Origin of the sequence: Mycobacterium mantenii (assembly GCF_010731775.1) — a bacterium.
Classification (GTDB): Bacteria; Actinomycetota; Actinomycetes; order Mycobacteriales; family Mycobacteriaceae; genus Mycobacterium; species Mycobacterium mantenii.
The window spans coordinates 114,871-171,649 of the sequence record NZ_AP022590.1 but is presented as its reverse complement, the minus strand read 5'-3'; the positions used below and the strand labels follow the sequence as shown (position 1 = coordinate 171,649).

The window sequence follows — 56,779 nt, the reverse complement described above, 5'->3', positions numbered from 1 at the left end:
AGCTCGAAGTAGACCTCGCCGTCGGCGTTGCGGGGCGTCATCTCGACGCTGTTGGCCAGGTAAAACCGCCGTTCGGTCTCCACGACGTAGCTGAACTGGCCGACGATGTCCTTGTATTCGCGGTACAGCGAGAGCTCCATCTCGGTTTCATACTTTTCGAGATCTTCTGCACTCATCTGCTCAGACGTCCTTCTCCCAGACAGTTTTCCCCGGGCACCCGGCGCTAGCTACCGTCCGCCGGGGTGGGAATCCTGATCCCATCTTTCCTCACCGATATCCGTCGTGCTGCAGCGGTGGGTCCGGTTGGCAGTCGGCCACCACCCGGCCACCCGGCCCGTCGGCCACGCGCCGCACGTTGATGAACGAATAACGATGCTCGGGACACGGGCCCAGCCGGGTCAGCGCCGTGCTGTGGGCCGGCGTGCTGTAGCCCTTGTGCAGGGCGAAGCCGTAACCGGGGTGATCGGCCTCCATGGCGACCATCAACCGGTCCCGGCTGACCTTCGCCAGCACGCTGGCCGCGGCGATACACGCCGCGACCGCGTCGCCGCCGATGACCGGCAACGACGGGACGGCCAGCCCGGGCACCCGGAAGCCGTCGCTCAGCACGTAGCCGGGACGCACGGACAGCCCGGCGACGGCACGACGCATGCCTTCGATGTTGGCGACGTGCACGCCGCGCCGGTCCACCTCGGCCGGCGGGATGAATACCACGTGGTAGGCCAGCGCATACCGGCGGATCAGCGGGAACAGCTTCTCCCGGGCGGCCTCCGTCAACTTCTTGGAATCATCAAGCGCGGCAAGGCTTTCCATTCGCCCCGGCCCGAGCACGCAGGCCGCGACCACCAGCGGTCCGGCGCAGGCGCCGCGGCCGACCTCGTCGACGCCGGCCACCGGACCCAACCCGCTGCGGTACAGCGCCGACTCCAGGGTGCGCAACCCCGACGATCTGCGGATCACCGCCCGCGGCGGCCAAGTCGTGGCCATGGCTACCGATTCTGTTGCGGGTTCACCGATCCCACGCCACCCCATCGAGTCGGCGGCCACACGATGAACCTGGCTTTTCCGATCACGTTGGACACCGGCACCGTGCCCGACGTCGGGTCGCCGGTGCACAGCACACCCCTGAGGGCTTCGGCCGGCTCGCTGGTGCAGTGGGCCCGCGAATCCGCCGAGTGCGTCCGGTTGTCGCCCATCACCCACAGCCGTCCCGGCGGGACGGCGACCGGGCCGAACTCGCTGCCCAGGCATGGATACACCGATGGGTCGGCGGCCATGGTGTTGCGATCCAGGTACGGCTCCTTCAGCGGCTTGCCGTCGACCGTCAACCCGGTGTCGGCCCGGCACTGCACCGTCTGCCCGCCGACCGCGATGACCCGCTTGACCAGGTCGTTCTCGTCCGGCGGCACGAAGCCGATGAAGGACAGCGCGTCTTGCACCCAGCGCAGCACGGTGTTGTTGGACCTGATCGACTTGTAGCCGAGGTTCCAGGGCGGCGGCCCCTTGAAGACGATGACGTCACCGGGGTGCGGCGCGCTGAACCGGTAGGTGACCTTGTCGACCATGATCCGGTCGCCGACACAGCCCGTGCACCCGTGCAGCGTGGGCTCCATGGATTCGGACGGGATCAGGTAGGGCCGCGCCACGAAGGTCAGCATGACGTAGTAGAGGACGACGGCGATCACCGCCAGGATCGCGAATTCGCGCAGCGTCGAACGCTTGGGCTCCTCCGGTTCGCCGTCGTCGGGCGTCTCGGCCACCGGCCCCGGTTCGGGGATCGATCCGGCCGTCGTCGCGGCGTCGTCGGGGCGCGTCTCCGGATTGCGGGTAGAGACCTTCGGATCTGACTCGCCGGCGTGGGACTCGGGCTTCGATGAATCCGCGGTATCCGTCACGAGATCAGCGTAGCCAGCGCACGTTGTGGCCCGGTAAACCGGCGCACCGCAGAAACGATGGGACGGATCAGCAGCGCCGCCAAGGCGTCCCGGCTCAGCGCTTCTCCTTGATCTTGGCCTTCTTGCCGCGCAGTTCACGCAGGTAGTACAGCTTCGCGCGGCGGACGTCACCGCGGGTCACCACCTGGATGTGGTCGATGTTGGGCGAGTGCACCGGGAAGGTCCGCTCGACGCCGACGCCATAGCTTTCCTTGCGCACGGTGAACGTCTCACGGATGCCACCGCCCTGACGACGGATCACCACGCCCTTGAACACCTGGATACGCTCCTTGGCGCCCTCGATGACCTTGACGTGCACGTTGACGGTGTCGCCCGGGCCGAACACCGGGATATCGTCGCGCAGCGACGCCTGATCGACGAAGTCCAGCCGGTTCATGCGAGACACTTCCTTGCGGTCGCGGCCGACGGCAGCTACCCACACGCGGGTGTGAGGCGGTCGCCAAGCCGATGGTTTCGGGCTTTCTGGCGTATCTCGCAGCAGGCGGGAAAAGGGCCAACCGGCCTGCAACCGCTGGAGACAACTGGTCAATTGTGCCAGACGGGGCGCGTACCGCGGAAATCACAGCGAGTCGGCGGTTCACAACGCGCCAAACGCGCTGGTAAATGGTACATATGACTGGGGTCAGAACGCGCTACCCGCACTCGGAGCGTGATGGCCGGTGGAGCTGGCGCGACGGACCCGCTCTTGCCCTGTGTCTAAGTCACGCTGGAGGAGACGAATGCGGGTACGTCCGCTGACGCTGTTCACCGCTACCGCGGCGGTGACGTTGGTGGTTGCCGCCGGCTCCGAGGTGCTGGTCCAGGCAAAGGTCTACAGCCTCCCGGTCACCGCGCCCGTTCGGGTCATCTCCGCGCCACCCACCTCGGCTCCCCCGCAGTCGGCCGCGCTGATGCTCGAGGCGGCCACGCCGCCGCAGCCGTCCCAGGCGCTGCCGAGCTCGGGATTCGGCCAGCTGCAGGCCCGCGTCCAGCAGGCCGCCGAAGAGGCCGCCAGCAGCGGCGCCGCGCTGTCGGTGGCCATCCTCGATCGCAGCACGCATCAGCTGATCGCCAACGGGAACAGCCAGGTCATCGGCACCGCGTCGGTCGCGAAGCTGTTCATCGCCGACGATCTGCTGCTGCACGAATCCGAGGGCAAGACGCCGCTGAACGCCGACGACCGTCAGGCCCTGGACATCATGCTGCAGTCATCCGACGACGGCGCGGCCGAGAAGTTCTGGGGTCAGGGCGGCGGCGCCGCCATCATCACCGAGGTCGCGGCCCGCTACGGCCTGACCTCCACCACCCCGCCCAGCGACGGGCGCTGGTGGAACACCATGAGCTCGGTGACCGACCTGATCCGCTACTACGAGATGCTGCTGGACGGCGCGGGCGGCCTGCCGGCCGATGACGCCAAGATCATCGTGAATGACCTGTCCCAGTCCACCCCCAACGGCCTCGACGGCTACCCGCAGCGATTCGGCATCCCGGACGGTCTGTACGCCGAACCGGTCGCGGTCAAGCAGGGCTGGATGTGCTGCATCGGCAGCGACTGGATGCATTTGTCGACCGGCGTGATCGGGGCCGACCGCCGCTACATCATGGTGGTCCAGTCCCTGCAGACCGCCGATGACGCCACCGCCCGCGACACCATCACCCGGGCGGTCAAGACGATCTTTCCCGAGGGCCGCATCGAGGCGTCCCGGCGCGGGCTCTAATCCCGCGGGTCGAGCAGTTCGGGGCGGCGTTCGCGGGTGCGCTGCAGCGAGATTTCCCGGCGCCACGCCGCGACGCGCGCGTGGTCGCCGGACAACAGCACCTCGGGAACGTCGAGCCCGCGCCAGCTCGGCGGCCGGGTATAGCTGGGACCCTCCAGCAGCCGATCCAGGGCCGGAGAGTGCGAATCGTATTGGTGCGAGGCCGGATTGCCGAGCACTCCCTCGAGCAGGCGCACCACGGCCTCGATCATCACCACGGCGGCCGACTCGCCGCCCGGCAGCACGTAGTCGCCGATCGAGACTTCTTCGACCCGCATCCGCCGCCCGGCATCCTCGATGACCCGCTGGTCGATGCCCTCGTAGCGACCACAGGCGAACACCAGTTGGGTTTCGGCGCTCCAGCGGGCGGCCGTCTCTTGCGTGAACAACCGACCGGCCGGCGTGGTAACGACCAAAAGCGTTTCCTCCGAGGCGATTTCATCTAGCGCCTCGCCCCAGACCGGCGCCTTCATCACCATCCCCGGGCCCCCGCCGTAGGGGGAATCGTCGACCGAGCGGTGCACGTCGTGCGTCCAGCGCCGCAAGTCATGGACCCGCAGATCGACCAGGCCGGACTGGATCGCCCTGCCTGGCAAGGATTGCCGCAACGGGTCCAGATAAGCCGGGAAGATGGTGACGACGTCGATTCTCATATCGGAGATCCCCGCTACAGATCCAGCAGGCCTTCGGGCGGATCGATCTCGACCACGCCGTCGTCCAGCGACACCGAGGTGACGATCGCGGTCACGAACGGCACCAACACTTCCCGCTTCGCGTCACCGGCGACCGCCTCACTCCGCACCGCCAACAATTCACCGGCCGCGGTGTGCAACACCTCGGCGACGACGCCGACCTGCTCGCCCGCGACGGTGCGGACGTGCAGGCCTTCGAGTTGATGGTCGTAGTAGGTGTCCGCCTCGTCGATGGCGGGCAAGTCCTCGGAGTCGACGACGAACAGGGTGCCGCGCAGCTCGTCGGCGCCGTCGCGGTCGGTGATGCCTTCCAGCCGCACCAACAGCCGCCCGCCATGCTCGCGCACACTCTCGATGACGACGCTGCGTTCCGCACCGCCACGATAGGGCTTGGCGCGCAACGTGTTACCCCGCGAGAACCGGGCGGCGGGATCGTCGGTGCGGATCTCCACCACCAGCTCGCCGCTGATGCCGTGGGCTTTCACCACGCGCCCGACGGTCAACTCCAAGGGAGTTCCATCAGCGACTACTGGTCGGTGTCCACCACGTCGACGCGGATGCCGCGACCGCCGATACCGGCGACCAGCGTGCGCAACGCGGTCGCGGTGCGACCCCCGCGGCCGATCACCTTGCCCAGGTCGTCGGGGTGGACGTGGACCTCGACCGTCCGCCCCCGGCGGCTGGTCACCATGTCCACCCGGACATCGTCGGGGTTGTCGACAATCCCGCGGACCAGATGCTCAACAGCGTCAACGACAACCGTACTCATCGCCGCGGTCAGCTTTCGGTCGTCGGCTCGGCCTGCTCGCCGGCCTCGGCGGGCGCCTCGGCCTCAGCGGCGGGCTCCGCGGGCGTCTCGGCGGCGGCCCCGGGCTCGTCGGCCTTCGCGGCCTTCTTGGCCGGGGCCTTCTTCTTCGGGTTCGCGGCCTCGGTGGTCGGTCCGCCGTCGGCCTCCGCCAGCGCGGCGTTGAACAGCTCCAGCTTGCTGGGCTTGGCCGGGGCGACCTTCAGGCGGCCTTCGGCGCCGGGCAGGCCCTTGAACTTCTGCCAGTCACCGGTGATCTTCAGCAGCTTGAGGACGGGCTCGGTGGGCTGGGCACCCACGGACAGCCAGTACTGCGCGCGCTCCGAGTTGATCTCGATGAGGCTCGGGTCTTCCTTCGGGTGGTAACGGCCGATGACCTCGATGGAGCGTCCGTCGCGCCGGGTCCGCGCGTCGGCGACGGCGATGCGGTACTGGGGATTGCGGATCTTGCCAAGCCGGGTGAGCTTGATCTTCACAGCCATGGTTAAGCGATTTCTCCTGTGTGTGTCACGCTGCGATTCAGCGATCGGGGCGGGATGCCCGGATCCGGTTTCGCCTCGCGTGTATGACCGGTCGGCGATGCGTAATCGCGCGGCGGACAGCCGCCCATTGTGCCAGACCAGGGGCGGCGATCAGAAATCGCGCGGGCGCGCCGCCGAGATTGCCGTCATGGTCGCTTCCGGCGTGCGTGGCACAGCCCTGACGGCAATCTCGGCGAAAAACAATGCGGCGCTCACATCACTTTCTGGAAGACCTTGGTCTCCGCCCGCCGGGTCATGCGCCAGCCGTCGGGCGTGCGCAGGAACTCGTCGTCGTACCAGAGTCCGCAGAACAGCACCTGGTCGGTGTCGCCGCCCAGCACCATCGGGTTGAAGCAGATCACCCGCGAGGTGGCCTTGTCCCCGTCCATGTGGACCGAGAAATTGCCCAGCATGTGCGCGTACACCGGGAAGTTGGGCAGCACCTCGGCCAGCCACTTCTTCACCTCCGGGTAGCGCCCCTCGATGCCGCCGAGCGCCGTGTAGTCGATGTAGGCGTCGGGCGTGAACACCTTGTCCAGGTCGTCGAATCGGCGCTGGTCAATGGCGGTGGAGTAGTCGACCAGAAGCTGCTGGATCTCGAGGCGGTCGGAGATTTCGGCCAGGCTCAACATGCATCGGACAGTACTGAAGATCGACGACGAACAGGCCCGGAAGTTAGACTTTCGGCCCATGCGCAAGGTCATGGCCGCAGCCGCGGCCCTGTTCACGGTGGGTGCGTGCGGTGCCACCGTCCCCACATCCTGGGCCGACAGCATGCAACCGGTCGGCTCGATCCCCATTCCCGACGGCCCGGCCCAGACCTGGATCGTCGCCGACCTCGACAGCGGTCAGGTGCTGGCCGGCCGGGACCAGAACGTGCCCCACCCGCCGGCGAGCACCATCAAGACGCTGCTGGCCCAGGTGGTCCTGGACTCGGTGAGCCTGGACTCGACCGTCGTCGCCGACGTCGCCGACACCCAGGTGGAGTGCAACTGCGTCGGCATCAAACCGGGCCGCACCTACACCGCGCGCCAGCTCCTCGACGGCCTGCTGCTGGTCTCGGGGAACGACGCCGCCAACACGCTGGCGCACATGCTGGGCGGCCCGGACGCCACCGTCGCCAAGATGAACGCCAAGGCGGCCTCGCTCGGGGCCACCAATACCCACGCGGCGACGCCCTCCGGTCTGGACGGCCCCGGCGGGTCGGGCGCGTCGACCGCGCACGACCTGGCGGTCATCTTCCGCGCGGCGATGGCTAACCCGGTGTTCGCGCAGATCACCGCCGAGCCCTCGGCGATGTTCCCGGGCGATAACGGCGATCACCCGATCACCAACCAGGACGAGCTGTTGCAGCGCTACCCCGGCGCGATCGGGGGCAAGACCGGCTTCACCAACGCCGCCCGCAAGACCTTCGTGGGGGCCGCCGCGCGCGGTGGCCGCCGGCTGGTGATCGCCATGATGTACGGGCTGATCAAGGAGGGCGGGCCGACGTACTGGGATCAGGCGGCGACGCTGTTCGACTGGGGATTCGCACAAAGCCCGCAGTCCAGCATCGGCTCGCTGTAAGCGCCCCGTCAGGAGTCCGCGCCGGGCAGCGCCGCGGTCAGCAACGCCATCAGCACCGGAATCCGCTGGGCCGCGATCTCCGGTTGCGGCAGTACGCCTTCCACCACGGCGGCCCCGTCGAACACGTTGGTCATCAGCGCCACGAACACCGGGAAGGTGTTCTCGGGGAAGCGTTCGGCGCCCGGTAGCGCGCGGGCCGCGTCGTGGATCTTCGCCGCGTACTGCCCCAGCTCGTGTTGCAAAGTCTCCCTGAGCTTTTCGTCGGTGCGGGCGGCGACCAGCAGTTCGTAGATGACAGCGTTGGCCGGGCCGCAGGTGATGTCGCGCAGGATCACCAGCGCCGCTTCGAGCGCCGGCCGGTCGGGGGGTATCGCGGCGACCCCCTTGGTGAACGACTCCAGTTGGCGGCGTAGCACTTCCGAGGCGGTGGCCGCCATGAAGTCGCCCATGGTGTCGAAGTGCCGGAACAGCGCACCGACCGACACCCCGGCCCGCTTGGTGATGACCGCGGCCGACGCCCGGGCGTAGCCGACCTCGATGATGGTGGCGATGCAGGCGTCGATGAGCCGTCCGACGGTTTCCTCGCGGCGCTGCTGCTGGGTTCTGGCCATGTCAGGCGGTAACGCTTAGCGCGCTGCGTTCCCGGCGGGTGCGCTCCCCCGCCCGCAGGTAGCGGCCCGACCGCACGGATTGGCCGTAGCCGTCCCGGAATTCACCTTTCGGCTGGCTTCCGCCGAAGACCACCACGCCGCCCACACCGGTGGCCACGACGGCGTCGTCGTTGCGGTTGACCATGCGCCGCAGGCCGCCGTAGAACGGCACCGCTTCCTCGTGGTAGCTGTCGACGGAGTCGTTGAGGCCGGCAGGGTCGATCACCACGAAGTCCGCACGGTCGCCCTGGCACAGGGTGCCGGCGTCGATGCCGAACCACTCGCCCAGTTCACCGGTGAGCCGATGCACCGCCTGCTCGATGGACATGAAGGGCGCACCGGCGCGGTAGGCGTCGCGGGCGCGCTTGAGCATCCGCAACGGGAAGTTGTAGAAAGCCATGTTGCGCAGGTGCGCGCCCGCATCCGAGAAGCCCATGTGCACGCTGCCCTCGTTGGCGAGTGCGTCCAGCAGCTTGGGGCGATGGTTGGCGACGACGGTCGTCCACCGGACGTTGCGTTCACCGTTCTCGACGAGCACGTCCAGGAATGCGTCGAGCGGGTGCAGCCTGCGCTCGTCGGCGATCGCGCCGAAGCTCTTGCCCACCAACGACTTGTCCGGGCATTCGACGATGACCGCGTCGTGGAAGTCGCGGTGCCACAGCGACGGCCCGAGCTTGACGCGGTCGAACTCGCGCCGGAACTGCCGCCGGTATTCCTTGTCCGCCAGTAACTCGTTGCGCTGCAACTGTTCCCGCAGGTGCAGGGCGGCCGTTCCGGCGCCGAATTCCTCGAAGACCGGCAGATCGATTCCGTCGGAGTACAACTCGAATGGCACCGGCAGATGCTGGAATCGCACGGCGGCGCCCAGCAGCTTGTTCAGCAGGCGTGCCCCCGGGCCGAAGACGTACACCGAGAGCGGCATGGATTTGGCGTCGGCGGACACGAGCATGCTCATCCGAACGCCCTTGCCCCAGTTGAGTATCCGGCTGCTGGCCAGGAAGAAGAGCATTCCGGTGGACGGCTTCGCCACGTTGGGGGCGCTCTGCAGAATCCGGCCGCGCTTGCGCAGCACCTTGATCAGCCTGCGCCGTTCTCGCCACGTCGCGAAGGTGGACGGCAGGGCGCGCGAGCGGAACCGTTCGCCGTCGAGTTTGTCGATGGCGGCGTCCATCCCGGACATGCCGAGCACCCCGGCGTCGAGGGCCTCGTCCAGCAGGCCGGCCATCTTCTCCAGCTCGTCGGCGGTGGGCCGCACCGTGGCGTCAGTGGCCCGATCCAGCCCGAGCACCGCGGTACGCAGGTCCGAATGACCAAGCAGCGAGCCGACATTGGGCCCCAACGGCAGGGCGTCGATCGCCTCGATGTATTCCGCGGCCGTTGACCAGGTCCGGTTGGAGCTCAACGCGCCGAAGACGTATTCGCGCGGCACCGCCTCCACCCGGCTGAACAGGTCGGCGGCGTCCTCGGAATCGGCGTAGACCGTCGACAACGAGCAGTTGCCCAGCAACACCGTGGTGACCCCGTGGCGCACCGACTCGCGCAGTCCGGGATCCAGCAGCACCTCGGCGTCGTAATGGGTGTGCACGTCGAGGAAGCCGGGCACCACCCACTTGCCAGCCGCGTCGATCACCTCGGGACAACCGGTCTCGTCCAGCGGCTCCGCGGACACGGCGGCCACGACGCCGGCGCGGATACCGAGCGTGCGCGTCAGCGGCGCACTGCCGGTGCCGTCGAACCACAATCCGTCGCGAATGATCACGTCGTAGGCCACGGTTTCCTCCATGTCGTCGATTGCCGGAACACTAACATAGATAGCAAGCACTCGCAATCTTTTTCTGACGCGAACTCGGAAATATTCGGCGCCGGTGGTCAGTGTGCGTTACCGGCGGACACCGGGCCCGCAACCGCGGTGAACTCGGCGCGGCGGGTGGCGATGCGGGGTCCGCCGAGCAATGGCGGCACGACGTGCGCTAGGCCGGTGAAGGAAAGATCTTGCCGCGCAACATGATCAGGTCGGGGCTTCTCAGCACGGCCGGACCCGAGCGGGGGTCGTCCGAGTAGCACAGCAGGTCCGCCGAGGCGCCGTGATCCAGCCCGGGCCGGCCCAGCCAGCGGCGCGCGTCCCAGCACGCTGCACCTAGCGCCTCGGTCGGGCTCATCCCGATGCTCTTGAGCGCCTCGACCTCGTCGGCGATGCGCCCGGGCACGACCATGGTGCCGGCGTCGCTGCCGGCGTAGATCGGTACGCCCGCGTCGCGGGCGGCCGCGATCCGGGACAGGCCGCGGGCGTGCAGGTCGCGCATGTGCGCGGCGTACGCCGGATACTTCGCGGCCGCGACGGCGATGCCGGGGAAGTTCTCGACGATGTTGACCAGCGTCGGCACCAGGACGGTGCCGTGCTCGACCATCAACTCGACGGTGTCGTCGTCCAGGCCGGTGCCGTGCTCGATGCAGTCGATGCCGGCGTTGATCAGACCGGGCAGCGCGTCCTCACTGAAGACGTGCGCGGTGACCCGGGCGCCGTGGGCGTGGGCGGTTTCGATGGCGGCCTTGAGCACGTCGTCGGACCACAGCGGGGCCAGATCGCCGACGCTGCGGTCGATCCAGTCGCCGACCAGCTTGATCCAGCCGTCGCCGCGCTTGGCCTCCTCGGCCACCGCCGCCGGCAGCTGCCACTCGTCGTTGAGCTCGCGCGAGAAGCCCGCCGCGTACCGCTTGGGTCTGGCCAGATGCTTGCCCGCCCGGATGATGCGGGGCAGATCGTCGCGGTCGTCGAGGCTGCGGGTGTCGGTGGGCGAGCCGCAGTCCCGCAACAGCAGCGCGCCGACGTCGCGTTCGATCTCGGCCTGGGCGATCGCGTCGTCGAGCGGGATCTCGCCGTGATCGCCCAGCCCGACGTGGCAGTGGGCGTCGACCAGACCGGGCACGATCCAGCCGCCGTCGAAGACAGTGTCGGCGCCCGCGACCGGTTCGGCGCTGATGCGGCCGTCGACGATCCACAGTTCGATCTCGGTCTCGTCGGGCAGGCCCACGCCCCGTACGTGCATGCGCACCGGGCGGCTACTTCCTTCCGGGGTTGCCCGGGAACTTCAGCTTGGACAGGTCGAAGTCGGCCAGACCGGGCGGCAGCTCGTTGAGGCCCTCGGGCATTTGCGACAGGTCGGGCAAGCCGGCCGGCATGCCCGGCATCGCAGCGCGCAGCGGGTTGCGGACCTTCGGCGGTGTCGGGCCGCGTCCGCCCTTCTTGCCCTTCTTGCCCTTCGCTCCCTTGGACTTTCGCGTCGCCGACTTGCGACCCAGGCCGGGGATACCCATGCCACCGAGCATGGACGACATCATCTTGCGGGCCTCGAAGAAGCGGTCGACCAGCTGGTTGACCTCGGACACCGTGACGCCCGAACCGTTTGCGATACGCAGCCGCCGCGACGCGTTGATGATCTTCGGATCGGCGCGCTCCGCGGGGGTCATGCCACGAATGATGGCCTGCAGGCGGTCGAGCTGGCGGTCGTCGACCTGGGCCAGCGCGTCCTTCATCTGCCCGGCGCCGGGCAGCATGCCCAGCAGGTTGCCGATCGGGCCCATCTTGCGGATGGCCAGCATCTGCTCCAGGAAGTCCTCGAGCGTGAGCTCGCCGCTGCCGATCTTGACCGCCGCGGCCTCGGCCTGTTCGGCGTCGAAGACCTGCTCGGCCTGCTCGATCAGGCTCAGCACGTCGCCCATGCCCAGGATGCGGCTGGACATCCGGTCGGGGTGGAAGACGTCGAAGTCCTCCAGCTTCTCGCCGGTGGAGGCGAAAAGGATTGGGACGCCGGTCACCTCGCGCACCGATAAGGCGGCGCCACCGCGGGCGTCGCCGTCGAGCTTGGTCAGCACCACCCCCGTGAACCCGACACCCTCGCGGAACGCCTCGGCGGTGGTGACGGCGTCCTGGCCGATCATCGCGTCCAGCACGAACAGCACCTCGTCGGGATTGATGGCGTCGCGGATGGCCGCGGCCTGGGCCATCAGCTCGTCGTCGATGCCCAGCCGGCCGGCGGTGTCGACGATGACGACGTCGAAATGCTTGGCCTGCGCCTCGGCGAGCCCGGCGGCCGCCACCGCGACCGGATCACCGGGCCCGGACTCGGGGGACGCGCCAGGATGGGGCGCGAAGACGGGTACCCCGGCGCGCTCACCGACGACTTGCAGCTGGTTCACCGCGGCCGGGCGCTGCAGGTCGCAGGCCACCAGCAGCGGCGTGTGGCCCTGACCGCGCAGCCAGGCGGCCAGCTTGCCGGCCAGGGACGTCTTACCGGATCCCTGCAGACCGGCGAGCATCACCACGGTCGGCGGGGTCTTGGCGAACGCCAGCTGGCGGGTCTGTCCGCCCAGGATGCCGATGAGTTCTTCGTTGACGATCTTGACGACCTGCTGCGCCGGGTTGAGGGCCCCGGAGACCTCGGCGCCCTTGGCGCGGTCCTTGATCCGGGTGACGAAGGCGCGCACCACGGGCAACGACACGTCGGCTTCCAGCAGCGCCAGCCGGATCTCGCGGGTAGTGGCCTCGATATCGGCGTCGGTCAGACGACCCTTGCCGCGTAGTCCCTGAAGGGCTCCGGTCAACCGGTCGGACAGCGATTCAAACACCCCGCCAGCCTAGTGGTGATCGCGAGCGCCGCGCCGCGGGGCGCAGCGGGTCACCACTCATCGGACCTAGTGGTGATCGCGAGCGCCGCGCCGCAGGGCGCAGCGGGTCACCACTCATCGGACCTAGTGGTGATCGCGAGCGCCGCGCCGCGGGGCGCAGCGGGTCACCACTCATCGGACCTAGTGGTGATCGCGAGCGCCGTCCCCATCGCCGCGAGCGTGACGTTGGCGTCACGCTCGACGACCACCGTGACGCTAGCGTCACGCTCGGCGCCTTCAAAGGGCTTGACGGCGCGCCGGCAGCGAAGAAAAGTCAGCTCATGCTCGAGGTGATCGACAAAGGGTGCTGCAGCCCAGCGCATCCGGTGCCGCTGCTCTTCGTGCACGGCGGCTGGCATGGCGCGTGGTGCTGGGAGCACTTTCTGGACTTCTTCGCCGACGCCGGCTACCGGGCGGTGGCGGTGAGCCTGCGCGGGCACGGCGCCAGCCCGACGTCCAAGCCGCTGCCGAAGGTGTCCATCGCCGACTACATCGACGACGTCCGTACGGTGGCCGACGACCTGGGCGGCGCGCCGATCCTGATCGGCCATTCCCTGGGCGGGTTCGTGATCCAGCGCTATCTCGAAGATCGGACCGCCCCGGCCGCGGTGCTGGTGGGCTCCGTGCCGCCGCAGGGCGTGCTCACGCTGGCGTTGCGCGTGTGGCGCCGCCGGCCGTCGATGACGATGGAATCGTGGACCGATCCCACGCTGCTGAAATTCCTCGCCACCCCGGCGCTGGCCCGCGAATATCTGTTCTGCGCCGACACGCCCGAGGGCGTCGTCGAATCCTGCCGGCAACGCGCCGGAGCCGAGAGTGTTCGCGCCGCCATGACCGATCCGATCGTCCGCCGCGTCAGAACCAAGCGGGTGACGACGCCGATCCTGGTCCTGGGCGCCGAGTACGACGGCTTCGTCAGCGTCCGCGAGGTGCGCAACACCGCGCGGGCCTACCGAACCGAGCCGGAATTCTTCTCCATGGGCCACAACATGATGCTCGAACCGCGCTGGGCCGACGTTGCCCGACGCATCCATGAATGGCTGCAGACCCGCGAAACGGCGCGCCCGACACGATAGCCGATCGAGTCGTTACTACGCCGAAAAGCGTTGGCGTGCTAGATTTCACAGCCGCGACTCAATCGAGTTAGCCGCGTCGACGAGCAACGAACGGGGGGCCTGTGTCGGTGCCGCTCAGCAGCATCCAGGCGCAGGCCGACAGCGAGCCCAGCGACGCCAGCACCGGCGTGCTGCGCGGCTGGCAGCGCCGGGCGCTGGTCAAGTATCTCGCCGCCCAGCCGCGCGATTTCCTGGCGGTGGCCACCCCGGGCTCGGGGAAGACGACCTTCGCCCTGCGGGTGGCGGCCGAGCTGCTCGGCCAGCGGGCCGTCGAGCAGGTCACCGTCGTGGTGCCCACCGAGCACCTGAAGGTGCAGTGGGCGCAGGCCGCGCAGCGCTACGGCCTGGCCCTGGACCCGAGGTTCTCCAACAGCAACGCGCGGATCGCGCCGGAGTTTCACGGCGTGATGGTCACCTACGCCCAGGTCGCCGCGCATCCGACGTTGCACCGGGTGCGGACCGAGCAGCGCAAGACCCTGGTCGTCTTCGATGAGATACACCACGGCGGCGACGCCAAGACGTGGGGCGACGCCATCCGCGAAGCGTTCGGCGACGCCACCCGCCGGCTCGCCCTGACGGGGACGCCCTTTCGCAGCGACGACAGCCCCATCCCGTTCGTGACCTACGAGGCCGGTCCCGACGGGATACGGCGTTCGCAGGCCGACCACACCTACGGCTACACCGACGCCCTCGCCGACGGCGTGGTCCGGCCGGTGGTGTTCCTCGCCTACTCCGGGGAGGCGCGCTGGCGCGACAGCGCCGGCGAGGAGCACGCGGCCCGCCTCGGCGAGCCGCTGTCGGCCGAGCAGACCGCGCGCGCATGGCGCACGGCGCTGGACCCCGCCGGCGAATGGATGCCCGCGGTGATCACCGCCGCGGATCTGCGGCTGCGCCAGTTGCGCACGCACATACCCGATGCCGGCGGCATGATCATCGCCTCGGATCAGACCGCGGCCCGCGCGTATGCCGTCCTGTTGACCAGGCTGACCGGCGAGGCGCCGACGCTGGTGCTCTCCGACGACCCCGGATCGTCGGCGCGGATCAGCGAATTCGCCGCGAGCACCAGCCGCTGGCTGGTCGCGGTCCGGATGGTCTCCGAGGGCGTCGACGTGCCGAGGCTGTCGGTGGGTATCTACGCCACCAGCGCCTCCACGCCGCTGTTCTTCGCGCAGGCCATCGGCCGGTTCGTGCGGTCGCGCCGCCAGGGTGAAATCGCGAGCATCTTCGTGCCTTCGGTGCCGAACCTGCTGCAGCTGGCCAGCGAGCTGGAGGCCCAGCGCAACCACGTGCTGGGCGAGCCGCACCGGGTCTCCGAGGGCGATCCCCTCGACGGCGATCCCGCCACCAAGACGCAGGACGAGAAGGGCGACCTCGACAAGGGGTTCACCTCCTTGGGCGCCGACGCGGAACTCGATCAGCTGATCTTCGACGGATCATCGTTCGGCACCGCCGCTGCGGCCGGCAGCGAGGAGGAGGCGGACTACCTCGGCATCCCGGGGCTGCTCGATGCGGATCAGATGCGCGCGCTGCTGCACCAGCGCCAGGAAGAGCAGCTGCAGAAGCGGGCCCAGCTGCACAAGGAAGGCGGGCCGCTGGCGGCCGCCCAAGCCCCGCCGGCGACGGTGCACGGCCAGCTTCGGGAGCTGCGCCGCGAGCTGAACACCCTGGTCTCGATCGCCCATCACCGCACCGGCAAGCCGCACGGCTGGATCCACAACGAACTGCGGCGGCGCTGCGGCGGTCCCCCGATAGCCGCGGCCAGCCGCGAACAGCTGCGGGCGCGTATCGACGCGGTGCGCCGGCTCAACGCCGAACACTCCTGAGCGTTAGCCCTAGTCGCCGACGGGTTCCTCGAGCACCTCGACCGCGGGGCCGCCCAACACCGCCAACAGGCTCTGCTCGACTCCGTCCCGCGCGCCGTGCTCGGCGCCGTCGGCCGCTTGGCCCGACACCGTCACGCAGAAGACGTCCGCCGCCGTCGACCCGAAGGTGTTGACCTTCGCCCAGACGATGTCGGTTTCCGCGCGTTCCAGCGCGTGGGTCAGCAACGCGAGCAACCCGAGTCGATCCATGGCGCGGACTTCGACGATCAACTGGTCGGGCGAGGCCGAGTCGACCCACAGGATGCGCGGCGGCGCGCTCGACCGCGTGACGGGCACCCCGACCTGGATTTCGCCGGCCCGGCTGGTCGCCGCGCTGACGGCGTCGCTGTCGCGCTTCTCCAGCGTGCCGAACACGTCGACGTCACCGCCCAGCGCGCCGGTGAACTGCTGGCGCAGCAGGCCCGCTTCCGGCGGCGAACCGAACAGCGGCGACACCACGAATTCGACGATCGCGAATCCCTCGTGGGTGCTGGCCGATGCGGAATGGATGCGCAGTGAGTTCAGCGCCAGCACCGCGGCGGCCTTCGACACCAGTCCCCGCTGATCCGGTGCGGCCATCACCAAGTCCAGGCGCTCGCCGCCGCTGGGCTTGATGTCCACATGGACGCCGCGGTCGGCTGCGAGTGAAAGGTATTGTGGCGCAGTGGGTTCCGCTTCGGGCAGCGGCTCCCCCGCCATCACCAGCCGACAGCGCCGGACCAGGTCCTCGATCAGCGACGCCTTCCATTCGCTCCACACCCCGGGACCGGTGGCCTTCGAGTCGGCCTCGGTCAACGCGTGCAGAACGTCGAGCAACAGCGCGTCTCCGCTCAGCGCTTTCACCACGCGCTCAATGGTTTTGGGGTCGTTCAGGTCGCTGCGGGTGGCCACCATCGGCAGCAGCAGGTGGTGGCGGACCAGCTGGGCGAGCAGCTCGACCTCGACCGGCGCGATGCCCAGCCGGGGCCCGATCTCCAGCGCCAGGCCCGCGCCGAGCACGCTGTGGTCGACACCGCGGCCCTTACCAATGTCGTGCAGCAGTGCGCCCAGCGCGAGCAGGTCGGGTCGCGCCACCCGGGTGGACAGCGGTGCGGCGTTGACCGCCGTCTCGATGACGTGACGGTCCACCGTCCATTTGTGCGCGACGTCGCGCGGCGGCAGGTCGCGGATGGCGTCCCATTCGGGCAGCAGCCGGCCCCACAGCCCGGTGCGGTCGAGCGCCTCGATCGTCGTCACCGTGGTCGGGCCGGCGGACAGCACAACCAGCAAGTCGTCCAACGCATCTCGCGGCCACGGCACCGGCATCTCCGGAGCGCTGGCGGCCAGGCGGCTCAGCGTGGCGGCGCCGATCGGCAGCCCGGTGTCGGCCGCCGCGGCGGCCACCCGCAACACCAAACCCACGTCGGTGTCCGGACGTGCGTCGCGGGCGAGCACGATCTCGCCGGCATATTCGACGACGCCCTCGTCCAGGGGGCGCCGTTTGGGCCGCCGCACCAGGGCCGTCACGCCGCGGCGCGGCAGCGCGTTCTCGGCGGTCCGAATGCCCGTCTCGGCGTGGTAGGCGATGGTGCGCCCGGCGTCGGATAGCTTGCGCGCCAAGTCAAATCGGTCCCCGATGTGCAGGGCGGCGCTAATCTCGTCGGCGTATTGGGCCTGCAGCTGGTCCCGTCCGCGTCCCGATACCCGGTGCAGCTCGGTGCGCACATCGAGCAACGTGAGGTGGGCGTCGTCGAGCGAACCGCCGGGTGATTCGGGGCGGGCCATGCCGTGGCGGTCGATCAGCTGGGCCACGCCCAGCGCATCGAGCAGCTGCACATCGCGAAGGCCGCCGCGGCCTGATTTCAGGTCGGGTTCGGCCCGCTGCGCGATGCGGCCGCAACGCTCCCAGCGGGCCTGCGTAATTTCCACGAGCTCGTTCATTCGGGACCGAATTGCGCTGCGCCACTGCCGTCGTGCGCCGGCGTTCAGTTCGTCGGACAGCCGCGCGTCGCCGGCGATGTGGCGCGCGTCCAGCATGCCCAGCGCCGCAATCATGTCGGCATTGGCCACCCCGAGGGCCCCGGAGACGGTCCGCACGCTGTGGTCGAGCCGAACGTTGGCGTCCCACAACGGATACCACAACTTGTCGGCGACCTTGCCCAGCACGTCGTCGGATTTATTGTCGTGCAACAGCATGAGATCGAGGTCGGAATACGGCAACAGCTCATGGCGGCCCAATCCGCCGATCCCGACGATCGCGAAGCCACTGTCGTCGGCGATCCCGATCTCGGCCGCCTTGGCCATCAACCACGATTCGTGCAGATCCAGCCAGGCGTGCCGCAGTTCGGCGGCGTGCAGCTTGCTTCCCTCAGACAGCAGTTGGCGCCGCGAGGCAGCCAGATCGACTGCCCCGCAGGCGCTTTCTGTCCCCGCTAGGCGCCCGGACGAGTCGGGGTCGTTCGGGGTCATACCCTCCCGGCCCGCCCGGGTCGAATCAGCAATTGACAGCGGACGTCATAGCGCATCGGTTCCGCGCTCGCCGGTACGCACCCGCACAATGGTTTCCACGGGGCTCACCCACACTTTGCCGTCACCGATCTTGCCGGTGCGCGCGGCCCGGACGATGCTGTCCACGACCTTGTCGACGATGGAGTCGTCGACAACGACCTCGATGCGCACCTTGGGCACGAAGTCGACCGAATATTCGGCGCCCCGGTAGACCTCGGTGTGACCCTTCTGCCGTCCGTAGCCCTGGATTTCGCTGACCGTCATCCCCAGGACGCCCGCGTCCTCGAGACTGGTCTTCACGTCATCGAGCGTGAACGGCTTTACGATCGCGGTGATCAGCTTCATGACTGCTCTGCCTCCACTTTGTCGCCCACTCGCTCCTCCTCCAGGCCGTTGCGGGTATCCGCCACGGCGACCCGGGGCGGGAGAACCGAACCAGTGGCCACGGCGAAGTCGTAGCCACTCTCGGCGTGCTCCGCCTCGTCGATACCCGTGGCCTCCGCCTCTGGGTTGAGACGAAGCCCGATGGTGTATTTCAGGATCAACGCCAGGATCAGCGTAACCACCCCAGAGTAGATGAGGACACTGAACGCGCCGACCGCCTGCCGCTCGAGCTGAGCCCAGCCGCCGCCGTAGAACAATCCCTTGGACACGCCGGTGACGCCGTTGATGGCCGGGCTCTCCGGTGCGGCGAGCAGCCCCACCAGCAGCGTGCCGGCCAGACCGCCGACCAGGTGCACCCCGACCACGTCGAGCGAGTCGTCGAAGCCCAGCTTGAACTTCAGGCCGACCGCCAGCGCGCACACCACGCCGGCCACCAGGCCCACCACCAGCGCGCCCAGCACGTTGACCGACGAGCACGACGGCGTGATGGCGACCAGGCCCGCGACGATCCCGGACGCCGCGCCCAGCGTCGTCGCCTTGCCGTCACGGATGCGCTCGGTGAGCATCCAGCCCAGCATCGCGGTGGCCGTCGCGACCGTGGTGGTCATGAAGGTCGACCCGGCGACGCCGTTGGAGCTGGTGGCCGATCCGGCGTTGAAGCCGTACCACCCGAACCACAGCAGCCCGGCACCGAGCATCACGAACGGTAGGTTGTGCGGCCGGAACAAGGTGGTGGGCCAACCGCGGCGCTTGCCCAGCACGATCGCCAGCATCAGGCCCGCCACACCGGAATTGATGTGGACCGCGGTCCCGCCGGCGAAGTCGATCGCGTGCAGCTTGTTGGCGATCCAGCCACCCTTCTCGGAGGCGAACCCGTCGAACGCGAAAACCCAATGGGCGACCGGGAAGTAGACGAACGTCGCCCACAGACCGGCGAACACCAGCCAGGCGCCGAACTTCAGCCGGTCGGACACCGCGCCGGAAATCAGGGCGACGGTGATGATCGCGAACATCAGCTGGAACGCCACGAACACGGTGGCTGGCAGGGTTCCCGCCAACGGGATGTCCGTTGCCGCAGTGCCTTTGCTCGGATCGGCGGCCACCGCGTTGACACCGATGAGGCCCTTCAGGCCCCAAAATGAGGTCGGCTTTCCGACGACGCCGCCGGCGTCGTCGCCAAAGGCGATCGAATAGCCGTAGAGCACCCACAGCACGGTGACGACGCCCATCGCGCTGATGCTCATCATGAGCATGTTCAGAACGCTTCTGGCGCGCACCATTCCGCCGTAGAAAAACGCCAGACCCGGCGTCATCAACAGCACCAGCGCGGAACTGGCCAACATCCAGGCGGTATCGCCGGTATTGGGCTGGCCCAGTATCGGGTATGTCACTCGCAATCTCCTCCGGTCGGCCCACAACTGGCCACCAGGCATGAGTCCGATGACCTGATCCAGAACATTGCGCAATGGTTGTTTCGGCGATGGGGCCGCCGTGTTTCAGCGGGATTAACGTCCCGCTCACCGTGTAAGCGTTTCAGCCGAGCAGCGCGTCGACGAAAGCGGCCGGTTCGAACGGCGCGAGATCGTCGGGGCCTTCCCCGAGACCGACCAGTTTGACCGGCACGCCGAGTTCCTGCTGAACCCGAAAGACGATGCCGCCCTTAGCCGTTCCGTCCAGTTTGGTCAGCACGGCACCGGTGATCTCGACCACCTCGGCGAACACCCGCGCCTGGGCCAGTCCGTTCTGCCCGATGGTGGCGTCGAGCACCAGCAACACCTCGTCGACGGCGGCTCGCCGTGTTACGACCCGCTTAACTTTGTCGAGCTCGTCCATCAGTCCGACCTTGGTGTGCAGCCGTCCCGCGGTGTCGATGAGCACCACGTCGGCACCCGCGGCGATGCCCTTGTCGACGGCGTCGAACGCCACGGAGGCCGGGTCGGCGCCCTCGGCCCCGCGCACGACTTCCGCACCCACCCGCGACGCCCAGGTCTGCAGCTGATCGGCCGCCGCGGCGCGGAAGGTGTCGGCGGCGCCCAGGACGACGCGCCGCCCGTCGGCGACCAGCACCCGGGCCAACTTGCCGACGGTGGTGGTCTTTCCGGTGCCGTTGACCCCGACAATCAGCAGCACCGAGGGATGGTCGTCGTGGGGCAGCGCCCGGATCGACCGGTCCATGCCGGGCTGCAACTCCTTGATCAGCACGTCGCGCAGCACGGCCTTGGCGTCGGCCTCGGTGCGCACGTCGCTGCCGGCCAGGCGACTGCGGAGCTGGGAGATCACCGATTCGGCGACCACCGGGCCCAGGTCGGCGACCAGCAGCGTGTCCTCGACGTCCTGCCAGGCGTCCTCGTCCAGGTCGCCGCCGCCGATCAGTCCCAGCACGCTGCGCCCGAGCGCGTTCTGCGACCTGGCCAGCCTGCCGCGCAGCCGCTCCAGCCGGCCTTCGGTGGGCGCGATCTCCTCGATCTCGGGGGCGGCCTGCGTTTCGGGTGCCGGAGCCTCAGGGGCGGCCGGTGCGGCGGGGGCGGCCTGCGTTTCGGGTGCCGGAGCCGGCGGCGCGGGCGGGGCCTGCAGGTCCGACGGCGGCGGCGCGAGGGTCTCGGGTTCGGGGAGTTCGACCTCGGAGATGGTGCGCCGCGGCGCGTCGCGGGGAATGGTCGCGTCGTCGCCTACCGCGGGTAGACCGGTGGTGTCGAGCCGATCGGCCGTGGTGGTCTGGCTGAAGGTGATGCCGGAGGACGCGGTGTAGCCGCCGGAACGGTCGATCGCCCCGGGTTCGGGCCGGGTCGAGAAGCTGATGCGGCGCCGGCGATACCGCAGCAGCCCCAGGACCAGCGCGGTGATGACGACCAGGGCAGCGACGACCGCGATGGCGATCCAAAGACCTTGGGACACGCTGACATTGTTTCAGGACGGCATGGTCGCCCGGCAGCCACCACCTCCGGGCGCTCGATCGATGGCGCCGACCCGCTTCGCCCGGCTCCGCCGCGCTTGCGATCGGCGCTCGATCGATGGCGCCGACCCGCTTCGCCCGGCTCCGCCGCGCTTGCGATCGGCGCTCGATCGATGGCGCCGACCCGCTTCGCCCGGCTCCGCCGCGCTTGCGATCGGCGCTACGACGAACTGGAGACCAGCTGGTCCACCTGCTGACCGCGCATCCGCTGGGAGATGACGGCGGTGATGCCGTCGCCCTGCATGGTCACGCCGTACAGCGCGTCGGCGACCTCCATCGTCGGCTTCTGGTGCGTGATGATGATGAGCTGCGAGCGCGCCCGCAGCAGCTCGAACAGGGAGATCAGCCGCCGCAGGTTGGTGTCGTCGAGGGCGGCCTCCACCTCGTCCATGATGTAGAACGGCGACGGGCGGGCCCGGAAGATCGCCACCAGCATGGCCACCGCCGTCAGCGCCTTCTCGCCGCCGGACAGCAGCGAGAGCCGGGTGACCTTCTTGCCCGGCGGACGCGCCTCGACCTCGATGCCGGTGGTGAGCATGTCGTCGGGATTGGTCAGCCGCAGTCGGCCCTCCCCGCCGGGGAACAGCACCGTGAAGACGTCGGAGAACTCACGTTCCACGTCGGTGTAGGCCTCGCTGAACACCTGCAGGATTCGGGCGTCGACCTCGTCGACCACGCCGAGCAGGTCTTTACGGGCGGCTTTGACGTCCTCGAGCTGGGTGGACAGGAAGTTGTAGCGCTCCTCGAGCGCGGCGAACTCCTCCAGTGCCAGCGGGTTGATCCTGCCCAGCTCGGCCAGCTCGCGCTCGGCCCGCTTGGCCCGGCGTTCCTGGGTGGGCCGGTCGTAGGGAATCGGCGCCGGCGCGAAAACCTGCTCGCCGCGCTCCTTGGCCTGCTCGTATTCCGCCATCTCCAGCTCGGAGGGCGGCAGCTGATTCTCCGGGCCATACTCGGCGATCAGATCGGCCGGCGCCATGCCGAACTGCTCGAGCACCATCTGCTCGAGCTGCTCGATCCGCATCGCCGTCTGGGCGTTGGCCACCTCGTCGCGGTGCAGGGAATCGGTCAGGGCGGCGACCCGGGCGCTCAACGCGTTCACCTCGTCGCGCACCGCGGCCATAGCGGTCGCACGCTGCTGGCGTTCGGCGGCCAGCGCGTCGCGGATCTTGGATGCGGCGCCGACGACGCCGTTCAATCGCTGCGCCAGCAGCCGCCCGGAGTCGGCCACCGCCGCCGCCACCGCGGCGGCGCGCAGCCGTGCCTCGCGCGCCTGCTGGGCCCGCAACCGGGCTTCGCGTTCGGCGGCGGCAGCGCGGCGCAACGAATCCGCCCGCCCGCGTACCGCGTTCGCGCGCTCTTCGGCGGTCCGCACCGCCAGCCGGGCCTCCACTTCGACGCTGCGAGCGGCCTCGGTGGCGGCGGCGATCTGCTGACGGTTCACGGGCTCATCGGTCGGCGCGTACTGGGTTTCCTGGGCGTTGCGCAGCCGGGTTTCCAATTCGGTGACTTCCGCGACGGTCTGGGTCCGGCCGGCTTCGAGCTCCTCGCGCTGGCGCAGCAACCTGCTCCACTCGTCTTCGGACGTCCGGGCGTCCTGACCGAGCCGGCCCAGCTGCTCGTACATCCCCGAGATCTCGCTGTCGGATTCGTTGAGCGCGGCCAGTGCCTGCTCGGCCGAGTCCTGCCGGGCGGCCTGCTCGGTCAGCGCGCCGGACAGCGCCGCGGTCAGCTGGGCCACTTGGGCCTCCGCGGCGGCCAGTTCGTCGCTAGCCTTGTCGATCTCCGAGGTCACCTCGAGCGTGGACAGCTTGCGGTCCGAGCCGCCGCTCACCCAGCCGGCGCCCACCAGGTCGCCGTCGAGCGTGACCGCGCGCAAGTCGGGATGCGCGGCCACCAGCGCCAGCGCCTCGTCCAGGTCGTCGACCACCGCGACGCCGGAGAGCATGGCCGTGATCGCGCCGCGCAGCCGTCCGGGCGCGTCGATCAGGTCCAGCGCCCACAGCGCACCCGCCGGGGCGGTCTGCGGCGCGGGCTGACCGGCGGGCCAGTCGCCCAGCACCAGCGCGGCGCGGCCGCCGTCGGCCTCCTTGAGCGCGGCGACGGCCGAGCGGGCCGCGCCGAAGCTCTCGGCGGCCAGGGCGTCGGCCGCCGATCCCAGCACCGCGGCCAGCGCCGCCTCATAGCCGGACCGCACCTTCACCAGCTTGGCCATGGGCCCCAAAAGTCCTGTGCCGCCGTGGTTTTGGGTGAGCCACGCGGCGCCGTCCTTGCGTTCGAGCCCGATCGCGAGCGCGTCGATGCGGGCCCGCAACGAGGCGACCTGGCGTTCGGCGTCCCGCTCGGCGGACTGCAGTTCGGCCACCCGCTCGTCGGCCAGCCGCAACGCGGCGACGGTGCGTTCGTGGTGCTCGTCGAGACCCACCTCGCCCTGATCGAGTTCACCGACCCGGCCCTGGACGGTCTCGAATTCCACCTTGGCCTGCTGCGCGCGGGCGGCGGCCTGTTCGATGCGCTCGGACAGGCGCGCCACGCTGTCGTCGATCGATTCGACGCGCGCCCGCATCGTCTCCACCTGACCGGCTAGGCGCGCCAGGCCTTCGCGCCGATCCGCCTCCGCGCGCACCGCCGCCATGTGGGCCCGCTCGGCCTCGGCGGCTTCGCGCTCGCGCTCGACCAATTCGGCGCGGGCCCGGTCCAGCCGGGTGCGCGCGCCGGCCAGTTCGGCGAGCAGCTGCCGCTCGGCGACCGCCACCCGCTCGGCCTCAGCCTCCAGCTCTTCAGGCTTTCTGGGGTCGGTGTCGCTGGGCGCGGCGGGCTCCACGTCGAGGTGCTGGGCGCGCTCGTTGGCGATGCGGACGGTCGCGGCGACCCGCTCGGCCAGCGCGGACAGCGCAAACCAGGTGTGCTGGACCGACTCGGCCCGGCTGGAGAGTTCGCCGACCGCCGTTTCGTGCGTGGTCAGTTCCTCGGACGCCACGGCCAGCCGCGAGGCGGCCTGGTCGTGGTCGCGGCGCATGGCGGCCTCGGCCTCGAAGATCGCCTCGCGCTCGCCCTGCCGGTTCACCAGGTCGTCGGCGGCCAGGCGCAGCCGGGCGTCGCGCAGGTCGGCCTGGATGGTCTGGGCCCGGCGGGCGACCTCGGCCTGCCGGCCCAGCGGTTTGAGTTGGCGGCGCAGCTCGGTGGTCAGGTCGGTGAGCCGGGCCAGGTTGGCCGACATCGCGTCGAGTTTGCGGAGGGCCTTTTCCTTGCGCTTGCGGTGCTTGAGCACGCCCGCGGCTTCCTCGATGAACGCGCGACGGTCCTCGGGCCGCGATTGCAGGATCTCGTCGAGCTTGCCCTGCCCGACGATGACGTGCATCTCGCGGCCGATCCCGGAGTCGCTCAGCAGTTCTTGAACGTCCATCAAACGGCAACTGCTGCCGTTGATTTCGTATTCACTGGCGCCGTCGCGGAACATCCGCCGCGTGATGGACACCTCGGAGTATTCGATGGGCAGCGCGTTGTCGGAGTTGTCGATGGTGACGGTGACTTCGGCGCGGCCCAGCGGGGCCCGCGACGACGTCCCGGCGAAGATGACGTCTTCCATCTTGCCGCCGCGCAACGTCTTTGCCCCCTGCTCCCCCATGACCCAGGCCAGCGCGTCGACGACGTTGGATTTGCCGGAGCCGTTGGGCCCGACGACGGCGGTGATGCCCGGTTCGAAGCGCAGAGTCGTCGGCGAGGCGAAGGACTTGAAGCCCTTCAGCGTCAGACTCTTGAGGTACACGGCGAGCCAGACTACCGCTCAAATCGCCCGCGCCACCCTCATCGCGGGGTGTCGCCAGGGCCGAAATACGCCCACCGAGCACCCTTCGGCGCACCGGTCACAGTGGCCACATCAGTCACGGCTGGGAGGCAATGTCGCGTGCGGAAACGTGATAGCGCCGGCGCTACTCACGCGCGCGATGGCGGCGCCCGCCTCAGCGCTCGACGAAACCCTCGAACCGTTCCTGCGGCTGCGTCCAGTCGGCGACGACGTTGTTCACGTGGCCGGGCCGTGACGGCCACGACTCGGCGCCTTCCAGCAGCTCCAGCAGCTTCTCACCGGCTTCGCGCGGTCCCTGGGCGACCACCAGAACGCGGCCGTCGGCCTGGTTGGCCGCGTAACCGGTGAGGCCCAGCTCGAGCGCCCGGCTGCGCGTCCACCAGCGGAAGCCGACGCCCTGGACCCTCCCGTGCACCCAGGCGGTGAGCCTGACATCAGGATCCGACATCGGCCACCTCGAACTTGACCTCCGTGCCGGCTTTCAGCGTGCGCCCGACGGTGCAGACCTGATCGATGGCGCGGCCGACGACGACCAGCAGGCGTTCCTTCTCGTCGTCGGACAGGGCCGACAGGTCGAGTTCCAGGGCCTCCTCCAGCAGCGGATAGACCTCGCGTTCGCGGTCGGCAGCGCCGGAGACCCTGATGACCGCCTTGTAGTCGTCGCCCAGCCGGCGGGCCAGCGGCAGATCGCTGGACATCCCGCTGCACGCCGCCAGCGCGACCTTGAGCAGCTCGCCGGGCGTGAACACGCCGTCCACGTCCTCGGCGCCGATCAGCACTTGTGCGCCACGTGAGCTGTATCCGGTGTAGCGGCGTGTTCCGGTGCGTTCCACCCACAGTTCGGCCATGGCTCATTTCTACCGGGCGCCCGGATTTTCCAAGCGCGGGCATACTGCATTGCATGGCCACCGTGGTCGCATTCCACGCCCACCCGGACGACGAGGTCGTGCTCACCGGCGGCACCCTGGCGCGGGCGGCCGCGGCCGGGCACCGGGTGGTGGTGGTCAGCGCAACCGACGGGCGCGTGCACAACGACGACGATGACCGCCTCGGCGAATTGCGGTCAAGCGCAAGGATTCTCGGAGCTCACCGGGTGGAGTGCCTGGGGTATGCCGACAGCGGCTACGGTCCGCTGTTCTACCCGGATCCACCCGGGCGCACCCGATTCGGACGTGCGGATCTCGACGAGGCGGCCGGGCGGCTGGCCGGCATCCTGCGCGACGAGCGCGCCGATCTGCTGCTCAGCTACCAGCCCAACGGCGGCTACGGCCACCGCGATCACGTCCAGGTGCACCACGTCGGCAAGCGGGCGGCCGAACTCGCCGCCATCCCGCGGGTGCTCGAGGTGACGATGCCGCGCGAATTGCTACTGCGCGTCAGCGATCTCGCGTACCTGTTGCGGCTGCCGGGACCGTACGAGCGCGACCTCGTCCACGGCGCGTACGCGCCGCGCGCGACAATCACCCACCGGGTCAACGTCTTTCGCTTCGCGCGCCAGAAGCGAGACGCTTTCGCCGCGCACCGCTCTCAGATCGGCGCCTCCGGCCTGGCCGCGCGGGTGTTCGGGCTGCTGCTCCGGCTGCCGCCCCAGGTCTTCGGTGCGCTGTTCAGCCACGAGTGGTTCGTGGATCCGGCATTGCCCACCGGGGCGCTGCACCGCGACATCTTCGATTGAGTCAACCGAAAACCTTCAGCCCCGCGGTCGCGGTTGACATCTCGGGCAGTAGAACGAGGAGCGGTTCATGAACTTCTCCCGGCGCATCACCGCCCCGCAGCGCCGGCAGGCTTCGCCCTCACGGCCGTAGGCGTCAAGCGACCGGTCGAAGTATCCGGATTCGCCGTTGACGTTGACGTACAGGGAATCAAACGAGGTTCCGCCCTTGGCCAGTGCATCGCGCATCACCTCGGCGGCGGCGTCGAGCACGGCGGTCAACTGCTTGCGGCTCAGCGTGTCGGCGATCCGGGCGCCATTCAGCTTGGCACGCCACAGCGCCTCGTCGGCGTAGATGTTGCCGATCCCGGACACCACCTGCTGGTCGAGGAGCTGCCGCTTGATCTCGGAATGCTTGCGCCGCAACACTTTTACCACGGCATCCACATCGAACCGGGGGTCTAGCGGGTCACGCGCCAGATGCGCGACGGGCTCCGGCACCACACTGCCGTCTACCTCGACCAGGTCGGCGAGCATCCACCCACCGAAAGTGCGCTGGTCGGCGAAACTCAGCACGGTGCCGTCGTCGAGCAGCGCGGAGATCCGGACGTGGTCGGCGCGCGGCACCTCGCCGAGCAGCATCTGTCCGCTCATGCCGAGGTGGACCACCAGCGCCGTATCCGAGTCCGGCCCAGCGGGTTCCGTGTCGAGGAGCAGCCACAGATACTTGCCGCGCCGATCGGTGCCGGTGATCCGGGCATTGAGCAGCCGGGCGGTCAGGTCTGCGGGCCCGGCCTCATGCCGACGCACCGCTCGCGGATGATGCACCCGGACGGCGGTGATCAGTTTGCCGACAACGTGGGCGTGCAAGCCGCGGCGCACCACCTCGACTTCGGGCAGTTCGGGCATCTAGTGATGATCGCAAGCGCGGCGAAGCCGGGCGCAGCGGGTCATCACCGATCAATTCGAGCATGATCGCAAGCGCGGCGAAGCCGGGCGCAGCGGGTCATCACCGATCAACCTAGACGGACGTTTTCCCCGCGGTGTCCAGCACGTCGAGTGTTTTCCAGGTCGCCGCCGCGGCCTTCTGCTCGGCTTCCTTCTTGGAGCGGCCCATACCCGTGCCGTATTCGGTGTCCGCCACCACGACGACCGCGGTGAATTCCTTGTCGTGATCGGGGCCGGTGGAGGTGACGACGTAGGAGGGGGCGCCCATGCCGCGCGCCGCAGTCAATTCCTGCAGGCTGGTCTTCCAGTCCAACCCGGCCCCCAACGTCGGCGCGGCGTCCAGCAGCGGGCCGAACAAGCGCAGGATCACCTCGCGCGCGACGTCGATGCCGTGATCGAGGTAGATCGCGCCCAACAGCGATTCCATCCCGTCGGCCAGGATGCTCGATTTGTCGGCGCCGCCGGTGTTCGCCTCGCCACGTCCCAGCAGCAGGTGGCCGCCCAGGCCCCCGTCGCACAGCTTGCGCGCGACGGCGGCCAACGCCTGGGTGTTGACCACGCTGGCCCGCAGTTTGGCCAGGTCACCCTCGGTACGGTCGGGATGGCGGTGGTACAGCTCGTCGGTGATCATCAGCCCCAGCACGGCGTCGCCCAGGAATTCCAGACGTTCGTTGGTCGGCAGGCCGCCGTGCTCGTAGGCGTAGCTGCGATGCGTCAGCGCCAGGGACAGCACTTCATCGGACAGCTCGACCCCGAGGGCGTCGAGCAGGGCTTGTCGCGCGCTCACCGCTCCCCCCGTGGCTCGTCGGCCTCGGTGCTGAACATGCCCGAAAGCTTGGCCCATCGCGGATCGATGCGCTCGTGCTGATGGCTCGGCTCGGCGGCCAGCGAAACACCGCACTCGGGGCACAGCCCCGGGCAGTCCGGGCTGCACACGGGCGAGAACGGAAGTTCGAGTCCCACGGCGTCGACGATGGCCTGCTCGAGGTCGATGGTGTCGTCGACGATGTGACCCACCTCGTCTTCCTCGGTGGTCGCCTCGGTGGTGCTGTCCGGGTAGGCGAACAGCTCGGTCAGCCGCACCTGCATGTGGCCGTCGAGCCTGGTCAGGCAACGCGAGCATTCGCCGGTGGTGGGCGCCTCCACCGTCCCGGTCACCAGGACGCCTTCGGACACCGATTGAATCTGTAGGTCCAGCTCGAGTGGGGCGTCCGCCTCGATCGCGATCATGTCCAGCCCGATGCGCGATGGACTGGGCACGGTCTTCCGCAGGGTCACCATCGCCCCGGGGCGGCGCCCGAGCCGGGTGATGTCGAACGCCATCGGCCCGGCCAGCCGTGACGCCGCGCCGCGGGCCGATGATGTGCTGTGCTGCCGCGTCATATCGGAAATCCTACGGCGCTGACCGCATATTTCCAGGGCGCGCCCGCCCGGCAAACAGTCCGCGAAAGGCTAGCGGACCGCGTAGTCGTGGGTTCCGGCCGCCGTCCTCAGTTGGTGACGACCGCGCCCCACCGACCGCAGGGTGCCGTTGAGGAATTCCTCGAACTCGGCCAGCTTGTTGTCGACGTAGATGTCGCATTCACCGCGCAGCCGGTCGGCCTCGGCGTGCGCCGAGTCGATGAGGCGGGTGGCCTCGGCGTTGGCGGCCTCCACCACGCTGTTCTGCGAGACCAGGCGCTGTTGCTCCTTGATGCCCTCTTGCACGGCCTTCTCGTAGGAGATGTTGCCGTTTTCCAGCAGCCGGTCGGCCTCGGCCTGGGCGCGGCCGACGCTGGCTTCGTATTCGCGCTTGGCCGCCGTGGCGATGCGCATCGACTCCTCGCGGGCCTCGCCGACCATCCGCTCGCTGTGCTGACGCGCCTCGCTGACCATCCGGTCGGCCTGCGCCTTTGCGTCGGACAACAACCGGTCGGCCTCAGCGCGGGCATGGTTGAGCATCGACTCCGACTCGGTGGTCGCCGAGGACACCATGGACTCGGAGTGCGTCTTGGCGTCCTGCAGCATGGAATCGCGCGCATCCAGCACGTCCTGGGCGTCGTCCAATTCGCCCGGGATGGCGTCCTTGATGTCGTCGATCAGCTCCAGCACGTCGCCGCGAGGCACCACGCAGCCGGCCGTCATCGGAACGCCACGGGCTTCTTCCACGATGGCGCTGAGTTCGTCCAGCGCCTCAAAGACTCGATACACGGCCACACCCTCCTGGCGTCTGCAAAAATCCTGTTGTTACCAGTGTGCCTGGTGTTGTCCCTGTGACAGCGGTGGTGGCACCGGTGTGTCGGGTATTTGCCCGCTCGGGGCGCCTCAAACGCCCCGGCGCGCCGCTAGCGGCCCGGCCGTTGGAAGTAAAATTCATCGAAAAGCGCCCGTTCACGCTGTTGCCGCGGCCGCGACGGCCGCGTGAGGTGGTTCATCCATATTCGTTGCCGAGCCCCGTCGATGCGGGACGGGCGCAGGCCCGGGGTTTGCGTCGAAGCGCCGAGGCCCGGCTATTTCCCCGCGATTGTAGGTGCCCGGCGGCCGGGGCACTATCCGGACCGCCAGGTGCGCGGGGGCGCGACGCGTCGAGCGCCTTGAAATAGGTGACGATCGTGGCAACTAGACGCTTAGGCGCCGCGCAGTCGGATAACCCACGGGTGGCGTCTTGCGGCCACGGCGCGGTGCCCCCCAATATACCCCTAAGGGGTATAGTCCGGGATGGGTGCGGGCGCCCTCCGAAGCCAGTGATCGACCGCAGGAGGACACAAGTGACGGTGCTATCGGCTATCGGGCACGCGTTGACGCTCGCGGCGTCGATGACGTGGGAAATCCTGTGGGCGCTGATTTTGGGCTTCGCCCTTTCGGCGGTGGTGCAGGCCGTGGTGCGACGCTCAACGATCGTGGCGCTGATGGGTGACGATCGCCCGCGCACCCTGGCGGTCTCCGCCGGGCTGGGGGCGGCATCGTCGTCGTGCTCGTACGCCGCGGTGGCGTTGGCGCGATCGTTGTTTCGCAAGGGCGCCGACTTCACCGCCGCGATGGCGTTCGAGATCGGTTCCACCAACCTGGTGGTGGAGTTGGGCATCATCCTGGCCCTGCTGATGGGCTGGCAATTCACCGCCGCCGAATTCGTCGGCGGCCCACTGATAATCGTCGTGCTGGCCGTCTTGTTCCGTCTATTCGTGCGGTCGCGGCTCGTCGACGCCGCCCGCGAGCAGGCCGAGCGGGGAATCGCCGGCTCGATGGAAGGCCATGCCGCCATGGACATGTCGATCAAAGGCGAGGGCTCGTTTGCGCGACGGCTGTTCTCCCCGGACGGTTTCACCTCGGTTTCGCACGTGTTCGTGATGGAGTGGCTGGCGATCCTGCGCGACCTCGTCCTGGGCTTGCTGATTGCGGGCGCCGTCGCGGCCTGGGTTCCCGAAAAGTTCTGGCAGCTCTTCTTTTTGGCCGATCACCCGGGCCTCTCGGCGCTGTGGGGACCGATCGTCGGGCCCATCGTGGCGATCGTGTCTTTCGTGTGCTCCATCGGCAACGTCCCGCTGGCCGCGGTGTTATGGAACGGAGGCATCAGCTTCGGCGGCGTCATCGCGTTCATCTACGCCGACCTGCTGATCCTTCCGATCCTGAACATCTACCGCAAGTACTACGGCACCAAGATGATGCTGACGCTGCTGGGCACCTTCTACGCCGCGATGGTCGCCGCCGGGTATCTGGTCGAATTGATCTTCGGCACAACACATCTGATTCCCACGCAGCGCAACGCCACGGTGATCGAGGCGTCGATCTCCTGGAACTACACGACCTGGCTCAACATCGCGTTCCTGGCGCTCGCGGCCGTCCTGGTCGTCCGGTTCGTCACCTCCGGGGGCCTGCCGATGGCGCGCATGATGGGCGGCTCCCCCGAAGCCGGCGAGGCCGAGCATCATCACTGACCTCAGGGCTGCGGCAACCGCACGTCCAGCACCGCGCACCGCCCTTGGTCGGCCTCGCCGAGCGCCCAACCGAGGGCCTCGCTCATCTCCGCCGGCGTGTGCACGCTGCGTCCGCTGCCTCCGCAGGCCTTGGCGAGGGCGGCGTAGTCGGTGGCCGGGGTGAGCCGGGTTTCGCCGAAGTCGTTCTCCCGCACCGATACTCCATCGGGATACAACCCCATCACCGGCAACTTGGAGGCCAGATACGACTGGTTGTTCAAGACGACCGTCACGAAGGGCGCGCCGTAGCGATGGGCCGACCACAACGCGGCGGTGGGCACCCCGAAATTGAACGAACCGTCACCGCATATGGCCACGACGGGCGCCTCCGGCCGGGCGAGTTTCACCCCGAAGGCGCCGCCGAGCGCCCAGCCCAATGCCGGTGCGCCCGTGTCGAAGAGGTGCCCGGGCGGCCGCCGCACCTGTCGGGCCACGGCGGCCCGGTTGGTCACGGCCTCCTGGACCACCACCGCGTCGTCGGGCAAGGCGACGCCCAGCGCACCCAGCATCGCGTCGGGGGCGTCCGCCGGGAGGTCGGAGGCGGCCCGGCGAGCCGCCTCCTGCCGGCATTGCGCGGCGCCGGCCTCGGCCGCCTGTCGGCGTGTGGCCCACTTCTCCCGTAGCTCGTCGGTGGCCAGCCGCAACAGGGTCTGCTCGAGCAGCAGCAGCGCCACGCGGGTGTCCGCGGTCAACGCGATCTCGACCGGATAGGTCCACAGCGGCATGCTCGGTTTGACCGGATCCCCGTCGATCTGCACCACGCGCGCGTCCGCGGGCGGGGCCAGCTGCGCGGGCACCCAAGGCACTTCGCAGTCCAACAGCAGCACGGTGTCGGCGTTTTCCAGCGGGCCCGCGTCGCCCACCACGTGCAACGGATGTCCCGGCGGCAGGTTGGCGCGGTCACCCTGATCGATCACCGGCGCACCGAGCAACTTGGCGATGCGGCCCAGCACGGTCGCGGTCCCCGGGTCTGCGGCGGTCCTGGCCGTGACGATGACAACCCGCTTGCCCGCCACCAGGATTCCCGCCAGGCGTCCCAGCGCACCCGGATCCGGGCCGGGCGGCACGGCGGGCGGCAGCCTGCGCGGCAGGGCGCCGACGCCGTGTTCCATCAACGCTTCTCGGGGCAGCATCACGTACGCGGGTCCGGACGGGCAGGATTGGGCGACCTGGAATGCCCGACGGACGATGGGGGCGAGCTCGCGGCCGCGCGGAACCTCCATGTGCCACTTGACATAGTTGCGCACCGCGGCCGGCTGGTCGAGTTGCTCCTGCTGCCAATGGATGTAGGAATCGCGGTGACCGCGCACCTGCGGCGCGGAACTGTAGGGAGTCCGCCCGGCGAACACCACCACCGGAGTTCCGTTGCGCTGCGCGTTGTGCAACTGGCAGCCCAGATTCAGCGTGCCGGCGTCGACGTGCACCATGACCGCCTGCGGGCGGCCGCTGGCCATGTGGTGGCCGATGGCCGCCGCCAGCGCGATGCTCTCGTGCACGCACAACACCGCCTGCGGGCTCGGCGTGCCGGTTGCGCGCGCTGCCGCCAGCGCCTCCTGGATCGGCGCGGAATCGGTTCCGGGGTTGATGAAGAAGTGCGCGACCCCTTCGTCGGCGAGCAGCGCGACCAGATCGGCCGCTGCCTCGGGTACGTCGAACAGATTGTCTACCGTCATGGCTGCCGTTCTCCTATCGACGTCGGCGACCTCGCGTACCCCCTCCTCAGGACCAGATCTACAAGATACGTTCCGCGTGCGCGTCTGCGATCTTTTCCGGTTGACTGGGTTCGGCGTGGCGCGCTCTAACCCGTCGACCGCCCTTTGCGAGGGACTCATGGGTAATCGACGGAGAACTCGGACATCGTCGGGTACCCATCACGCGGCCGGTTATTCCAGGCCCCGGTCGGTTTCGTCAATGCGATTGCTGCCCAAGGCTTTCGGGGGCGACGATCGACAGCCTCAGGACCGGCCCGAAAGCCGTTCGCGCAGGCGGCGATTGACGGGTTCGGGCAAAAGTTCCGACACGTCGCCACCGAGCATCGCGACCTCTTTGGCCAGCGATGAGGACACGAACGAATAGCGCGGGGCGGTCGCGACGAAAAACGTGTCCACGCCGGCGACGTGTTTGTTCATCTGCGCCATCTGCAGCTCGTATTCGAAGTCGGTGCCGGTGCGCAGCCCCTTCACGATGGCGGTCATCCCGCGGGACAGGGCGAAGTTGACGACCAGACCTTGCCCGGCTTCCACCCGCAGGTTGGGCAGATGCGTCGTCGATTCGTTGATCATCGCGATCCGCTCGTCGAGGTCGAACATGCCCTTCTTGGCGGGGTTGGTCAGGATGGCCACCACCACCTCGTCGAATTGAGCCGACGCACGCTCGAAGACGTCGATGTGTCCCAATGTCACCGGGTCGAACGACCCGGGGCACACCGCGCCCGTCACGCCGGGGGTCCAACGAAGCGATGCGGAGCGGCGCACATGCCGCGCGCCGAGACGATGCAGAGCCAAGCGATGCGTTGGGGCGGCGCCATGCCGCGCGCCGAGACGATGCAGAGCGAAGCGATGCTGAGGAGCGGCGCCATGCCGGACGACGTTACACGCCACGTCAGAGCCGCTCGGCCAGCTCCAGACGGGTGTCGCCATAAACCCTGTGCGGCCACACCGACCAACCCGCCGGCCACTTCAGCGGCACACCGCCGGCCGCCCGCTCCACCACCGCGACGCTGCCCTCGCGCACCCAGCCGTGCGCGGGCAGCGCCTCCAGCACCGCCTCGACCTCCGCGGCGTCCACGTCGTAGGGCGGGTCGGCCAGCACCAGATCGAACGCGGCCGGGGTCCCGGCCGCCAGCACGGTCGCCACCGCTCCGCGGCGCAGCGTCGCACCGGGCAGGCCCACGGTTTCGATGTTGCGCGCGATCACGGATCCGGTGCGCGGGTCCGACTCGACGAACAGCGCCGCGGCGGCACCGCGGGAGAGCGCCTCCAATCCCAACGCGCCCGATCCGGCGTAGAGGTCCAGCACCCTGCGCCCGGTCAGCTCCAGGCGGGCGGTCAGGATGTTGAACAGCGACTCGCGCACCCGGTCGGTGGTGGGCCTGGCACCTCGTGGCGGGACCGCGATGCGACGGCCCCCGGCCGCGCCGCCAATGATCCGGGTCACGTGCAGCCACCTACAGCAGCGTCGACCAGTAGTCCCAGAACCGCGCCATGATCATCAGGAACACCGCGGTGAACCAGAGTGCGGCGAGCGACCATCGCCACTGGAAAAGCACCGACGCCACACCGGTTTGGCGGCGCTGCAACACCGGGCGATAAGCGATCGAGGCGACCACCACCAGCAGCGAGATGGTCACCACCCACACCACCATGCAGTACGGGCACAGCGCGCCGATGCGATACAGGCTCTGGAAAATCAGCCAGTGCACGAACGCCGCACCAACCACCAGCCCGATCGTCAGCCCCACCCAATACCATTGGGGCAGAGCGACTTTCGTCAACGCCAGCAACCCGGTGACGACCACCACGGTGAAGGCCACCAGCCCCAGCAGCGGATTGGGGAACCCCAGCAGCGATGCCTGCGGCGTGACCATCACCGAGCCACAGGACAGGATCGGGTTGAGGTTGCACGACGGCACGTACGCCGGGTTGAGCAGCAGGTCGATCTTCTCGACCGTCAGCGTCATCGACGCGACCAACCCGATCAGACCGGCGATCAGCACCCACCAGGCGCTGGCCGCCGGAACTCGCGCCGCCGGAAGCGAATCCGGTGTCAGGTCGCCGGTGAGATCGGCAGCTTCTGTCGTCACCGCACCGGTCACATGGAGGCCGGCGCCACCGCGCCGTCGATGCCCGGAATGTTGCCCACGATCGCCTTAATCTTGCTGACCAGCGCATCGGGTGTTGACGGGTCGTAGTCATCGCCGTTGATCTTGATGGTCGGCGTGGCGTTGATGTGCCCGGCCGCCGCTTCGCCGGTGACCTTGGACAGGTACTTGCCGCTGTTGATGCAGTCCGGCACCTTGCCCACCACACCGGCCTCGCGGGCGAGCTCGATCAGCCGCGCGTTGTCCGGGAAACTCTTGCCGGTCTCGCTCGGCTGAATGTCGGTGCTGAACAGCGCGGAGTGGAACCGCCGGAACGCGTCCTGGGACTCGTCGGCGACGCACAGGGCCGCGGCACCCGCGCGCGACGAATAGTTCTGGTTCCGCGAGCTGTCGAGGATCGACACCATGTTGTAGTCGGCCGCAATCGCGCCGAGGTCGATGAGCTTGGACACCGTCGGGCCGAAGGTGCGCTCGAAGTTACCGCAGGCCGGGCACAGGAAGTCCTCGTAGAACGTCACGACGGCCTTGGGGTCGCTGCTGCCGGGCTGGGTGATCAGCTTGCTCGACGTCACCCGGACCGTGTCGCCCGCACCGGTGGGGCCGGTCTTCTTGTGGTGCGACGTCACGATGTAGAAGACGAGGGCAACCGCGAAGATCACCACGAAGGCGGTGCCGCCGATCTGGACGAGTCGGCTCGACTTACCGCCAGAGGCCGACTTCATGTCGAATCGCGGGGGACGTTTGGGTTTGTCGGCCACAGGTTCCCTGATCTTTCGGTACGAGGTGTCGGTCTGCCCGGTGCGGACAAAGCGATCGGACAAGGCGCCTCTAGATTACCGGCGCCTCCCGCTCACGGAATCAGACCCGGCTCAGGTGTGCGCGCAGGGCCGAAATCAGCTCGCTGGTCGCGACCATGCTGTCACCGCCCAGCTGAAACAGGTTGGCGAAGCCGTGGGTCAGCGAACCCAGGTACCGCAGGTCGACCGCGACGCCGGCCGCGCGCAGCGCCTCGGCGTAGCTCTCGCCCTCGTCGCGCAGCGGGTCGAAACCCGCGACCGCGATCAGCGCGGGCGCCAGGCCGGTCAGCGATTCGGCCAACGCCGGCGATATCCGCGGATCGGTGCGGTCGAGATTGGAACGCCGCAGGTACTGCGATTCGAACCAGTCGATGTCCCGCTTGGTGAGCAGGAAGCCGCGCGAGAACAGCGTCAGTGACCGGTTCTGCACGGTGAAGTCGGTCCGCGGATAGAGCAGCCACTGCAGCACCGGCGCCGGGGCGCCCTCGTCGCGCGCGATCTGGCTGACGACGGCGGCGAGGTTACCGCCGGCACTGTCCCCGCCGACCGCGACCAGTCCCGGCGTCGCGCCCAGCTCACCGGCGTGCTCGTAGGCCCAGGTGAAGGCCGCGTAGGCGTCCTCGATCGCGGCCGGCGCCGGGTGCTCGGGGGCCAGCCGGTAGTCGATCGACAACACGTGGATGCCGGCGTCGCGACAGGTCAGCCTGCACAAGGCGTCGTGGGTGTCCAGGTCGCCGATCGACCAGCCGCCGCCGTGGTAGAAGACCAGCAGCGGTGCGGCCTCGCCGCCGGCCGGCCGGTAGTGCCGGGCCGCGATCTCACCGGCCGGGCCGGGCAGCGACAACTCGGCCACGTCGACGTGAATCTGCGGGCCGGGGAACCCCACGGTCGACTCGCGCATCTGGGCCCGCGAGGTTTGCGGGTCGTCGTCGACGACCAGCCCGTCGATGCCGACGGCGCGCAGGCCCGACAGCATCAGCTGCAAGGTCGGATCCAGCGTGTTGCCGTCGATCATGACCGACCGACCGCGGACCAGTCCCCGCCTGATGGCGGTGGGGATCCACGGGATGACCTTGGCCCCTGCGTTGGTGACGGCGCCCTGGATGCGAGTGGCCAGCCGCACCGAGGCGCGGTCGGCTTCGAACTCCCGCTCCGGTGCGCCAGACATGGGTCTGGTCATGGGTAACCCCCTTAAACAACACGTGCTAACGCTCGCCGGCGAACGGTTATTCGCCCCCCGGCCGCCCGTCGCCTCGGCGTAGTGCCGGCCGCGCGGCCACCAACAGGCGGTCAATACCGCGGTCTACCGGCGGATCGACGTCGCCGCACCACGCCGGAGAACGGCCGAGCGACTGCCGGTTCCGGTGTGCCGCGGGTCTCACTGTACGTGGCGCGTCCCCGGCGCCGACGGCGCGGATGGACACCCGCCCAGGTGTTGATTACGTTGCTTTTACTGGCTCGGTAATATCGTGGTCCCCGAGTCGGTGAGCCTTCATCGGATTGCGAGCAACTTCGACGTGTTCGATTTCGAACTGAGCGCTTCGAATTCGGCGCCGGAACGGCGTTGATCTTCTCGCTCGATGACGGAATCTGGCTCGGCGCACAATCTCGAACCTTCAATTTCACAGGCAGGTGAATGCATTGACTGGCGAGTCGGGCTCCGCCGTACCATCAATCGCTCTCAACGACGAGAACACGATGCCGGCCCTCGGCCTGGGCGTCGCGGAATTGTCGGATGACGAGACCGAACGCGCAATTTCGGCGGCGCTGGAGATCGGCTGTCGGCTGATCGACACCGCCGCGGTCTACGGGAACGAAGCCGCCGTCGGGCGCGCCATCGCCGCCTCCGGCATTCCCCGCGCCGAGCTGTTCGTCACCACCAAGCTGGCCACCTCCGACCAGGGTTTCAAGGGGGCGATGGACGCGTGCACCGCCAGCCTGGAGCGCCTCGGCCTGGACTACGTCGACCTCTACCTGATCCACTGGCCGGCCCCGTCGCTGGGCACCTACGTGAACTCCTTCGGCGGCATGATCCAGTCCCGCGCGGAAGGTCAAGCGCGCTCGATCGGCGTCTCCAACTTCACCGACGAGTACCTGACGACGGTCATCGACCTGACCTTCGTCACCCCGGCGGTCAACCAGATCGAGCTGCACCCGCTGCTCAACCAGGAAGCGCTGCGCAAGACCAACGCCGAGCACAACGTCCTCACCCAGTCCTACACGCCGCTGGCGCTGGGCAAGCTGAACGACAACCCGACGGTGACCTCGGTCGCCGGCGAGTACGGCAAGACCGCGTCGCAGGTGCTGCTGCGGTGGAACCTGCAGCTGGGCAACGCGGTCGTCTTCCGGTCGGCCAACGCCGAGCACATCGCCTCCAACCTGGACGTGTTCGACTTCGAGTTGGCCGACGAGCACATGGACGCGCTCAACGGCCTCAACGACGGCACCCGGCTGCGCCCCGACCCGGAGACCTACACCGGCTCGTAGCCCGCGGCTAGCCCGTCGGGCAGGTCGCCGCGGCCTGGCGCAGCACCCCGGTCGACGCCTGGTCCACCGGCAGCGCGTACCCGCGTAGCACGACGATGAACTGCATGGCGTACTGACACGCGAACGCCGCGTTCGGCGGCATCCATTGCGCCGGCGGCGAATCGCCCTTGTCCTGGTTCGCCTGCCCGTCGACGGCCAGCAGGTTGGCCGGATCGTTGGCGAAACGCCGCCGCTCGGGAGCGGGCCAGCCGTAGGCACCCATGTCCCAGGCGTAGGCCAGCGGGACGATGTGGTCGATCTGGACGGATTCCCCGACCTTGGGGCCGCGCTGAAACGCGATGGTCTTGTTGGTGTACGGGTCGTGCAGCGTGCCGGTGGCCACGGCGTCCGGACACCTCTTGACCGACACGTAGGTCTTGTCGACGAGATCGCGATCGAGGATGTCGTCGCGGGTGTCGCATCCGTTGTGCCCCAGGGGCGCGTCGTTGTCGTCGTCCCAGGCGTCGCCGAACGCCGACCGCAGGTAGTCGTAGCGGTGCATGCGCAGGGGTAGGACGCCGATGCCCCCGAGCACATCGGTGCCGGGCTGCACCGTCGGAACATCGGCGCGCGCGGCGTATTCGGCGGAATGCCGGGCGGTCGAGGACGCAGCCGTCTGATAGGCCACCAGCAACGCGATCGCGGCCGCCGCGGCCAGCCAGAGCAATGCTTTGCGGTTCAACTGCGCCGCTCCTTACTCATCGCTTCGCTCTGCATCGTCGCCGGCGGTCAACTCTTATCCAAGTATTCGATCCGGTCCGTGTCGGTGAATCGCGCGGCCAGCACGGCCAATCCAGGGTTCGACCGGTCGTCGCCGTAGGCCTGGACGCAGAAGTCCCGGGCGGCCTCGATGTACTCCTGATGCTCCGCCAGGGACAGTAGCCTCAGCGTGATCGCCTTGCCGGACTGGTTGCGGCCCAACACATCTCCTTCCCGCCGCTCCTTGAGGTCGAGATCGGCCAGGGCGAAGCCGTCCAGCGTCTCGGCCACCGCACACAGCCGCCGGCCGGCCGGCGAATTCGGCGCGGACCAACTGGCGAAAAGGCACAGGCTCGGGTGCTGGCCGCGGCCGATCCGGCCGCGCAGCTGATGCAACTGGCTGATCCCGAACCGGTCGGCGTCCATCACCAGCATCACGGTGGCGTTGGGGACGTCGACGCCCACCTCGATCACGGTGGTGCACACCAGCACGTCGAGGACGCCGGCCCGAAAAGCCGCCATGGCGGCGTCCTTCTCCTCGGCCGACAGGCGCCCGTGCATCAGGCCCAGCCGCAGGTTCGCCAGCTCGCCGGAGCGCAGCCGGGCGTAGAGGCCCTGGGCGGTTTCGGGCGCCTTGGCGTTCTGCTCCTGATCACCCGGGTCGTCGCTTTCGTCGATGCGCGGCGCCACCACGTACGCCTGGCGGCCGGCGGCGACCTCCTCGATGATGCGCTGCCAGGCCCGGCCCAGCCACGCCGGCTTGTCCTTGACGAAGATGACGTTGCTGGTGATCGGCTGGCGTCCGCGCGGAAGTTCGCGCAGCGTCGAGGTTTCCAGGTCCCCGTACACGGTGAGCGCGACGGTGCGCGGAATCGGCGTGGCCGTCATCACCAGCAGGTGCGGTGTCACGCCCGGACGAGCCTTGGCCCGCAACTGATCTCGCTGTTCAACGCCGAAGCGGTGTTGTTCGTCGACCACCACCATGCCCAGGTTGCCGAATTCCACCGCGTCCTGCAGCAGCGCGTGCGTGCCGACGACGATGCCGACCTCACCGCCGGCGATCTCGGCCCGGATCTGCTTCTTCTGCGCGGCGGTCATCGAACCGCTCAGCAGCGCCAGCCGCGTGCCGGTTTCGGCACCACCGAGCTGCCCCGCCATCGCCAAGGGGCCGAGTACGTCGCGAATCGATCGGAGGTGTTGTGCGGCAAGCACTTCCGTTGGGGCAAGCAGGGCGCATTGATATCCGGCGTCGACCATCTGCAGCATGGCCAGCACCGAGACGATCGTCTTACCGGAGCCGACCTCGCCCTGCAGCAGGCGATTCAGCGGGCGGCTCGACGCGAGCTCGTCGGACAGCACGCCGAGGACTTCGCGCTGCCCCGCGGTCAGCTCGAAGGGCAAGCGCCCCAACAGTTCCGCGCCCAGACCGTCCGGACGCGGCGGCGCCGGCGGCCCCGATTCCGACAGTTCGCCGTGGCGGCGGGCCACCAGCGCCCACTGCAGGCCGACGGCCTCGTCGAAGGTCAAACGTTCCCGGGCCCGCTGCCGCCGCGGCTCGCTCTCGGCGAGGTGGATGTCGCGCAACGCCTCGTCTTCGGAGACCAGGCCGAACCTTTCGCGCAGCTCCTCGGGCAGCGGATCCGGCACCGGGTCGAGCACGTCGAGCACCTGGCGCACCGAGGCGAAGATGGTCCAGCTCTGCAATTTGGCGCTGGCCGGATAGATCGGGAAGAAGTGGCGTTGGTAAGCGTCGGCGATGTCTTCGCCGGTGGTGGCGTGCGAGACGTCAGCGATGCTCTTCAGCGATGCGGTACCGCGATTCTTCCCGTCCTGCCGGTCGAGCAGCAAAAACGCCGGGTGCGTCAGTTGCATGACGTTCCTGAAGAACCCGACCTCTCCCGAGAGCATTACCTTGGCGCCTTTTGTCAGGTCCTTTTTCAGGTAGTTCGCGTTGAAGAAGGTGGCGGTCACCTTGCTGCGGCCCGAGCCGAGGGTGATGCGGTGACACACCTTGTTCGGGGTCTTCTTCATCGGAAACGTCTCGGTCTCGGCGATCGTGTCGATGATCGTGACGTGCTCACCGGCCGGCGGCCGTTCGTCGTCGGCGCCCCAGCGGCTCGCCCCCTCGGTGTAGCTGCGCGGGTAGTGCCGCAACAGGTCGTCGACGGTCCGGATGCCGAACACCTCGTCAAGCGGGCCCGCAACTTTGGCGCCCACCACGAAGTCCAGCCGGTCGCTCAGCGACACCATCGCTACTCGACCCCGATCAGCAGGGTGTCGCCGTGGTGGCCGGTGCGGTAGGTGACCAGTTCGGTCCCGGGGTGGTGATCGTGCATGTGTTCTTCCAGGATGTCGCTGACGGCGCCGGCGTCATCGTCGGTGTCGACGCCGCCGCCCAGCAGCACCGTCACCAGGTCGCCGCCGGAGGCCAGCAGCAGATCGAGCAGACCGATCGCCGCCCCGACCGCGTCGGCGGCCACGATCAGCACCTCGTCGCCCGCGATGCCCAGGCCATCGCCGGGGCGGCAGCGACCCGCCCAGGTCAACGCGCTCTCGGTGGCGATGCGCACCGAGCCGTGCCGCGCCGAGCCGGCGGCGCGGGCCATGGTGTAGCCGTCGTCCACCGCCTGCCGGTCGGTTTCGTGCACGGCCAGCGCGGCCAGCCCCTGCACCATCGACCCCGTCGGGATCGGCACGACGTCGATCCCCCAGCCGATGGCGGCGGTGCAGCCGGCCACCAGCTCCTCGGCCGCCACATAGCCGTTGGGCAGCAGCATGACCTGGGCGGCCCCGGTGTCGACGACGGCCCGCATCAGCTGGTGCGCGCTGATGTTGGTGGCGGCATCGTGCGCGGCCGGGTCGCGCTGCAGCACGCAGGCGCCCTCGCCGGCGAACAAATCGGCGGCGCCGTCGCCGTCGACCACCGCCAGCACCGCGCGCTCCCGCGTCCAGCCGCCGGCGGGCAGCCCGGGGGTGCCGGAGCTCAACGCCGAGATGACGATCCGGCTGAGCCGCCCGGCCGCCAGCCCGGCCTCCACGGCGGCGCCGGCGTCGTCGGTATGCACGTGGACCGAGTACGTGTGCCGCGTGGACGAGGGCGCGGAGGCGATGCCCACCGAATCGCCCAGCTCCCCCAGCCGGTCCCGCAGCGCGTCCGCCGCCGGGGGCTCGCAGTCGTCCAGCCGGTACATCACCTCGAATTGGGGCGCCGGACGCGGCGTGGACGCATCCGGCTGCGGCGCCTGCGGCGACAGCTCGTACACCGCGCGGGCCGGCGCGGGCCCGGCGATGGTGGAGCGCAACGCGTCCAGCAGGACCAGCAGGCCGCGTCCGCCGGCGTCCACCGCGCCGGCGTCGGCCAGCACGTCGAGTTGCTCGGGGGTCTTTTCCAGCGCGACCACTGCGGCGTCACCGGCGGCGATGACCGCCGGCACCAGCCCGTCCCCGGCCCGGGCGCACTGCGCAACGGCGTTCGCGGCCGCCCGCAGCACCGAGACGATGGTCCCGGGGATCTCCGCACCCCCCATCGAGCTGATGACCAGCTCCACGCCGCGGTGCAGCGCGGCGCCCAGGATGACGGCGTCGATGTGGGGCAGCTCACCGCCCGCGTCGGCGGCCGCGGCCGCGGTGACGTCGGCGACGCCGCGCAGGATCTGCGACAGGATCACCCCGGAATTCCCGCGGGCGCCGTTCAGCGCGCCCGCCGACAGCGCGGCGGCGGCGCGGGCGCAGCAGGGTGAGCCGCCCTCGGCGCCGGCGACCAGATTGGCCTCGGCCAGCGCCGAACGCATGGTGAACAGCATGTTGGCGCCGGTATCGGAGTCGGCGACGGGGAAGACGTTGAGCCGGTTGATCTCGTCGATGTGCGTGATCAGGTCGCTGACGGCGGTGTGCGCCCAGTCGCGCAGGGTGATCGCGTCCAGGAGACGTTCCTGCGACGCATCGACAATGCCCAGGGTGACCCACCTCCTCCGCACCAGTCCCGCGGTGGGCGCCAGCGTAGCCGGGCGACGGAGCCGCTGCGTTCAGTTGCTCCGCGCCGTTGAGAATGATTGAGCAGCGAGCATCAGATCCATCTGATCGAGGTAGTCCTCGACGCCATTCACCCCCGCAAGAATAAACCGTGGGAGTGCTTAATAGCCCTGCCGGATACCGGGATTGGCCTGCCCCACGAGCATGCGCTGATTGCTGCCGTCGCGGCTCACCCCATAGCGGCTCATCTGGTAGTTGATCGACGCGCAGGCCGCCGCCACCGGATCCCATGCCGAGTTCGACGTCCCCGCCTGGTGAAACGCCGCGAACGTATCCGGCATCATCTGCCATGGGCCCCGCGTCGCGTGCAGCGGGCCGCCGTCGAGCTGGGATGGCCCGTAAGCGTTGCTGTCTGAGAGGTTGATCGCGTCCGAGTGGAACTGGGTCTCGTGATCGGCGATGGTCATCATCCCCTGGATCCAACGGCCACGGGCCGGCGCGGCGGTGATCCCTATCCGCGTCAGCGCCTCCTCGAGGTAGCCGCGGGTCGCTTCCGGTCCATCCGGCCACGCTCCCCGACCATCGAAGGCCACCTGAAGCAGCTGGATCCCGGGCCGGACGGCGGCGGCCTCGGGCATCGCGGCAGGAGGACCGCCGGGCTGCCACCACGAGGCCGCGGCACCGGCTTGGCCGGGCCACGACGCCTTCGGGCCCAGCCCGCCCTGGCCCGTCGGGCTGTTACCCGAGGTACTGCCAATCGCGACGCCGCCCAGCGCCGTCACCACCAGATAGGTCACCGCGACGCGGCGCACCCGCGAGACCAACCGTCGTATCCCCGCCCGAGCGCCCTGTCGATCGTCGACGCGGGTACACCCGGCGGTGTCTTCGGCGCGCGCATCCACCCCGCGCACTCCCCTCAAGCCTGCCGATGTTGCTTCCCAGCCTCATCCGCAACTCCGCGCAGGCCGGCGCCGCCGGGAAACGGCCTTCAGCCAGCCCGGCGCGGGGTCAAAGTGCCGACAAAGGCAGCGACCGCGCCGAACATCGGCGGCGCCGCCATCCTAGCGGCCGGGCGCGCAGGTAACCCGGGTTCGCGGCGGTACTGTGAGCGACTGCATGTTCGTGGCCCAGGGGGTGCTGGCGCACAATCCGCCCGGCGGACCGCAGGGTCGACCGTCGACGGTTTTGGTGGTTACCACGACAGTCGGTATTCTGGTTGGGCCCGGGTGAACCTGGGCTGTCCCGGCCGGATTGCCGGACCCCCGAGATTTGAGGAGCTTGAACAATGGCCGCTGTGTGCGACATCTGCGGGAAAGGACCCGGCTTCGGTAAGTCGGTGTCGCACTCCCACCGCCGCACCAGCCGCCGGTGGGACCCCAACGTCCAGACCGTGCACGTCATCACCCGCCCGGGCGGCAACAAGCAGCGGCTGAACGTCTGCACGTCCTGCATCAAGGCCGGCAAGGTCGTCCGCGGCTAGGGGCCGCAGCTACATCACGATGTGCCCGGCATCGACAGGCACCGACACGCCCGTCACATAGCGGGCTTTCGGGCCGGCCAGCCACAGCACCGCCTCCGTCACGTCCTGCGGTTCGACTAGCGGCACGTCCGGCAGCAGCATCTGGGAGACGGCAGGATTTGGGTTCTCCAGCATCCGGTTGACGACGAAGTCGTTGAGGATCATCGGCGTCATGACACCGGCCGGGTGGATCGAGTTAACCCGAATCTTGTGCGGCGCATAGGCATTAGCGGCCGAGCGCATCAACCCCACCACGCCGTGCTTGGATGCGGCGTAGGCGAACATCGCGGAACTGCCGTCGCCGCCCCGGCCGGTCAAACCCTGTGACGAGCTGATCATCACGATCGAGCCGCCCCGTCCCTTGCGGATGATCGAGGGCACCGTCGCGAGCAGCGTGTGCCAGACCCCCTTCAGATTCGTGTCCACGATCGAGTTGAACACCGGCTCGGAATGGGCGTCGGTGTCACCGATTGCGACCACTCCCGCGTTGGCGATGACGATGTCCACCTCGCCGATAGCGTCGATCGCGCCCTGCACCCCGGCCTCCAGCTGTGCCAGGTCGCGCACGTCGGCGACAACGGGCACGGCCTTGCGACCCGCGGCTTCGACCAGCCGCACGGTCTCCTCGAGATCGGCCTTGGTCCCCAACGCGTAGGGGATCGCCTCGAGATCGGCGCAGATGTCGACGGCGATGATGTCGGCGCCCCGCTCGGCCAGCGCCACGGCGTGGCTGCGGCCCTGGCCGCGCGCGGCGCCGGTGATGACGGCGACCATGTTGTCGAATTCGCCCATGACTACACCTCCAATTTCGTGCCGGTCTCGTGTTCGGCGAAGGCCACCAGCCGCGCGGCCGTGTCGTAATCGCAGGCGAGCGGCGTACGGCCGATGAGCACCGGGCCGCCGCGCAGCCCGAACCTGCCGCTGACCCCGACGTAGCTGCCCGGCGGAATCGGCTCGCTGATGCAGTAGAGCGTGGGCGCCGCGCCCTCGTCGATGTCGTTGGCCAGCCGGTCGGCCACCGCTTTGACCCCCTTGTGGGCCAGCGACATCAGCGGTGAGTCACCCAGGTTCGACAGGTTCGAGGCCACCCAGCCCGGGTGGGTGAGCTGCGTGACGATCGGCGATCCGGCCGCGCGCAGCCTGCGGTCCAGCTCCAGCCCCCACAGCATGACTGCGAGCTTCGACTGCGCGTAGGCGCCCAACCGGGTCCACTTGTGCTGGCGCAGGTGCAGGTCGTCGAGCCGCAGGGTCGCCGACCGGTGCGCGTCAGAGCCGACGTTGACGATCTGCGAGCGCACCTTCGCCAGCAGCAGGTTGGTCAGGGCGAACGGCCCGAGCAGGTTGGTGCCCAGCGTCATCTCGAAGCCGTCGACGGTCTCGGTGCGCCGGTCGGTCAGGGCGCCGGCGTTGTTGATCAAGATGTCCACCGGCTCGTTGATCAGGGCCGCGAAGGCGCCCACCGACGACAGGTCGGCGAGGTCGAGCTTGACCACGCCGGTCGAGCCGCCGATTTCGGCGGCGCGTTGCTCGCCGAGTTCGGTGTTGCGCACGGCCAGGATCACGTGCGCGCCGGCTTTGGCGAGCGCCCGCGAGGTGCCGAGCCCGACGCCGTTGGTCGCTCCCGTCACGATCACACGCTTGCCGGTGAGGTTGCCGAGCCGGCTCGGCGTCCACGGTAGGGTCACGGCGATCAAGAGTAATCGTCGGTTCTATGTAAATTGGACCGGTTCTGCCAACATGGCGGAACAGAGCGGAAGACTCCCGAGGCGGTTCGACATGAGTGACAGCGCCACCGAGATCACCAACCTCATCTACACCTATGCACAGCTGCTCGACGGCGGCGACCTGGACGGGGTGGCCCGGCTCTTCGAGCACGGCCGCATCTGCGGGATGGAGGACGGCCCGCCGGAGACGGTGTTCGCCGGTGCCGCCCGGGTGCGGGATATGTATGAGATGGCCACGCGGATCTACGACGACGGCACCCCGAAGACCAAACACAACACGACCAACGTGCAGCTCTACATCGACGAGGTGGCCGGGACCGCGCAGAGCACGTCCTATTACTGCGTAACGCAGGCCACCGCCGACCTGCCGCTGCAGCTCATCGTGACCGGGCACTACAAGGACACCTTTCACCGGGTGGACGGCGCCTGGTGCTTCGACAGCCGCACCATGTTCGTCGACCAGGTCGGCGACGTCAGCCAGCATCTGAAGTTCTGAGCGCGTGGCAGCCCCGAGCCCGTTCGACCCGGCCGCCGTCAAGGCCGACGCCCAGCGCAAGGAGGCGCTCACCGATTGGGGCTCCGGCGAATTCGACGCGCCGCTGGATGTCTTGCTGGACGACTATGCGCGCGCCGATCTCAACGCCATCGGCGTGCACATCCTGCGGTCGGGCATCGTGCACAGCCTGCGGATGCGGCTGCGCGCGCAGGAGTGGATCGCCCGCCATCCGGAGATTCTCGACGATCGGGTGGCCGCGCCGATCGTCGTCGTCGGGATGATGCGCAGCGGCACCACGCTGCTGCAGCGGCTGCTGGCCACCGACCCGCGCTTCGTCTGCGCGTACGGCTGGGAGGTCGTGGAGGTCGCGCCGCGGCTCGACCATCGGTTCGGCGGGGTGGATCCCCGGATCGCGATCAGCCAAGCCCGCGAAGCGAAATCCCGCGAACTGGCGCCGGAATTGTTCTCGATCCACCCGATGTACGCCACCGAAGCCGAGGAGGAGATCGTCTTCCTGGCCGACGCGTTCCTGTCGCATGTCCCCGAGTCGGGCGCGCATCTGCCGCGGTACCGGTCCTGGCTCGACGACCAGGACTTCTCCCCCGCCTACCGCTATCTGCACCGCATGCTGCAGTTCCTGCAGTGGCAGAAACGGCAAAGCCTGCTCGAGCCGGGCAGGCAGCCTCGGCGATGGGTGCTCAAATCGCCTGCGCACCTTGGGTATTTGGATCTCCTGCGGGCAGAGTTTCCCGATCTGCACCTCGTGCACATGCATCGTGACCCCCGCACCACGATCGCATCGGGGGCCAGCCTGAACGCGACCCTGCATGCGATGCATGCCGACACCGTCGATGCGCACCGGGTCGGTGCGCAATGGCTGGAGCGGATGGGCTGGACCAACGATCGGGCGATGACGATCCGCGACCGCTGGCCCGATGACGGTGCCCGGGTCACCGACATTGGGTTCGACGAGGCGGTGGCCGACCCGATCGGCCAGGTCGCCCGCGTCTACGACGCCATCGGGATACCGCTGACCGCGCAGGCCGAGGAGGCGATGCGGCGCTGGCTGGCGCACCGTAACCGCGAGGTGGCGCGCCCGCCCTACGGGCTGGCGGATTTCGGCCTGCGCGCCGAGCAGGTCGACGAGCGATTCACGTTGTACAACAAGCGTTTCGGACAGCACATGGGAGGAACAGCGCATGCCTGATAACCCGGTCGCGACGGCGTCCCAGCACGAACAGGAGCTGGCGGCCCTCGACCTGATCGAACACCCCACCGTCAAGGCCGCCTGCCGCACGGTCGCCGAGACGTGGCTCGGTCGCGCCAAGGCGTCCGACGCGATGCGGGAGCGGTTCGACGACGCGTTCGCCGAGGTGATGTTCTCGGCGGCGGTGTGGTCGTCGAATCAGGACAAGCTCCGGCCCAAGGTCAGCTGCATCACCCGGCTGGCCCACCCGGTGGACGGCCGACGGATCCCCGGATCACGTTGGGGCATCGACAATCCCGACAGCGTGTACAGGGTGATCCCGATCTCCGGCGAGGAACGGTACGAGATCCACGGCCGGGTGGGCGAACACCGCATGACCGAGAACTACTTCACGCTGTGGGATGCGAACATGGGCACGGTCAATGTGCTCAACGGCCGCACCATGCGGGTCGATTCCGACGGTAGCTACACCATCACCGTCGACGCCGACCCGGCCAGCGGGCGGGAAAACCACGTGCAAACCTCGCCGGAGGCCCACGAATTCTACATCCGTGACGTGCTACTGGACTGGGGCCGCGACGACCCCAATTACATTGAGGTGCAACGGCTTGGCGGCCCGGCGGCCACCCCGGCGCGCACGCTCGACGAGCAGGCCGAGGCGACCGCGGCGATGATGGACTACTTCGCCAACTTCACCGGCAAGCTCAGTCACGGCGTGTACAAAATGCCCGCCAACCAATTCAACCTAGCCTGGTCGGCCGATAAGGTCGGCGCGATGCGCAACCAGGTCTACGTCATGGGGCGGTTCGACCTCGCCCCCGACGAGGCGTTCGTCGTCGACCTGAATGACGGTGGCGCCGAATACTTCACGGTGCCGCTGAGCAACATCTGGGGCACCACGCTCGATCTGGTCGACCGAACCGGCAGCCTCAACAAGGCGCAATCGGTGGCCAACGAGGACGGCACCTACACCTACGTGATCTCGCCCGTCGATCCCAGGGTGGCGAACTGGATCGACTCCGACGGCTTGCGGGAGGCCATTTTGACCCTGCGCATGGCGGAATTCGGCGAGGGCGGTCCGCGGGAAGACCTTGGGGCGCACGGAAGGGTGGTCAAGCTGGACCAGCTCGACGCGGAGGTGGCGCACCTGCCGCGGGTCAGCTCACAGCAGCGCGCGACCGAGCTGGCCGAGCGGCGCACGGCCTATCTGCGCCGCCTGCCGGAAGGGACGATCTGACGATGTCGCGCTGGCTGATCACGGGATGCTCCACGGGCTTTGGTCGCGAGATCGCGCGCGCCGCACTGGAAGCCGGCCACAGCGTGGTGGTGACCGCCCGGCGGGCCGAGGCGGTCACCGATATCGCCGACGAATTCGGGGATCGGGCCGTGCCTGTCGCCCTCGACGTGACCGACTCCGCCCAGATCGCGGCCGCGGTGGCCGCGGCCGACGATGCATTCGGCGGCATCGACGTCCTGGTGAACAACGCCGGTCATGGTTACCTGTCCTCGGTCGAAGAGGGCGAGGACGCCGAGGTGCGAAAGTTGTTCGACGTCAACTATTTCGGTGCGGTCGATATGATCAAGGCGGTGCTGCCGGCCATGCGCGCACGCGGGTCGGGGCACATCATCAACATTTCGTCGATGACCGGTCTGGTGGCCAACCCGCCCAATGCCTATTACTCGTCGACCAAGTTCGCGCTGGAGGCGGTGACCGAAGCGCTGGCCGCCGAAGTGCGCCCGCTGGGCATCAAGGTGACCGCGGTCGAGCCTGGCGCCTTCCGCACCGACTGGGCGACGCGGTCAATGAAGGAATCGGGCAGCCCGATCGCCGACTACGCCGACGTGGCGGCGCGCAAGGACCTGATCAAGCAATTCGCCGATCACCTGCCCGGCGACCCGCGCAAGGTCGCCGAAGCGGTGCTCATGGTGACCACGCTCGAGGAACCGCCGCTGCGACTGCTGCTGGGTCGGGACGTGCTGAAGGCCATGCGGGACAAGATCGCTGCGATGTCGGCGTCGATCGAAGAGTGGAAGGCCGTCACGAAGGACGTCAATTTCCCGGCGTCGTGACGTCGGTTGCCGCGACACGTAACCGACGCACACAACACGCCGCGGCGCGTGTGCCAGGTTTACGTCCCGAAGGCGGTAAGCCCGGTCAGTCCCGCACGATGAGGACCGTCTTGCCGGCGCGCCTGCCGCTCTCCCGGCTTTCGAACGCTTCCCGACCCTCGTCGAGCGCGAATGTCTGGGCGATCGCGACGTGCAACCGGTCGCTGTCGACCAACGCGGCAAGTTCGTCAAGCTGATCCCGGTTCGGCGTGACGATGAAGAAGGTTGCGCTGACCCCGAACTCGTCGGCCCTGCCCGCGGGAGGCGGTGCCGACAGGGTGACAAGGCGGCCGCCGCGGCGCAGCACGCCATAGGAGCGTTCCAGCGTCTGGCCGCCGACCGTGTCGATGACGACGTCGTAGCCGGCACCTGTTTCGTCGAACGCCTCGGTGCGCACGTCGATCACCCGCTGCGCGCCGCACCCACGAAGAAGGTTGGTGGTGTCGTTGCGCACCGTGGCGGTCACCTGGGCACCCAGCAGCGCGGCCAGCTGAACCGTCAACAGGCCCACTCCCCCGGCACCCCCGTGCACCAGCACGGTCTCACCCGGTTGCACGGCGGCGTGGTCAACCAGGGCCTGCAGGGCGGTCAGGCCGGCCAGCGGCAGCGCGGCGGCGGCGGCGTGCGAAACGGTCGAGGGCTTGGTCGCCAGGTCGGCCGCCGGTACCGCGACGAAATCGGCCGCCGCGCCGTCGCGGTCGAAGCCGATCAACCCGTACACCTCGGCGCCGGGCGCGAAATCCGTGACGTCGCCGGCAACCGCTGTGACCACACCCGATACCTCGTGTGACGGAATCACCGGGACGCGGCTGGCACCGTCGCGGGTCCAGGTCTCCTCCCACGTCAGCTCGTCGAAGGTGATCCCGGCCGCGTGCACGGCCACCAAGACCTCGCCCGCGGCCGGCACCGGCCGCGGGGCCCGTTCGAGCACCAGCTGCTCCGGGCCGCCCCGCCGGTGCGCCCGCAGCGCGGTCATCATCTCGGTCACGGCAGGCGCCAATCGATCGCGTCGGCCCCCATTCCGGCCAGCAGTTCGTTGGCGCGGCTGAACGGACGCGAACCGAAGAATCCGCGCGACGCCGACAGCGGCGAGGGGTGCGGCGACTCGATGGCGACGCAATTCCCTTGGGCGAGAATCGGTTTGAGCGTCGAGGCGTCACGGCCCCACAGGATCGCCACCAGGGGACGCGATCGCTGGGTCAACGCCCGGATGGCGCACTCGGTCACCGCCTCCCAGCCTTTGCCGCGATGCGAGGCGGGATTACTGGGGCGCACCGTGAGCACCCTGTTCAGCAACAGCACGCCGCGCTGCGCCCAGGGCGTCAGGTCGCCGCACGAGGGCTGCGGATGACCCAGGTCCGCGGCGTACTCCTGGAAGATGTTGGCCAGGCTGCGCGGCAGCGGCTGGACCTCGGGCGCCACCGAAAAACTCAGGCCCACAGCGTGTCCGGGCGTCGGGTACGGGTCCTGCCCGACGATCAGCACCCTGACGTCGTCGAAGGGATAGGAGAAGGCGCGCAACACGTTCGGCCCGGCCGGCAAATACCGACGCCCGGCCGCGATCTCGTCGCGCAGGAACTGCCCCATCTCTGCCACCTGGCCGGCCACCGGCTGCAGCGCACTCGCCCAACCCGGCTCGACCAGTTCAACCAACGGACGCGCGGTCATCATCGGCTCTTCGCGATCGCGTAAACGGTCACTGCGTCACCCTAATACGACTGCCAGCCCGCGTAGCCGCTCCACTCCCGATCGTCGACGAGCACCCGGGCCGGCCCGTCGAGAACCCGCCCGATGATGCGCCAACCGGGCGGCGCGGGACCGGCGAAACACGCCACCAGGGCGTGGTCCTCCCCACCCCCCAGCACCCACGGCCAGGGATCGGCGCCGACGGCGGCCGCGGCCCCGGCAAGCGCATCGCGGTCCGCGCCCAGCGCCGCCGCGGACAGATCCATGCCCACCCCGGACGCCTCGGCGACATGGCGCAGGTCGGCGATCAGGCCGTCGGAGACATCGATCATCGCCTGCGCACCCGCGGCTGCGGCGACCGCACCCTGACCATAGGGCGGCTCCGGCACCACATGCCGGCGCCGCAGCTCATCGAAGCCGGGAATCCCGTTGCGCCACAGAGAAAAACCGGCTGCCGAGCGACCCAGCTCCCCGGCGACGGCGATCAGCCCGCCGGGCTTCGCGCCCGATCGCCGCACCGGTGCGCGCCCGTCCAGGTCGCCCAGCACCGTCACCGAGATGACCCACTGCGGGCAGTGGACCAGGTCACCGCCGGCGATGCCGGCGCCGACCCGGTGCGCCTCGTCCCACATCCCGTCGACCAGCGCGTCCACCGCCTGCGCCGGCGTATCCTCGGGCGCACCAAAGGCAACCACGAAAGCCGTGGGCCGCCCGCCCATCGCCTCGACATCCGCGGCGTTCTGGGCGATCGCCTTGCGACCGACGTCGTGCGGCGTCGACCAGTCCAGCCGGAAGTGCCGATCCTGCACGAGCATGTCGGTCGACACCAGGGCGCGGCCGTCGCCGGTCGACACCAGGGCGGCGTCGTCGCCCGGCCCGAGCACGACGGCGGGAGGCTGCTCGCGACCCCGCACCAGGCGATCGATCACGGCGAACTCACCGAGTTGCCCCAGCGACGGCGTCTCACCCGATTCGTCTTGCACGCCACCTCCTTCGGCGCGGCGTGGTCCGGTGCGGACCACGGGACGGCGCGGTACGCCCCCGGCAGGCCACGATAGGTTCACGCCCGCGGAACGGACCGCGCCAGTGTAGAACCCCGCGGCGGAGCGAGCCCTTTTCGGCCCGGGAAAAAATTGGCACCCGGGTAAATGAGAGCGATAGTGGTTAGCGGAGAAAGGAGGTGCGTGGCCGTGGCTACCGAATCGGACGCCGATGGCGGACCGCCGCGGGTACTGATCATCGTCGCGATCGCGCTGGCCGTCGCGACGATCGGCGTGATCCTGGTCATCGCGGCAACCCGCGCCGCGCACCCGCACTCGGTCGCGGTTCCCGAGGTCCCGGCGCCGCAGGCCGACGGCGCCGGATGCCGTGCGCTGATGGGCGCGCTGCCGCAGCGGCTCGGGGACTACCAGCGCGCGCCGATCGAGCAGCCGGCACCGCACGGCGCCGCCGCCTGGCGGACCGGGCCGGACAGTGACCCGGTGGTACTGCGCTGCGGGCTGGACCGCCCGGCCGAGTTCGTCCTCGGCTCGCCGATCCAGGTCGTCGATCGGGTGCAGTGGTTCCAGGTGCGTTCCGAACAGCAATCCGCCGGTGACGCGGGCAGATCCACCTGGTACACGGTGGACCGCCCGGTGTACGTGGCGCTCACCCTGCCGACCGGGTCGGGCCCGACGCCGATTCAGCAGCTGTCCGAAGCGATCGACCACAGCATCCCGCCCGCACCCATCGACCCCGGCCGGCCTCGTTAGCGGTCCGGCGACCCGCCGCGCCCGGCTACGCCGCGCTTGCGATCACCACTAACGTAGGCCCACACCGCGGGCCAACGCGGTCTCGACCATCGTCGCCAGCAAGGTCGCGTAATCCACGCCGGTGGCCGCCCACATCCGCGGGTACATCGAGATCGTGGTGAATCCCGGCATCGTGTTGATCTCGTTGAGCACCGGCCCGGCCTCGGTCAGAAAGAAGTCCACCCGGGCCAGCCCTTGGCAGTCGATGGCCTTGAATGCCCGGACCGCCAATTCGCGTACAGCATTGGCGATTTCGTCGTCCACCTTGGCCGGCACATCCAACTCGGCTGCGTCATCGAGGTATTTGGTGGAAAAGTCGTAGAACGAATCCTCACGCCCGCGCACGCCGGCCACCCGGATCTCGCCCACCGTGCTGGCTTTCACTGTGCCGTCGGGCATTTCGAGCACGCCGCACTCCAGCTCACGGCCGACGATCGCCGCCTCAACAATGACTTTCGGGTCATGCCGGCGCGCGGTGGCGACGGCGGCGTCCAGCTCATCCCAGCTCGATACCCGGCTTACGCCGATCGATGAGCCGCCCCGCGCGGGTTTGACGAACACCGGCAGGGCCAGCCGCTCGCACTCCTCGGGCCGCAGCCTCGAGCGCGACGGGCGCAGCACCGCGTAGTCGCCGACCGGCAGCCCTTCGGCGGCGAACAGTTTCTTGGTGAACTCCTTGTCCATGCCGGCCGCGCTGGCCAGCACGCCCGCCCCCACATAGGGCACACCGGCGAGTTCCAGCAGACCCTGAATCGTGCCGTCCTCCCCGTAGGGCCCGTGCAGCACCGGAAAAACCACGTCGACCGACGCCAGGACCTCACTGGCCCCGGGCGCGAGAGACACCAACTGGCCGCTGCGCCGCGGGTCGGCCGGCAGCGCCAGTTCGGTTCCCGAATCGGCGGTCACTTCGGGCAGCCGCCGGTCGGTGATCGCCAGCGCGGCCGGGTCGCCGTCGGTGAGCACCCACGAACCCTCCGGAGTGATGCCGATCGACACCACGTCGAACCGCTCCGCGTCCAGGTTGCGCAGAATACTGCCCGCCGAGACGCACGAGATGGCGTGCTCGTTGCTGCGCCCGCCGAAAACGACGGCGACGCGCACCCGATCGCCGCCCCGTGAGCTGGGGTGCGGCGCCGACGGTTTGCTGGCATTCACAATCTCAAGAGGCTACCGGGTGGCACCCGGTCCGGTCGGGTGGCGGGCCTTCGCCTGGCCTTTTCACGTATAGGCGCCGGTCACTCGGGCTTGGTGCTGCGGCCCAGGAGCAGGGCTATCGCCTCGTCGACCGACAGCCCCTTGTGACAGACCCGGTGCACGGCGTCGGTGAGGGGCATTTCGACGTCGTAGCTGGCGGCCAGCGCAAGCACCGACTCGCAGGACGTCACGCCCTCGACGACGTGCCCGTCGCCGCCGTCGGGCGTGCGGGCCAGCACCGACTGAATGGTCGCTCCCCGGCCCAGCCGTTCGCCCAGGGACCGGTTGCGCGAATGCGGCGAGCTGCAGGTGGCCACCAAATCTCCCACCCCGGCCAGCCCGGCCAGCGTCGCAGCCTTGGCGCCGAGCGCGATGCCCAGTCGCATGATCTCGGCGAGGCCGCGGGTGATGATCGCCGCCGTGGTGTTCTCGCCCAGCCCGACACCGACCGCCATCCCGCAAGCCAGGGCGATGATGTTCTTGCAGGCCCCGCCGATCTCGGTGCCGACCACGTCGCTGTTGGTGTAGGGCCGGAAGTATCCGCTGTTCAGCATGCGCTGCAGGGCGACGGCCCGGCCCGAGTCGCTGCACGCGACCACGGTGGCGGCGGGCTGGCATTCGGCGATCTCGCTGGCCAGGTTCGGGCCCGAGATCACCGCGACCTGAGACGGGTCGACACCCGTGACCGAGACGATGACCTGACTCATCCGCATCAAGGTGCCCAGCTCGATGCCCTTGGCCAGGCTGACCAGGGTCGCGCGCGCGCGAAGCAGCGGCGCCCAGCGCTCGAGGTTGCCGCGCATCGTCTGCGCCGGCACGCCCAGCAGCACCGTTGACGCGTCGCGCAGGGCATCGGCGGCGTCGGCGGTGGCGCGGATGCCCGGCGGCAGCAGCGTGCCGGGCAGGTAGTCGGGGTTGTATCGGGTGGAGTTGATGCGCTCGGCGAGCTCGGGCCTGCGGGCCCACAGCGTGACGGCCGTGTCCGGCCCGCCCGCGTCGACCAGCACCTTGGCCAGCGCCGTGCCCCACGCGCCGGCACCCATGACCGTGACGGCACCCGATGACGTGCTGGTCATGTACCACCCCCTCCGTGGTCGGTGTCGCTCACGCGGCGCGTGCAGCCGCTACACCCTAGATCAGCGACGGACCGGGCGTCACGCGAGCCAGCGTGTTCGGGGCGCACGGCGCGATCGCCCTGGCTCGCGCGCGATCGGCGCGGCCTCGCTGGCAGGATGACATTGCATGAGCGGCATACGAGCCGACGGTGCGGCCGACGGCGGAGGCGATGTGGCGCTGATCATCGCCGTCAAGAGGTTGGCCGCGGCCAAGACCAGGCTGGCTCCGGTCTTCTCGGCGCGCACCCGGGAAAGCGTGGTACTCGCGATGTTGATGGACACCCTGACCGCCGCCGGACGTGTCCGGTCGCTGGGTTCGATCACCGTGATCACGCCTGACGACGCCGCGGCCGCCGCGGCCGCCGAGCTGGGAGCCG

55 protein-coding genes and 2 pseudogenes (2 of these 57 running past the window's edge) are annotated in these 56,779 nt (G+C 69.1%); 15 read left to right on the top strand and 42 right to left on the bottom strand.

The window, feature by feature from the left end; translation table 11 throughout:
• The 4 genes and pseudogenes from G6N50_RS00905 to rplS form a co-directional block, all read right to left on the bottom strand.
• Positions 1 to 176, bottom strand: partial view of a DUF2469 domain-containing protein gene (locus G6N50_RS00905; protein WP_003875077.1) — the 5' portion only. Its footprint begins 130 nt before the window's first position; 176 of the gene's 306 nt are visible here — the first part of the coding sequence; its start codon is at positions 174 to 176; its stop codon lies beyond the left edge, outside the window.
• Positions 177 to 227: 51 nt separating this feature from the next.
• Positions 228 to 987 (bottom strand): annotated as a pseudogene (locus tag G6N50_RS00900) (ribonuclease HII).
• A 2-nt stretch (positions 988 to 989) separates the two neighbouring features.
• Positions 990 to 1,895: a signal peptidase I gene (gene lepB / locus G6N50_RS00895; RefSeq protein ID WP_083097431.1), complete on the bottom strand. Its 906-nt coding sequence runs from the start codon at positions 1,893 to 1,895 to the stop codon at positions 990 to 992.
• A gap of 94 nt (positions 1,896 to 1,989) precedes the next feature.
• Positions 1,990 to 2,331: a 50S ribosomal protein L19 gene (rplS, locus tag G6N50_RS00890; RefSeq protein WP_067130769.1), complete on the bottom strand. Its 342-nt coding sequence runs from the start codon at positions 2,329 to 2,331 to the stop codon at positions 1,990 to 1,992.
• Positions 2,332 to 2,674: 343 nt separating this feature from the next.
• On the opposite strand from rplS, the gene G6N50_RS00885 reads away from it, so the two are divergent.
• The gene (locus tag G6N50_RS00885) at positions 2,675 to 3,652 is read left to right on the top strand and encodes a serine hydrolase (RefSeq protein ID WP_083097429.1); all 978 of its coding nucleotides are present in this window, start codon (positions 2,675 to 2,677) and stop codon (positions 3,650 to 3,652) included.
• Here G6N50_RS00885 and trmD read toward each other — a convergent pair.
• From trmD to G6N50_RS00860, 5 genes are all read right to left on the bottom strand, one after another.
• Positions 3,649 to 4,344 carry a tRNA (guanosine(37)-N1)-methyltransferase TrmD gene (gene trmD, locus G6N50_RS00880; protein ID WP_083097428.1) on the bottom strand — a complete coding sequence of 232 codons (696 nt, stop codon included), beginning with the start codon at positions 4,342 to 4,344 and terminating at the stop codon, positions 3,649 to 3,651. The two genes, G6N50_RS00885 and trmD, sit on opposite strands and share 4 nt — an antisense overlap.
• A gap of 14 nt (positions 4,345 to 4,358) precedes the next feature.
• Positions 4,359 to 4,892: a ribosome maturation factor RimM gene (gene rimM, locus G6N50_RS00875; protein WP_083097426.1), complete on the bottom strand. Its 534-nt coding sequence runs from the start codon at positions 4,890 to 4,892 to the stop codon at positions 4,359 to 4,361.
• Between the two features lie 17 nt (positions 4,893 to 4,909).
• Entirely contained in the window at positions 4,910 to 5,152 is a 243-nt protein-coding gene (locus tag G6N50_RS00870) for an RNA-binding protein (RefSeq protein WP_003878715.1), read from the bottom strand.
• Positions 5,153 to 5,160: 8 nt separating this feature from the next.
• Positions 5,161 to 5,670: a 30S ribosomal protein S16 gene (rpsP, locus tag G6N50_RS00865; RefSeq protein WP_083097425.1), complete on the bottom strand. Its 510-nt coding sequence runs from the start codon at positions 5,668 to 5,670 to the stop codon at positions 5,161 to 5,163.
• Between the two features lie 251 nt (positions 5,671 to 5,921).
• Positions 5,922 to 6,341: a nuclear transport factor 2 family protein gene (locus G6N50_RS00860; protein WP_083097423.1), complete on the bottom strand. Its 420-nt coding sequence runs from the start codon at positions 6,339 to 6,341 to the stop codon at positions 5,922 to 5,924.
• A gap of 58 nt (positions 6,342 to 6,399) precedes the next feature.
• Between G6N50_RS00860 and G6N50_RS00855 the strand changes: the two genes are divergently transcribed.
• The gene (locus G6N50_RS00855; protein ID WP_083097467.1) at positions 6,400 to 7,275 is read left to right on the top strand and encodes a D-alanyl-D-alanine carboxypeptidase family protein; all 876 of its coding nucleotides are present in this window, start codon (positions 6,400 to 6,402) and stop codon (positions 7,273 to 7,275) included.
• A gap of 8 nt (positions 7,276 to 7,283) precedes the next feature.
• Here the strand turns inward: G6N50_RS00855 and G6N50_RS00850 are convergent, their stop codons facing one another.
• From G6N50_RS00850 to G6N50_RS00830, 5 genes are all read right to left on the bottom strand, one after another.
• The gene (locus G6N50_RS00850) at positions 7,284 to 7,886 is read right to left on the bottom strand and encodes a TetR/AcrR family transcriptional regulator (RefSeq protein ID WP_083097421.1); all 603 of its coding nucleotides are present in this window, start codon (positions 7,884 to 7,886) and stop codon (positions 7,284 to 7,286) included.
• A gap of 1 nt (position 7,887) precedes the next feature.
• A complete protein-coding gene (locus G6N50_RS00845; RefSeq protein WP_083097420.1) occupies positions 7,888 to 9,708 on the bottom strand; it encodes an N-acyl-D-amino-acid deacylase family protein in 1,821 nt (606 codons plus the stop codon).
• Positions 9,709 to 9,895: 187 nt separating this feature from the next.
• Positions 9,896 to 10,972 carry a metal-dependent hydrolase family protein gene (locus G6N50_RS00840; RefSeq protein ID WP_142275669.1) on the bottom strand — a complete coding sequence of 359 codons (1,077 nt, stop codon included), beginning with the start codon at positions 10,970 to 10,972 and terminating at the stop codon, positions 9,896 to 9,898.
• A gap of 13 nt (positions 10,973 to 10,985) precedes the next feature.
• Positions 10,986 to 12,551 (bottom strand): signal recognition particle protein, encoded by a 1,566-nt coding sequence (ffh, locus tag G6N50_RS00835; protein ID WP_083097416.1) that lies wholly within the window; start codon positions 12,549 to 12,551, stop codon positions 10,986 to 10,988.
• Between the two features lie 164 nt (positions 12,552 to 12,715).
• Positions 12,716 to 12,937, bottom strand: a complete 222-nt coding sequence (locus tag G6N50_RS00830; protein WP_163650777.1) for a hypothetical protein — start codon at positions 12,935 to 12,937, stop codon at positions 12,716 to 12,718.
• Here G6N50_RS00830 and G6N50_RS00825 point away from each other — a divergent pair.
• Both G6N50_RS00825 and G6N50_RS00820 read left to right on the top strand, forming a co-directional pair.
• Positions 12,872 to 13,666, top strand: a complete 795-nt coding sequence (locus tag G6N50_RS00825) for an alpha/beta hydrolase (protein WP_083097415.1) — start codon at positions 12,872 to 12,874, stop codon at positions 13,664 to 13,666. The two genes, G6N50_RS00830 and G6N50_RS00825, sit on opposite strands and share 66 nt — an antisense overlap.
• Positions 13,667 to 13,767: 101 nt before the next feature.
• Entirely contained in the window at positions 13,768 to 15,528 is a 1,761-nt protein-coding gene (locus tag G6N50_RS00820) for a DEAD/DEAH box helicase (protein WP_083097413.1), read from the top strand.
• Between the two features lie 9 nt (positions 15,529 to 15,537).
• Here the strand turns inward: G6N50_RS00820 and G6N50_RS00815 are convergent, their stop codons facing one another.
• The 7 genes from G6N50_RS00815 to G6N50_RS00785 all read right to left on the bottom strand — a co-directional run bounded on the left by G6N50_RS00815 (position 15,538) and on the right by G6N50_RS00785 (position 26,044).
• Positions 15,538 to 18,015: a [protein-PII] uridylyltransferase gene (locus tag G6N50_RS00815; protein ID WP_083097412.1), complete on the bottom strand. Its 2,478-nt coding sequence runs from the start codon at positions 18,013 to 18,015 to the stop codon at positions 15,538 to 15,540.
• A 45-nt stretch (positions 18,016 to 18,060) separates the two neighbouring features.
• Positions 18,061 to 18,399, bottom strand: a complete 339-nt coding sequence (gene glnB / locus G6N50_RS00810) for a nitrogen regulatory protein P-II (RefSeq protein ID WP_003878721.1) — start codon at positions 18,397 to 18,399, stop codon at positions 18,061 to 18,063.
• Positions 18,396 to 19,871: an ammonium transporter gene (locus G6N50_RS00805; RefSeq protein WP_067835505.1), complete on the bottom strand. Its 1,476-nt coding sequence runs from the start codon at positions 19,869 to 19,871 to the stop codon at positions 18,396 to 18,398. The genes glnB and G6N50_RS00805 overlap by 4 nt, the downstream gene beginning before the upstream one ends.
• Before the next feature lie 100 nt (positions 19,872 to 19,971).
• Positions 19,972 to 21,333, bottom strand: a complete 1,362-nt coding sequence (gene ftsY / locus G6N50_RS00800) for a signal recognition particle-docking protein FtsY (RefSeq protein ID WP_083097410.1) — start codon at positions 21,331 to 21,333, stop codon at positions 19,972 to 19,974.
• A 218-nt stretch (positions 21,334 to 21,551) separates the two neighbouring features.
• Positions 21,552 to 25,157, bottom strand: coding sequence for a chromosome segregation protein SMC (gene smc, locus G6N50_RS00795; RefSeq protein WP_083097409.1), 3,606 nt, complete (start codon positions 25,155 to 25,157; stop codon positions 21,552 to 21,554).
• Positions 25,158 to 25,350: 193 nt separating this feature from the next.
• On the bottom strand, positions 25,351 to 25,644 hold the full coding sequence (locus G6N50_RS00790; protein ID WP_083097407.1) for an acylphosphatase: 294 nt from the start codon (positions 25,642 to 25,644) through the stop codon (positions 25,351 to 25,353).
• Complete coding sequence (locus G6N50_RS00785) at positions 25,631 to 26,044, bottom strand: OsmC family protein (RefSeq protein WP_083097406.1); 414 nt, start codon at positions 26,042 to 26,044, stop codon at positions 25,631 to 25,633. The genes G6N50_RS00790 and G6N50_RS00785 overlap by 14 nt, the downstream gene beginning before the upstream one ends.
• Before the next feature lie 53 nt (positions 26,045 to 26,097).
• Here G6N50_RS00785 and G6N50_RS00780 point away from each other — a divergent pair, with 53 nt between their 5' ends.
• The gene (locus G6N50_RS00780; protein WP_083097404.1) at positions 26,098 to 26,871 is read left to right on the top strand and encodes a PIG-L deacetylase family protein; all 774 of its coding nucleotides are present in this window, start codon (positions 26,098 to 26,100) and stop codon (positions 26,869 to 26,871) included.
• A gap of 15 nt (positions 26,872 to 26,886) precedes the next feature.
• Here the strand turns inward: G6N50_RS00780 and mutM are convergent, their stop codons facing one another.
• From mutM to sepIVA, 4 genes are all read right to left on the bottom strand, one after another.
• Positions 26,887 to 27,756, bottom strand: coding sequence for a DNA-formamidopyrimidine glycosylase (gene mutM / locus G6N50_RS00775; protein ID WP_083097402.1), 870 nt, complete (start codon positions 27,754 to 27,756; stop codon positions 26,887 to 26,889).
• A 112-nt stretch (positions 27,757 to 27,868) separates the two neighbouring features.
• Positions 27,869 to 28,639 carry a ribonuclease III gene (gene rnc, locus G6N50_RS00770; protein WP_276053901.1) on the bottom strand — a complete coding sequence of 257 codons (771 nt, stop codon included), beginning with the start codon at positions 28,637 to 28,639 and terminating at the stop codon, positions 27,869 to 27,871.
• Positions 28,579 to 29,178: a YceD family protein gene (locus tag G6N50_RS00765; protein WP_179970082.1), complete on the bottom strand. Its 600-nt coding sequence runs from the start codon at positions 29,176 to 29,178 to the stop codon at positions 28,579 to 28,581. The genes rnc and G6N50_RS00765 overlap by 61 nt, the downstream gene beginning before the upstream one ends.
• A 69-nt stretch (positions 29,179 to 29,247) precedes the next feature.
• Positions 29,248 to 29,985: a cell division protein SepIVA gene (sepIVA, locus tag G6N50_RS00760; protein ID WP_067835510.1), complete on the bottom strand. Its 738-nt coding sequence runs from the start codon at positions 29,983 to 29,985 to the stop codon at positions 29,248 to 29,250.
• A gap of 557 nt (positions 29,986 to 30,542) precedes the next feature.
• Between sepIVA and G6N50_RS00755 the strand changes: the two genes are divergently transcribed.
• Positions 30,543 to 31,709, top strand: coding sequence for a permease (locus G6N50_RS00755; RefSeq protein ID WP_083097399.1), 1,167 nt, complete (start codon positions 30,543 to 30,545; stop codon positions 31,707 to 31,709).
• A gap of 2 nt (positions 31,710 to 31,711) precedes the next feature.
• On the opposite strand, the gene G6N50_RS00750 is transcribed toward G6N50_RS00755, so the two are convergent.
• From G6N50_RS00750 to G6N50_RS00725, 6 genes are all read right to left on the bottom strand, one after another.
• Positions 31,712 to 33,421, bottom strand: coding sequence for a thiamine pyrophosphate-requiring protein (locus G6N50_RS00750; protein ID WP_083097397.1), 1,710 nt, complete (start codon positions 33,419 to 33,421; stop codon positions 31,712 to 31,714).
• Between the two features lie 282 nt (positions 33,422 to 33,703).
• Positions 33,704 to 34,186 (bottom strand): pantetheine-phosphate adenylyltransferase, encoded by a 483-nt coding sequence (gene coaD / locus G6N50_RS00745; RefSeq protein ID WP_083097395.1) that lies wholly within the window; start codon positions 34,184 to 34,186, stop codon positions 33,704 to 33,706.
• A gap of 163 nt (positions 34,187 to 34,349) precedes the next feature.
• A complete protein-coding gene (rsmD, locus tag G6N50_RS00740; RefSeq protein WP_083097393.1) occupies positions 34,350 to 34,904 on the bottom strand; it encodes a 16S rRNA (guanine(966)-N(2))-methyltransferase RsmD in 555 nt (184 codons plus the stop codon).
• Between the two features lie 10 nt (positions 34,905 to 34,914).
• Positions 34,915 to 35,562 (bottom strand): vitamin K epoxide reductase family protein, encoded by a 648-nt coding sequence (locus G6N50_RS00735; RefSeq protein ID WP_083097391.1) that lies wholly within the window; start codon positions 35,560 to 35,562, stop codon positions 34,915 to 34,917.
• Entirely contained in the window at positions 35,559 to 36,326 is a 768-nt protein-coding gene (locus tag G6N50_RS00730) for a DsbA family protein (protein ID WP_083097389.1), read from the bottom strand. Before G6N50_RS00730 ends, G6N50_RS00735 begins: the two co-directional genes overlap by 4 nt.
• Before the next feature lie 100 nt (positions 36,327 to 36,426).
• Positions 36,427 to 37,533, bottom strand: a complete 1,107-nt coding sequence (locus G6N50_RS00725; protein WP_232069028.1) for an alpha/beta hydrolase — start codon at positions 37,531 to 37,533, stop codon at positions 36,427 to 36,429.
• A gap of 240 nt (positions 37,534 to 37,773) precedes the next feature.
• Between G6N50_RS00725 and G6N50_RS29125 the strand changes: the two are divergent.
• Both G6N50_RS29125 and G6N50_RS00720 read left to right on the top strand, forming a co-directional pair.
• A pseudogene (locus G6N50_RS29125) lies at positions 37,774 to 38,001 on the top strand (aldo/keto reductase); the annotation flags it as partial.
• A gap of 5 nt (positions 38,002 to 38,006) precedes the next feature.
• Positions 38,007 to 38,852, top strand: coding sequence for an aldo/keto reductase (locus tag G6N50_RS00720; protein WP_163650793.1), 846 nt, complete (start codon positions 38,007 to 38,009; stop codon positions 38,850 to 38,852).
• Positions 38,853 to 38,859: 7 nt separating this feature from the next.
• Here G6N50_RS00720 and G6N50_RS00715 read toward each other — a convergent pair whose 3' ends face one another.
• From G6N50_RS00715 to G6N50_RS00700, 4 genes are all read right to left on the bottom strand, one after another.
• Positions 38,860 to 39,573: an HNH endonuclease family protein gene (locus G6N50_RS00715; RefSeq protein ID WP_083097384.1), complete on the bottom strand. Its 714-nt coding sequence runs from the start codon at positions 39,571 to 39,573 to the stop codon at positions 38,860 to 38,862.
• A 47-nt stretch (positions 39,574 to 39,620) separates the two neighbouring features.
• Positions 39,621 to 41,840 (bottom strand): ATP-dependent DNA helicase RecG, encoded by a 2,220-nt coding sequence (gene recG / locus G6N50_RS00710; RefSeq protein ID WP_083097382.1) that lies wholly within the window; start codon positions 41,838 to 41,840, stop codon positions 39,621 to 39,623.
• A 2-nt stretch (positions 41,841 to 41,842) separates the two neighbouring features.
• A complete protein-coding gene (locus G6N50_RS00705; RefSeq protein WP_179970130.1) occupies positions 41,843 to 43,513 on the bottom strand; it encodes a DAK2 domain-containing protein in 1,671 nt (556 codons plus the stop codon).
• Positions 43,514 to 43,723: 210 nt separating this feature from the next.
• Positions 43,724 to 44,386: a lysozyme family protein gene (locus G6N50_RS00700; protein WP_308204212.1), complete on the bottom strand. Its 663-nt coding sequence runs from the start codon at positions 44,384 to 44,386 to the stop codon at positions 43,724 to 43,726.
• Positions 44,387 to 44,847: 461 nt separating this feature from the next.
• Here G6N50_RS00700 and rpmB point away from each other — a divergent pair, with 461 nt between their 5' ends.
• Entirely contained in the window at positions 44,848 to 45,042 is a 195-nt protein-coding gene (gene rpmB, locus G6N50_RS00695) for a 50S ribosomal protein L28 (RefSeq protein WP_083097380.1), read from the top strand.
• A gap of 9 nt (positions 45,043 to 45,051) precedes the next feature.
• Here the strand turns inward: rpmB and G6N50_RS00690 are convergent, their stop codons facing one another.
• Both G6N50_RS00690 and G6N50_RS00685 read right to left on the bottom strand, forming a co-directional pair.
• Positions 45,052 to 45,873 (bottom strand): mycofactocin-coupled SDR family oxidoreductase, encoded by an 822-nt coding sequence (locus tag G6N50_RS00690; RefSeq protein ID WP_083097378.1) that lies wholly within the window; start codon positions 45,871 to 45,873, stop codon positions 45,052 to 45,054.
• Positions 45,874 to 45,875: 2 nt separating this feature from the next.
• Complete coding sequence (locus tag G6N50_RS00685) at positions 45,876 to 46,766, bottom strand: SDR family NAD(P)-dependent oxidoreductase (protein ID WP_083097459.1); 891 nt, start codon at positions 46,764 to 46,766, stop codon at positions 45,876 to 45,878.
• 91 nt (positions 46,767 to 46,857) lie between these two features.
• Here G6N50_RS00685 and G6N50_RS00680 point away from each other — a divergent pair, with 91 nt between their 5' ends.
• From G6N50_RS00680 to G6N50_RS00665, 4 genes are read left to right on the top strand one after another with little or no spacing between them, the layout of a single operon-like run.
• Positions 46,858 to 47,301: a nuclear transport factor 2 family protein gene (locus G6N50_RS00680; RefSeq protein WP_083097377.1), complete on the top strand. Its 444-nt coding sequence runs from the start codon at positions 46,858 to 46,860 to the stop codon at positions 47,299 to 47,301.
• Positions 47,302 to 47,305: 4 nt separating this feature from the next.
• A complete protein-coding gene (locus G6N50_RS00675; protein ID WP_083097374.1) occupies positions 47,306 to 48,508 on the top strand; it encodes a sulfotransferase family protein in 1,203 nt (400 codons plus the stop codon).
• The gene (locus G6N50_RS00670) at positions 48,501 to 49,745 is read left to right on the top strand and encodes a hypothetical protein (protein WP_083097373.1); all 1,245 of its coding nucleotides are present in this window, start codon (positions 48,501 to 48,503) and stop codon (positions 49,743 to 49,745) included. Before G6N50_RS00675 ends, G6N50_RS00670 begins: the two co-directional genes overlap by 8 nt.
• Positions 49,746 to 49,747: 2 nt before the next feature.
• Entirely contained in the window at positions 49,748 to 50,578 is an 831-nt protein-coding gene (locus G6N50_RS00665; RefSeq protein WP_083097371.1) for an oxidoreductase, read from the top strand.
• Between the two features lie 85 nt (positions 50,579 to 50,663).
• Here G6N50_RS00665 and G6N50_RS00660 read toward each other — a convergent pair whose 3' ends face one another.
• The 3 genes from G6N50_RS00660 to G6N50_RS00650 are packed head-to-tail and all read right to left on the bottom strand — an operon-like array spanning position 50,664 to position 53,286.
• On the bottom strand, positions 50,664 to 51,593 hold the full coding sequence (locus tag G6N50_RS00660; protein WP_083097457.1) for an NADP-dependent oxidoreductase: 930 nt from the start codon (positions 51,591 to 51,593) through the stop codon (positions 50,664 to 50,666).
• 8 nt (positions 51,594 to 51,601) lie between these two features.
• Positions 51,602 to 52,285, bottom strand: coding sequence for a uracil-DNA glycosylase (locus tag G6N50_RS00655; protein WP_083097455.1), 684 nt, complete (start codon positions 52,283 to 52,285; stop codon positions 51,602 to 51,604).
• 41 nt (positions 52,286 to 52,326) lie between these two features.
• Entirely contained in the window at positions 52,327 to 53,286 is a 960-nt protein-coding gene (locus G6N50_RS00650; protein ID WP_163650792.1) for a thiamine-phosphate kinase, read from the bottom strand.
• A gap of 207 nt (positions 53,287 to 53,493) precedes the next feature.
• Between G6N50_RS00650 and G6N50_RS00645 the strand changes: the two genes are divergently transcribed.
• Complete coding sequence (locus tag G6N50_RS00645; RefSeq protein WP_179970080.1) at positions 53,494 to 54,054, top strand: DUF3515 domain-containing protein; 561 nt, start codon at positions 53,494 to 53,496, stop codon at positions 54,052 to 54,054.
• 48 nt (positions 54,055 to 54,102) lie between these two features.
• Here the strand turns inward: G6N50_RS00645 and G6N50_RS00640 are convergent, their stop codons facing one another.
• Both G6N50_RS00640 and G6N50_RS00635 read right to left on the bottom strand, forming a co-directional pair.
• Complete coding sequence (locus G6N50_RS00640) at positions 54,103 to 55,248, bottom strand: D-alanine--D-alanine ligase family protein (RefSeq protein ID WP_083097368.1); 1,146 nt, start codon at positions 55,246 to 55,248, stop codon at positions 54,103 to 54,105.
• A gap of 80 nt (positions 55,249 to 55,328) precedes the next feature.
• A complete protein-coding gene (locus G6N50_RS00635; RefSeq protein ID WP_083097366.1) occupies positions 55,329 to 56,363 on the bottom strand; it encodes an NAD(P)H-dependent glycerol-3-phosphate dehydrogenase in 1,035 nt (344 codons plus the stop codon).
• Positions 56,364 to 56,529: 166 nt separating this feature from the next.
• Here G6N50_RS00635 and cofC point away from each other — a divergent pair, with 166 nt between their 5' ends.
• Positions 56,530 to 56,779, top strand: partial view of a 2-phospho-L-lactate guanylyltransferase gene (gene cofC / locus G6N50_RS00630; RefSeq protein ID WP_083097365.1) — the 5' portion only. It continues 413 nt past the right edge of the window; the window shows 250 of its 663 coding nt (coding positions 1–250); its start codon is at positions 56,530 to 56,532; the stop codon falls past the right edge of the window.

Coding starts and splice junctions, on each gene's coding strand:
- rplS (WP_067130769.1), bottom strand. CDS start 2,331: ATGAACCGGCTGGACTTCGTCGATCAGGCGTCGCTGCGCGACGATATC.
- G6N50_RS00885 (WP_083097429.1), top strand. CDS start 2,675: ATGCGGGTACGTCCGCTGACGCTGTTCACCGCTACCGCGGCGGTGACG.
- trmD (WP_083097428.1), bottom strand. CDS start 4,344: ATGAGAATCGACGTCGTCACCATCTTCCCGGCTTATCTGGACCCGTTG.
- G6N50_RS00870 (WP_003878715.1), bottom strand. CDS start 5,152: ATGAGTACGGTTGTCGTTGACGCTGTTGAGCATCTGGTCCGCGGGATT.
- rpsP (WP_083097425.1), bottom strand. CDS start 5,670: ATGGCTGTGAAGATCAAGCTCACCCGGCTTGGCAAGATCCGCAATCCC.
- G6N50_RS00860 (WP_083097423.1), bottom strand. CDS start 6,341: ATGTTGAGCCTGGCCGAAATCTCCGACCGCCTCGAGATCCAGCAGCTT.
- G6N50_RS00855 (WP_083097467.1), top strand. CDS start 6,400: ATGCGCAAGGTCATGGCCGCAGCCGCGGCCCTGTTCACGGTGGGTGCG.
- G6N50_RS00850 (WP_083097421.1), bottom strand. CDS start 7,886: ATGGCCAGAACCCAGCAGCAGCGCCGCGAGGAAACCGTCGGACGGCTC.
- G6N50_RS00845 (WP_083097420.1), bottom strand. CDS start 9,708: ATGGAGGAAACCGTGGCCTACGACGTGATCATTCGCGACGGATTGTGG.
- G6N50_RS00840 (WP_142275669.1), bottom strand. CDS start 10,972: ATGCACGTACGGGGCGTGGGCCTGCCCGACGAGACCGAGATCGAACTG.
- G6N50_RS00825 (WP_083097415.1), top strand. CDS start 12,872: ATGCTCGAGGTGATCGACAAAGGGTGCTGCAGCCCAGCGCATCCGGTG.
- G6N50_RS00815 (WP_083097412.1), bottom strand. CDS start 18,015: ATGACCCCGAACGACCCCGACTCGTCCGGGCGCCTAGCGGGGACAGAA.
- glnB (WP_003878721.1), bottom strand. CDS start 18,399: ATGAAGCTGATCACCGCGATCGTAAAGCCGTTCACGCTCGATGACGTG.
- G6N50_RS00805 (WP_067835505.1), bottom strand. CDS start 19,871: ATGCCTGGTGGCCAGTTGTGGGCCGACCGGAGGAGATTGCGAGTGACA.
- G6N50_RS00790 (WP_083097407.1), bottom strand. CDS start 25,644: ATGTCGGATCCTGATGTCAGGCTCACCGCCTGGGTGCACGGGAGGGTC.
- G6N50_RS00785 (WP_083097406.1), bottom strand. CDS start 26,044: ATGGCCGAACTGTGGGTGGAACGCACCGGAACACGCCGCTACACCGGA.
- G6N50_RS00780 (WP_083097404.1), top strand. CDS start 26,098: ATGGCCACCGTGGTCGCATTCCACGCCCACCCGGACGACGAGGTCGTG.
- mutM (WP_083097402.1), bottom strand. CDS start 27,756: ATGCCCGAACTGCCCGAAGTCGAGGTGGTGCGCCGCGGCTTGCACGCC.
- rnc (WP_276053901.1), bottom strand. CDS start 28,639: ATGGGCCAAGCTTTCGGGCATGTTCAGCACCGAGGCCGACGAGCCACG.
- G6N50_RS00765 (WP_179970082.1), bottom strand. CDS start 29,178: ATGACGCGGCAGCACAGCACATCATCGGCCCGCGGCGCGGCGTCACGG.
- G6N50_RS00750 (WP_083097397.1), bottom strand. CDS start 33,421: ATGACGGTAGACAATCTGTTCGACGTACCCGAGGCAGCGGCCGATCTG.
- G6N50_RS00725 (WP_232069028.1), bottom strand. CDS start 37,533: ATGTCTGGCGCACCGGAGCGGGAGTTCGAAGCCGACCGCGCCTCGGTG.
- recG (WP_083097382.1), bottom strand. CDS start 41,840: ATGGTGTCGCTGAGCGACCGGCTGGACTTCGTGGTGGGCGCCAAAGTT.
- rpmB (WP_083097380.1), top strand. CDS start 44,848: ATGGCCGCTGTGTGCGACATCTGCGGGAAAGGACCCGGCTTCGGTAAG.
- G6N50_RS00690 (WP_083097378.1), bottom strand. CDS start 45,873: ATGGGCGAATTCGACAACATGGTCGCCGTCATCACCGGCGCCGCGCGC.
- G6N50_RS00680 (WP_083097377.1), top strand. CDS start 46,858: ATGAGTGACAGCGCCACCGAGATCACCAACCTCATCTACACCTATGCA.
- G6N50_RS00670 (WP_083097373.1), top strand. CDS start 48,501: ATGCCTGATAACCCGGTCGCGACGGCGTCCCAGCACGAACAGGAGCTG.
- G6N50_RS00665 (WP_083097371.1), top strand. CDS start 49,748: ATGTCGCGCTGGCTGATCACGGGATGCTCCACGGGCTTTGGTCGCGAG.
- G6N50_RS00660 (WP_083097457.1), bottom strand. CDS start 51,593: ATGACCGCGCTGCGGGCGCACCGGCGGGGCGGCCCGGAGCAGCTGGTG.
- G6N50_RS00655 (WP_083097455.1), bottom strand. CDS start 52,285: ATGACCGCGCGTCCGTTGGTTGAACTGGTCGAGCCGGGTTGGGCGAGT.
- G6N50_RS00635 (WP_083097366.1), bottom strand. CDS start 56,363: ATGACCAGCACGTCATCGGGTGCCGTCACGGTCATGGGTGCCGGCGCG.